This is a genomic window from Alkalitalea saponilacus (assembly GCF_900168165.1).
GTDB classification, from domain to species: Bacteria; Bacteroidota; Bacteroidia; order Bacteroidales; family Marinilabiliaceae; genus Natronoflexus; species Natronoflexus saponilacus.
This window is the reverse complement of the sequence record NZ_FUYV01000018.1, coordinates 57,672-115,342: the sequence shown is the minus strand read 5'-3', so window position 1 is coordinate 115,342 and position 57,671 is coordinate 57,672. Positions and strand designations below refer to the sequence as shown.

Sequence of the window (57,671 nt, the reverse complement as noted above, 5' to 3'; positions counted from 1 at the left end):
TGAAAAACCGGAACCGGTTTTTCAAATTCTGGAAATGCTGAAAGAAGACCCTGTGAAATTTGTAAAGAAATCGGTAGCCAATCATCTTACTGATTATATTAAAGTGAATCCATCACCAACCAAAAATTTAATAAGACAATGGTCAAAAACAGATAATCCACATACCATGTGGATTATCAAACATGCTACAAGGAAGTTTCCGGAAATATTGGAATAGTCATTCTACTTTTTATTTCTGAATAAGAACATGGTTATAGGGCCAAATATTCCCACTAAAGTGGCCGAAATGATGAGGACGATTCCTATACTTTCAACATCTGGAACGCCATGAATCAATCCGCGCATGGCCGTTACAAGCCAGGTTACAGGGTTTACATTGACAAATGCTTCGAGCCATGAGGGCATGGTTTCGGGGTCGACAAAAATGTTGCTGGCGAATGTCAATGGGAATAGTACAACGAAACTCAGGAAAAACAGTGATTCCTGCGAGCGGGCGATAAAACCGATGGATGTCCATATCCATGAAAGGCTGAATGAAAATACCAGCAATAGCGCAACAGCGAAAAAAACACCAATGAATCCGCCTTCGGGTTTAAACCCAAGTATCATCCCCAAACCAATGACGATGGAAGATGAAATGGTATACCGGGCTGCATCGCCAAGAAGTGCGCCTACCAATACCGATGGTTGCCACACAGGCAGTGAACGGAAGCGGTCAAAAACTCCTTTCCTGATATCATTATTGACTGCCACACCCGTGTACATCGTTATCATCACCACGGTTTGTGCTAAAATGCCGGGTAAAAGATATTGAAGATACTCTTCGGTGGAACCTGCAATGGCGCCTCCAAACATGTATGTAAACAACAAAGTAAACATGATGGGGAATGCAGTAACATCGAACAGTTGTTCTGGTACATGTTTGATTTTAAGCAGTGCACGCCAGCCAAAAATGAGTGATGCCGTTATCGCATTTATGGGTTTGGGACGTGCTCCATGAGCAAGAAGCATCTGTATGTTTTCTGTTTGATGATTGTTGGTCATTTTGTGTCATTGTTGATGATGGACTAATCTACATTTTCCTCCTCAACCGATTTACCGGTTAAGGCAAGAAATACTTCATCGAGACTTGGTTGTCCGAGCGAGAATCTGGATATCTCAATGCCTGCAGACGTAATTTCAGTTATCAGACTGGTCGCAGCCGATACGTTTTCTGTTTGTATTGTTAGTAAATAAGGGTCTGAATTGGTTTGTACATCGAGGTTCATGTTATGAGCGATGATGTGGTGTGCTTTTTCAACCTCAGAGGCATCATTAATGTGCAATCTCAATACATTTGAGCCAACTGACGCTTTTAGCTGAGATGGCGTGCCTTCAGCGATGACTTTGCCATGGTCTATTACGGCAATTTTTCCCGCCAGCTGGTCGGCTTCATCAAGATACTGAGTGGTCAGCAGCACGGTGGTTCCATCTGCAACCAGCGAACGAATAATGTCCCAAACCTGATTGCGGCTTCGGGGGTCAAGTCCGGTGGTTGGCTCGTCCAGGAATATCAATGCCGGACGAACCACAATACTTGCTGCAATATCCAGGCGTCTGCGCATTCCGCCAGAGTATGTTTTGACCTGCCGTTTGGCCGCATCCGTAAGTCCGAAGCCGCTCAACAACTCCAATGCTCTTTTTTTAGCGTTTTTCCCGCTGTATCCTAGGAGTTTTGCCAGAAGCAAAAGATTCTCAAGTCCGGTCAGGTCTTCATCAACCGAGGCAAACTGGCCTGTAAGACTTACCAAACGACGTATGGTTTCTTTCTCCGTAACAATGTCGTACCCCATCACTTTTCCACTTCCGGAGGTAGGATTTAGCAATGTAGCCAACATTCTGATAAGTGTAGTTTTACCAGCTCCGTTGGGTCCAAGGATACCGTAAACTCCCCCTGTTTCTATTTTTAAGGAGATGCCGTTTACCGCTTTAACATCTTTAAAATAGCGTGTGATATTTTCGGTTTCTATGGCCAGAGGTATTTTATTCATTTATTTAACATTTACATTGGGGTATATGATGCAGGATTTTGAGAATGGTTGCTCTGCTGATTCCTTCTTTTTTATCTTATTTATTTATAACTTTCGTTTCGTCCTCTGTCAGTACAAATGGAACGTTTCAAATTTCGAGAATCGACTCCATTTTTATACGGAATATACTGAAATGGGAAAACAGACAAATTTAAGAAGCCTATTTTTATAGTTCAAGTGTCGAATGATGGTATTTAGTGTCACTAAGAAAACAACAAGTTTTTCAGTCTTTTTTAAGAATTGAAAATCAGCGTAGCTAAAGCGTCAAAGACAAGGCTTTCGAAGGTTTTAAAACCAAGGAGTTTACTTTTTGTAAATGACTGTTTCAAAACCGAGAATAACGCAGTATTTGGCGTTTTCTGATAAAGACTATTTAATTGTGAGTTTAATGTCAAGTATACGTAAGGTAAGCGGAACCTACTTGTTACAAAAGTTTTCCGGAAAGGGAGGGTGGACTTATTTGGAGGTTCCTGAAGTAGAGCCAGATAAACACGCCTGGTTTGGCGAAGTAGAGATTTCGGGACGGATAGATGATTTCCGGTTTGAAAACCGGAAATTATTACCCATGGGGAATGGCCGTCTTTTTTTACCTGTGAATGCAAAAATCAGAAAAGAAATACAAAAGGAAGCAGGGGAAACGGTTTCTCTGGAATTGGAAATTCATTCCAATGATGTGGTTACCCCCGATGAAATTCTTAATTGTTTCCAATACGAACCCGCGAGTACTTATGAAAACTATTTACGTCTTTCTAAAAATGAGAAACAATCATATTTAGACCATATTCTGGAAGCCAAAAGCGATGACGTAAAAGTTCATCGCATCATAAAAATGATGAATGATTTGGCTGAAAAGGGATAGTCTTATAACATGGAATTTCCTTTGATAAGAATTACCTTTATAATTATGAAGCTCAGTATTGAGCCCCGATAGATAGTTTTATAATCTAACGAAAAAATGAAATCACTATGTACAACAAACTAATCACCGACATCAAACCATTAGGTTTTAAATGGGAAACTCAGGACCCATTTCTTTTTTGTGTTCATCATGATGATGATTATCCCAAAGGAAATGAGGAATTTGGACCGGATGCTTCATTGGAGGGCCGAAACCTGGGGCAGGATTTTACGTCAAAGGATGGTTGGCGAATGTATCATGGTGAGAGGGTTCCCGGTTTCCCGGCACATCCACACAGAGGGTTCGAAACAGTCACCATCGTTCTTACCGGGTATGTTGACCATTCCGACTCTCACGGTGCTTCGGGGCGCTATGGTGAGGGAGATGTGCAGTGGATGACAGCCGGTGCAGGATTACAACATTCTGAAATGTTTCCATTAATCCATAAAGATAAACCAAACCCCCTGGAGCTTTTTCAGGTTTGGCTCAATTTACCACAAAAGAGTAAATTTGCCGAGCCACACTATAAAATGATTTGGGCTGAGGATATTCCGCTGCATATAGAAAAGGATGAAAATGGGAAAGCCATTGAAGTGACTTTAATTTCCGGTAAAATAGGGAAAGTGGAAGCACCTTCACCTGCACCTGATTCATGGGCTGCCGACCCCGGTAATGAAGTTGGTATTTGGCTGATTAAAATGGAAGCCGGAAGCCAATGGACTTTGCCAACAGCTTCGTTGGAAGTAAACAGGTCGCTATATTTTTACAAGGGGTCAGAAATAAATATTGCCGGCATTGATGTAAAGGTTTATAATTCAATAGACTTACTGGCAGACCAGCCGGTGGTAATTAAAAATGGAAATGCTGATGCATATTTATTATTGCTGCAAGGAATGCCAATTAATGAACCGGTGGTTCAGCACGGACCTTTTGTTATGAATACGGCACCTGAAATACAAAAGGCTTTTTCCGACTATAGAAAAACACAGTTTGGCGGTTGGCCATGGAATAGATACGATAATGTTCATGCCAGAGATGCAGGTCGATTTGCCAAATATGCAGATGGACAGGAGGAATCCAGGTAAGGATATTAAAATCCGATTTCAGCTCCAATGGTAAAACTCCAGTTGTTAATTTCTTTGTGGTTTCGGTATGACCCATATCTATAATGGATGCCTACACCATATTTCAAAACCATCTGACGAAACAAATTTCCGAAATAGATTCCACTTTCAAAATATCCTTTATTGAAAGTGGAAACTGTTTCTGAATACTTTGATGCAACCTCACTCCAACCTGCAGAAGTAGAGAGCGTGATTTCGGGTTTAAAACTTCCCGACCTATTTATACGGGTTGGAATCGTAGCACCGAGAAAAGCAAGTCCGAAGGTGTTGGCTGCAAATTCGTTGGGAGCCATGGTGGCGAAAGAGTATCGTGATTCAATACTCAAGCCGCTATTGTAGGTTCCAAAAGCACTGTAAAGATGCGTTGGCGTATGGTCTCCCCACAAATGTGCTCCCGTTAATCGAAGATGCCCTTTGACCACTGGCGTTATGCGAAAATGATGCTCGAACTGCGTTTCAGTTTTCATATATGAGATGGACTCATCGGATGAATCCCCTTGGCCTGTTGCAAAGTTGACCCAAATCGAAGGCATTTCGCCTCCGGTTGATGTCAGTCCAAATCCTGTGTACGCCAGTTTTATGCGAGGTTGCCATTTCAGTCGGAGACTGCTTTCGTGCGTTGTGAACTCAGGAACGATTTCTTCGGTCAGCATGTATGGGTAATGCATCACCGGAGTAACTTCTTTGTATTGATATGCCAACTGTGCTTTTAATCGACTGAAAACACGGCTTGTAAAAGCCGTGTTTATTTGCCGTGAGGGGTCGGCAGTTTCTATGGCTATGTTTTTATAACGTTCCGAAGAAGTTAGCTCGTATCCATCCAAAAAGCTGAAATTACCGGTTGGAGCCAAACTCTTTTCTGCAGATATTTTCCACGACTGCTCGTGCATCCGGTTGAACCGGAAACGCAAATTTGCGCCAAAATTATCATCACGCGACTTAAAACTTCGGGTGTAAAAACCTCCGGTACTAACATAAGGAGAGAGTCGGTCGCTGGTTTGAAGCCCAATTCCGGCAATCAACCCCTCGTACCTGTTGTAATTTATTAACTTGGATACGTCAAGGTTAACATATCCAATAGGAATGAAGCCCTCCATCAAATTTCTCTGGAGATTGATAAACCTGTCAAAATTGTGAGCCCTGCCCAGACTGTCAAGAAGATGATAGGTTGCTGAATCTCTTGCTGTCAGAGGCTGATATCGGTGCATATCAATAGGTTGCGCGCCCGGTCTTCCCGATTCATCTATGAGGTAAAGATTGCTGAAATCCCTTGAAGTGAATTCAGGGTTTAGATTTACGGCAGTTACCATGCTTCGTCCTTCTCCAGTTACCGGAAACGGAAATGCTTGACCTAAAGCCGTTTCTCGCATGGTTATTTTAGTCTCCAACTGTTCCGGAAACCAATGATTGTTATTATGCAACTTATAGTTTTGGCGTATTGAAAGCTCATAAAGCAACTGATTTTCATCAGCCGTTGCCGAAACGGTTTGTATGCCCCAGGTAGGTTCATGTATGTGAAGAGAGCCGGTCATTCCTCTTATGTTTGAACCCTTACGGGGTTCAAACGAGATGTAAAAAATGGTGTCGCCATTGCTTTGAATCAGCGTGTCTTCAATTAGAAACAGATAGGCTCTTAGGCCTTGAGTTGAGACCGGATTCAGTAGGTCGGTATCAAGTAGTCTTATGTAGTTATTGTAAAAAGTAAAGGGTTGAAGCTGACTTGGCAGAACGGCCATAGTCGGCTGTTGGAACCCACTTACTCTGCCCGATATTACTCTTTCGTTGGTTCTTGATGGTGGAATGTGTTTTCGTTCCGAAACTGATTCAATGAGCAGGATGTCGTTGACGCGATTAAATTCCCAAAGCCGGCGGGTTTCTTCGTTGGTGGTTATCAGTGTATCGGGAATCTCCATCCCGAAAGTCATTTTATGGTAAATGATGCAGCTGTACGGCGTTTTGTTATCAGGATTGTTGATATCCCTGTTATCAACTGTGTTTCGGATGATTCTCAATGCCGGATTTTCTCCCGGAAGAATGGTAACCTGATCCAGTTCAATGTTAACAGGTTTTAGCAGAACGGTTTGACCGTTCTGCAATGTGTCGGTATTGATGGTCAGTGGAGCATAGCCCAGAGAGCTGATTCTGATAATTTTGGTCTCAGTTGAATGAGGGATGATAAAATCTCCATTAATATCCGACACCGTACCTTGTTGCGTATCACCAAAAACAATGTTTGCAAAAGAAACAGGCGTTCGATTTTCGGCATTTTTTACAGTGAAATTTAACGTGTTTTGGGAAATTACGTTAAATGAACCACAAAATAAGAGAATGAAAAAGATTAAGGTGTTTTTTTTAAGCATCATCAGATGTTTAGGTTAGAACATTCCGGCTTTTAGGTATTTTACTTCATCTGGGGTTAAAAATCTCCATTTTCCACGCGGCAGATTTCTTTTGGTGAGGCCTGCAAACCATACTCTGTCAAGTTTCTCAACCTGATAGCCGAGGTGCTCAAAAATTCTTCGTACAATTCGGTTTCTGCCCGAGTGTATTTCAATTCCAACCTGTTTTTTATCCTCCTCATGAGCATAGCTTACTGCATCAACTTTTATTAATCCGTCTTCCAGCTCAATTCCTTTGGAAATGGTATCTATATGCGCTTTTGTTACAGGCTTATCTGTAAAAACGTGATAGATTTTTTTGATTTCAGAGGAAGGATGCGTGAGCTTTTTTGAAAGATCGCCATCGTTGGTCAGCAGCAAAACGCCTGTGGTGTTTTTATCCAGTCGGCCAACCGGGTAAACTCTCTCATCGCAAGCCTCTTCCACCAGGTCTAGAACTGTTCGCCGGCCTTCCGGGTCAGAAGATGTGGTGACCATGTCTTTGGGTTTGTTGATGAGGATGTAAACCCTGTGCTCGGGGTTTAGTTTCTTTCCATCATATTTTACAACATCGTTTTTACTCACTTTCAATCCAAGTTCTTTAACCACATTGCCATTTACGGTAATAAGCCCTTTGGATATTAACTCATCGGCCTCTCTTCGACTGCATACTCCGCTGTTGGCAATGTAACGGTTAAGCCTTATAACATCAGATTGTTCTGGTTCTTCGTATTTTGGCTTTTGCGTTCTGTTTGGTCTTTGTTCTCTTTTTGAGAATGATTTATCCGGTCTTTTTTTATCCTGATTCTGTTTGTTGAAGGTGCGTTTTTGGTTTCGCATTATTATCTGGTTTTATTGAGAATACTTAATGATTAGATTTCTTATGCAAAAGTGCGAAAAAAAAGAGGATAAATTCAATCAGAAATAATTTATTGACAAGTTTCTTAAGGTTAAGATATAATTGAATTTAAATTTGAAAAGTCGTTTGTGTGAAAATTATCAATTAAAATAAAGGTGTGGGATTAGCACACCTTTTATATCTGGTAGAAATGATTAACTCATTGGTTGGATATTTTAACTGATCCACATTGTTATAACATCTCATCCTGTTATAACTCGTCCACCGATAAAGAGTTGATTGATTTATCGAGTTTTTCAGCTAATGTAGCAGTTCCTGCAACATAATTTTCAATTTCTTGAATTGCAGTACTTATATTGCTAGCTTGTAGGGATTGGTTTTGACTTGACTCACTAATTTGAGATATTAAGTATACAATGTTCTTAATGTAACTATACAAATCATTTATTTTGGTACTGGCTTCAGCTGAAAGATTTAGGCCAGTTTTCGACAGCTTCTGAATATTTAAGGCCACTTCTTGGGATTGGTCTGCAAGTTTTTTTACTTCAGCTGCTACTACGGCAAAGCTTCTACCATGAACTCCAGCGCGTGCCGCTTCTATGGAAGCATTCAAGGCAATAAGATTTGTTTTTCTGGCAAAATCTGAAATAAAGCCAATCCCTTCATTTATGTTTATGATGGCATCAGAGGTCTGTGAGACTATATCAACGGTCTTTTCCGTATTTTTTTCAATTTCTTTTCCGCTTACCAGTATTTTAGACGCACCGGATGCGTTTTCTTTGATATCCGAAGCCATTTGTTCGATGCTGGCCGACATCTCTTCAATAGATGCTGCTTCACTATTTGTAGAATTTAGTAATTCCTCGGAAGCTTTACCAAGATCTTTTTTAACTTCATCCATTATTTTAGTGAGTTTCTTCTGTGCTTCAAATAGACTGGCATTGCGTTCTTCTACCTCTTTCGTTGCTTTGGAAATTCTCTCCTCAAGATCTTTCTGGTTCTGTCTTAGTTTTTTGGTTCGCCAACGGGTATATTGAATTATAAGGGTTGTTATAAGGATAAGTATTAAGCCTCGAAACCACCAAGTTCCCCACCATGGTGGCAGGATTCTGATGTTTATCATGGCTCCTTCTTCATTCCATAACCCATCATTATTGGATGCAATCACATGAAAAGTGTATCGCCCCGGAGGTAGATTCATATAGGATGCCGTTCTTTCATTTGTGTGGATGTAATCATCATCAAAACCTATCATCCTGTATTTGTATTGATTATCCTCGGTTGCTGTGTAATTTATTGCTACATAGGAAATCTGAAAAATATTTTGCCTGTGATTTAGTACGATTGTTTCTGTTGCTGATATGTGCTTACTGAGAGGAGAGTTGTCGGCTCCTATTTCAACAGAGTTATTAAAAAGTAAAAAGTCAGTAAAATAGACAGGTGGAATGACCTCGTTTAAATTCATATCAAGTGGATCAAAGGTGTTTAATCCATTTAATCCTCCAAAATAAATAGTTCCATCACCATCAATAAGACTTGCGTTATATTTGAACTCTCTACCCTGTAGGCCATCTTTGGTAGTGAAGTTAATAAATTCATTTTCTTCTGGTTTGTATAAACTGATCCCATTTGTAGTACTAATCCAAATATGATTATTTGTATCCTCCAAAATACCCATTATGCCGTTTGACGGTAGTCCGTTACCTTGATTTATTACTCTAAAGCTTTTATCTTCTGGGTTGTAGATGCTAACTCCGGCATCACTGCTTCCCATCCAGATGTGTCCCTTAGAATCCTCGAAAAGAGTGTAGATGATGTTGCTTACCACTGAGTTTGGATTACTCGGGTCGTTTCTGTATGCGATCATTTCCTTTTTGGAAATATGATATTGGTAGACACCTCCACCTTCGCTACCAAACCATATATTTCCATGGCTGTCTCTCATGGAGGTCATAATCTGTGTCTGAATTATATTTTCTTTGCCTGTTAATTCTGTGTAATTTGAAATGATATCAGTTGCAGGGTCAAAATAATTGGCCATTGGGCTGCCCAATATCCCTAACCAATATCTTCCGTCATCATCAGGTTCAATGCTCCAAACATCGTTGTCATTGGCATACCTTAAGTGCTCTCTCACCCTGCCAGTTTCAGGGTTGAACTGCATAAAACCTGCCCCCCAGGTACCCAGTAAAATGTTTCCAAACGGATCTTCTGAGATTACTGTTATAACATTGGATGAAAGTCCATTCTGTTCACTGGTATATCTCTGAAATGTTCCTTTTTGTTTGTCGAACAGATTTAGTCCTCCCCCATCAGTACCTACCCATACCCGACCTTTAGAATCTTCAAAAACTGAAAGAACCGGATTGGGGCTAATGGAAGTGGGATCATCAGGGTCGTTTCTGTACGTAGTAAATTTTATTGCATTGGGATCATAATAGCTAATCCCATCATTAAAGTGCCCTATCCAGATGATATTGGTGTTACTTTCGTATAAATCATATATTGTGTTTCCGGCAATGGATTGGGTTGACTGCCTGTTGTATGTTATATGTGTGGCATTTGTCCAGTCTTGATTGAGAATATAGATCCCATAGGCATCTGTTCCAAGCCAATAGTCTCCATTTTGCGTCCTGATTAAATCTCTTGCATTGGATGCCACCCTAACAGGAGAAACAGGTGAGTTATGATAATGTGCTATAAAATTGAAATCATAATTGTACTTGAACAAGCCTGTTCTGTTGTCGCCTATAATTATATTTTTTTGAGGATCCATTAATAGGAATTTCTCAGGATTACTTAATAGATGGCTATTTTCAATTTCTATTTCAGTTACTGAGAAGTCTGATTTGTTGACGAGATAAAGATTGGGGCACATATTAATGCTAACCAGCCATTTATCTGAGGAGTAGTCAAGAATGGTGTTGATTACGTCAGAACAATACCCTTCGAAGAAATCATCATAATATGTAAAGTCAAATCTTTCGGTTTCTCTATTGTATATAGCTAAACCTGACTGAAAAAAAACCCAAAGATTTCCTTCATTATCTATTTGTAATCCTCTTGTATCATTTACCCAGTGTTTGTTGTTATATTCAGGAAGTTGAGAGTGTTGTGTGAATCTTTGTGTTTCCCTGTCGAAGGAAGATATGCCATTAAAAAAAGTCGCGATCCAAATTATGCCATTTTCATCCTCTACAATGGCTTCTATGCGGTTACCTGATATGGAATGCTTGTTGCCAGGATCATTACGAAAAATGGTAAATTCATATCCATCATACCTGTTTAACCCATCACGAGTTCCAAACCACATGAAGCCCTGGCTATCTTGTAATATACAATGGACGTTGCTTTGGGATAGTCCATCTTCAAGAGATAAGCGTTCAAATAAATAATTATGCTGTTGAGCCGAAGAACAGAAAATAGATAAAACTAATCCTGATAAGGCAAAAACAATATTTCGAAATAATGTATTCATAATGATAAATTGTGTTCCTGAATGGTTTTGCTATTTATTTGATCATCATTGGGATTATTATTGTGCGGTTGATTTTTGGGACGATTTGTGTGGGCATACAGGCTTTTAGGTGAGTTCTTGGTTTATCATTGTTTGTGTAAAGTTCGTTGAATTGATTGTTTAATGTACTTGTGATTTAAGAGGTCTATTTGATGGCTCCTATTGTCACCCCCATTATACAAGTATTCAACAATGTGGTAACCAAATAGTCGATTGAAAGTAGTAATACTTAATAAATATTGAATTTGTTTCATTTATACCTGTTTTTTTTAGAGTCGAATCCGGAAAGTGTTAAATATTAGATAAAGAGATGTTTATGTTGTGTGTTTGATGGTTTTTTGGTTTTGTTCGATAGCTTTTTGAGGAGTGTTGTCTGGTTTTTAAACTCAAATTGAGATTATTAATTTTTTAATTAACTATTATGATTAGACCTAAACTAATAAATCGCAAGATTTTTTTGAAATATCTTTGATTGAAATATTGATAATTTGATAATTCAATATTTTGCCATTATTTAAGACCTTTGAATTAAGCCTCTAATTTATTCTTGTACACGAATAAATTAGAATTTTACCCTTATCAGGTATTCTCGCACGAAATAATCATCTATCATTTATAGCTTTTCTTAACCCGCATCATTGAATGGAGTTAAACTTCGTTACCCTAATTGTCTGTTACGATACTCTTCCTCCTGCTCTTCAAAAAAATGAAATGAAAACAATGCATTACTCCCTTCATCAATATTACTTGTCTTTATATTGATTTACTTGTGTTTGATGATCTTTTTACTAACAAAACTCGAAATATGTCAATACCTAGGCTAAGTCCTATGATTTAAAAGTTGTATGTTTTATTCCTTAAACTTTTTCCCATCTTGTACTCTTCGTTTATATTTGTATAGTAGAAATGTCTGTTTCAATTACATTGTAAAATGTTTTGGTTCTTCGAACAATTGATTAAAAGTGAAATATAAAAAAAATAATATGGCGTTAATTAAATCAATATCAGGAATAAGAGGAACAATAGGTGGCAAACCCGGTGAAGGATTAAGCCCCATAGATGTAGTAAGGTTTACTTCAGCTTATGGAATGTGGCTGAAGGAGCGATGCAGAAAAGCACAACCATCAGTCGTGGTTGGTCGTGATGCTCGTATTTCGGGTGAAATGGTGAAAAATTTGGTAGTAGGCTCTTTACAGGGATTGGGAATCAATGTGGTTCACCTTGGTCTGGCCACAACACCAACAACCGAATTATTGGTTGTTGAACACAACGCCGATGGAGGAATTATTCTCACAGCCAGTCACAATCCAAAGCAATGGAATGCACTTAAGCTATTAAATGAAAAGGGAGAGTTCTTGAATGCAGCCGATGGCGAAAGGGTTCTTGAAATTGCAGCGCAGGAGGCTTTTCTTTATGTCGATGTAGACCAATTAGGGAGTTTTGTTGAAGATTCATCAGCACTCAAAAAACATGTTGAAAGCGTTTTGGCTTTAGATTTAGTGGATGTGGAAGCCATTAAAAAGGCAGGATTTAAAGTGGCAGTTGACTGCGTTAATTCGGTTGGAGGCATTGCCATTCCGGCAATGTTAAAAGCGTTGGGGGTTACCAATGTGCTTGAGTTGTATTGCGAACCCAACGGACAATTTCCGCACAATCCGGAACCTTTGCCTGAGCATCTTACAGATATTTCTGAACTCATTAAAATTGAGAAAGCCGATGTGGGGTTTGTAGTCGATCCCGATGTTGACCGCCTGGCCATCATCAGTGAAGATGGTTCCATGTTTGGAGAGGAATACACGCTGGTTGCCGTTGCCGACTACGTGCTGGCCAACACCCCCGGAAATACAGCATCGAATTTAAGTTCAAGCAGAGCATTGCGTGATGTCACCGAAAATCACGGCGGAATTTATGCAGCAGCAGCAGTAGGAGAGGTGAACGTGGTTGAAAAAATGCGTGAAATCGGTGCAGTGATTGGTGGAGAAGGCAACGGAGGGATTATATACCCTGCCAGCCATTATGGCCGCGATGCATTGGTTGGTATGGCACTTTTTTTGACACACCTTGCAAAATCAGGCAAGAAATGCTCTGAGTTGCGCAACGAGTATCCTTCATATTTTATGTCGAAAAACAAAATTGAACTGACTCCGGAAATTGATGTGGTTGGCATCTTGTTAAAAGTCAAAGAGAAATTTCAAAATGAAAAGGTTACAGATATTGATGGGGTAAAAATTGATTTTGCCGACCGTTGGGTTCATTTGCGTAAATCGAATACAGAACCTATCATCAGAATCTATTCAGAAGCACCTTCGATGAAAGAGGCTGATGATATTGCTTTAGAGATTATTGAGGTGATTAAGAGTCTGGCATAAATGTAATTGCTGTATAAGTGTAGATCAAAATCTACATATGGTTGAAAAGTTTTAGAAAATAGGAAAGATATTATTTGTAGATGAGGTTCTGGTGTTAGAGAACTCCGGTGATTCATTATGCTATCTTTAAGTGACTGTTTAAAATTAGTTTCAAAAGAATTCTATAGATTATAGATCTTTATCCCGAGACATTCGGGATAAGACAGATAGAATCGTTTAGAAATAAGATTCGGCACAATTGGGTTCCTGTTTTGTATTGTCTATCGGTCTAAAAGTCTAACATCTAAAATTTTTTTATTTGATTCGATATAGCTTAAACAGTCTCTAAGGCTACTCCTCTAACACCCCAGAATGCTATTCCAGAATGAATTGAACCTGTATTTATTGCCTAAAGGCGAACTTCGCGTCATAAAAATGTCGTTATGGATAATTCTTGGATGCTAGCAGGTTAAATAAATCACTGTCATAAACGCACTATTTAATAGGATGCCTTTGTGATTATGAAGAATGACGGTTTGTGAAATTTGATATTTAAATCCTAAAAAAAGTTTTGATTAATATTTGACACGCAGTTTGTTCTTCCATGATTCGGTTAAATTGATTGTGGCGTTTGTGCACATATGTAAGTAGTTACGATGATATTAGTTTTGGATTGATGATATATTTTATGTTTTATTGATGATTTTTATCAATTAATTTTAAAGTTTGGTTTAAACTTTAACTTGTACATTGTGTCATAAAGAAGAATCATATTTGTTATATATAAAGCATGCAAAACAGGAATTCTATTGTCAAGAGAGTAGCCATTGGAGCGGCAGTGGTGATTGTGTTGATTTTTGGTTTTTGGATATTTCGCGGAACAGCACTAACAGGAGATATTTTAATCGAGGCTCATGTACAGCGTGGAACCTTTGTAGCCGAAGTCTATTCGACCGGGCAATTACAGGCTGAAAATGCTACATTTATTGAGGTTCCCTCTGAGTTGTCAAGTCGCAGGATTAATATTTTCGAAATACAGGTAACCGACCTGGTAGAAGAGGGAACAGTCGTTGAAGAGGGGGACTTTGTGGCTTCGCTGGATCATAGTGCCATTGAGGAGTTACTCAATGACGCCAGAGATGAACTGGAGCGTTCGCTTCAGGCATTAGAGGATGCACGCATCGATACCAATATAAATATGAGCAATTTGCGGGATGGTCTTGTGAACGCTCGTGTTGCCGTGGAAGAGCGCAGATTAGTAATGGAGCAGTCTATTTATGAATCACCGGCAGTTCAACGTCAGGCTCAGTTGGATTATGAGCGCGCTGAACGCAATTTGACACAGGAATTAAGCAATTACAGTTTAAAGGAAAGGCAAGCGCGACACAGTGTTGAAAGAGCCTTGGAAGAAGTCCGCCGACATCGAGAGAGTGTGGAAGATATTGAGCGATTGTTTAATGCTCTGGATGTTCGTGCTCCTAAACCAGGAATGGTTATCTATAGTTATGACCGATTGGGAAGTAAAATCCGTGTTGGGAGTACTGTTAGTAGATGGGCACCACGAATAGCTGAGCTGCCTGATTTATCATCCATGATCTCTAATACTTTTATCAACGAATCAGACATTTCGCGTATAAGACCCGGCCAAAAAGTAGTGGTGGGGGTAGATGCATTTCCGGAAAAGCGTTTTGATGGGGAAGTTGTCACTGTTGCAAACATTGGTCAGATTTTACCCAATAGTGATGCAAGGGTTTTTGAAGTCACCATTCGGCTTTTTGGAACCGATCCGGAACTTCGTCCAGCAATGACTACCAGTAATATTATAACGGTTGATAGGATAGAGGATGTTTTATATATACCGCTTGAGGCAGTTTACAGAACCGATAGTACAAGGTATGTTTTTACTCGAACCAATCAAATAGTGCGTCAGATTATAGATGCTGGAATGGAGAATTCGAACCATGTAGTGGTTCGCAATGGATTGGAAGAAGGTCAGGTGGTATTCTTAAACCCACCGTCTAATCGAGAAGAATTACCCCTCCTTGGCGAAGAAATATATAAAGAGATCCTTCAACGCGAAGAAAAAGCAGCTAAAGATTCCTTGGAACAAAATATACAGGAGGTGCCCCAAAGGCGTGGTTCGAGAGATGATGATGGAGAAAGAAGAAGACCCGGTGGCGAGGGAAGACGCAATCCAATGCCTCAATAACATTATTGCGTATTTCTTTCAATACGAAAAACTAGATTTGAGATGAGACAGATTAAGAGACTTTTTACACGATATATTCATGATGTCATTATAGCTGTTGAAGCCATTTTGGCCAATAAAATGAAATCCATGCTTACTGCATTGGGTATCATGTTTGGAGTAGCAGCAGTAATTAGTATGCTGGCTATTGGCAGGGGTGCTCAGCAAGAAGTGTTGGAGCAAATCAGACTCGTTGGTGTTAACAATATCATAGTGAGTCCATCCGATATTGCTTTAGGCGCACCTAATGCCGCAGGTAGCGATTCCAGAAGGTTTTCTCCTGGATTAACACTTTTGGATGCCATGGCCATTGAAGAAGCTATTCCTACAGTCTCTCGTTTGAGCCCTGTTATAAGTATGAACTATCATGCCGTACTTGAGGGACGAAGTTATCCTGTGGTACTGGAAGGGGTATCTTCCAACTATTTTGAGTTACTGAATATTAATTTGGTTGAAGGCAAGGTTTTTAATCAGGTTCAGAGTGAAGGAGGATTTCCTGTAGCTATTATCGGGGATAATATCAGAAACCGCTTTTTCAGCACTCAGGATCCCATTGGACGGTATATCAAATGTGGAAACACTTGGCTGAAAGTCATTGGTGTAATAGAGCGCCGTGATTTTACTGCCTCTGCCTCAGATGAGATGGGGATCAGCAGTACCGATAACAAAATTTTCATCCCTACCCAAACCATGTTAATGCGTTTCAGAGACAGAGCCAGAGTAAATCCTGAAGTTCTGGAAAGCATTGCGCGCGGAGGGGGTAATGCCAACTCCGGAAATAACGGAAATGGAGTTGTAACGGCCAATCATCAATTGGACAAAATCATTGTTCAGGTTGATGAAACAGAGCATTTAAGTGTTACTGCCGATATCATCACCAGAATGCTGTTACGAAGACATTCTGATATTTATGATTTTGAAGTTACTGTTCCCGAGCTTTTGTTAAAGCAGCAACAAAAAACAAACGATATTTTTAATATCGTTTTAGGTGCCATTGCAAGCATTTCACTGATTGTAGGAGGGATTGGCATCATGAACATCATGCTGGCATCGGTTTGGGAAAGGATCAGAGAGATTGGAACACGACAGGCCATTGGAGCTTCAAGAAAAGATATTGTTGTGCAGTTTCTGGCTGAATCAACATTGATAAGCGTAACCGGTGGTATGATTGGAATTGTGCTGGGTGTTGTATTGGCGCGGCTGATTCATGTTATGGCCGACATTCAAACCATTGTAAGCTTGTTCTCTGTTCTGGTGGCTTTTGGGGTGTCTGCAACCGTAGGGATTGTATTTGGATACATTCCTGCTAAAAGAGCATCAGAGCAAGACCCGGTTGAGTCGTTGCGCCACTAAATTCGTTTATGCATCCAGGCATTTTATATAATTGTTTAGAAATTTGAGAATAATGAGAGTAATATTTTTTCTGATTTGTTTTACTGTTATTGGAGCTTATGGCTTGAAGAGTCAGGACAGGGAAATAATAGAGGTTGATTTAACCCTGGATGAGGTGATTCATTTGGCACATCAGCAGTCCCTTTTTAGCTTTCGTGCAAGAAATATGTATCTTTCACGTTATTGGGAGTTTCGTAGCTACAGAGCCGATCGTTTACCTAGCTTGGTACTGAACTCTACACCCGTAAATTTTGATCGTTCAGTGGTAGAGAGATGGGATCCGCAACAGGAGCAGGATCGATTTGTTTCGCTCTCTTCATTTTCTTCGAATGCAGCCTTGTCTGTTCGGCAAAATGTTACTTTTACAGGAGGTGTTTTTGATGTTACGTCCTCTCTGAGTCGACGCGAGGACATTGACAGGGGAATGGTTGAATATGCATCAGTTCCGGTGAGTGTCGGGTTCACACAGTCATTGAATGGTTATAACCGTTTCAGGTGGGAATCTCGTATAGAGCCACTTAAATTTGAGCAGGCAAAGCTTGATTATTTGCAATCCATTGAACAGTTATCTGTTCAGGCAACCAATCACTTTTTTAATGTAGCAACTGCAGAAATCAATCAAAGAATTGCGCGTGTTAATTATGCCAATGCAGACACTTTGTACCGGATTGGGCGGGGACGTTTTGAAATTGGTACCGTAACGCAAGATGAACTTCTTGATCTGGAGCTAGGGTTACTTAATGCTGAATTAGCTGTAAGTCGTGCAGAAATTGACGTTAAACAGGCTCATGCTTCCCTGAACTCTTTTTTAGCTCTGGATGATGATATTCGTGTACGTTGTATTGTCCCGGATAGAATACCAGATTTGCAGGTTGATGCAGACCTGGCTTTAAATCTCGCGCTGGAAAACAATCCTGACATATTATCCTATCAAAGACAAGTGCTGGAGGCTGAGCAAAATGTCGCCAGAACCCGTTCTGAAACGGGCTTGAATGCCAATATCAGAGCAAATCTTGGGATAAATAAAAATGCCGGGGATATTGATCTGGCCTATCGTAGTCCTTTTCTGGAGCAACAACAGTTTCGTGTTGGTGTAAGTATGCCTATTGTTGACTGGGGCGTTCACCGAGGAAGGGTTCAAATGGCAAGGTCAAATCAGGAGGTTACAGAGGCAACAGTAATGCAAGCTCTTCAGGATTTTGAGCAGGATGCCATTATTTCAGTTCTGGACTTTAACCTCCAAAAGAATCAAGTGGCAATTGCTGCCCGTGCTGATACCATTGCACAAATGGGATACGATGTTACCATGCAACGTTTTATGATTGGAAAAGTGGATGTCATCCGATTGAATTCTGCAAGGAATTCATTGGATGCTGCACGCAGAGCTTATATAGATGCTTTGCGAAGATATTGGGTGAGTTATTATGGTCTCCGGAGAATGACGCTTTTTGATTTTATTGAAAATCGGGCATTGATTGACGAACTTGATGAGTTGTTGCAAAGGTAAAGTGGTGTTAATATTAGTTCTGCTTAACAGACAAAATACAGACAGATGAAGAAAAATATTTGGCAATTGATCGCTCCGTTGGGTCTGGTTGTAGTTACATTGGTGGTTTATGCACTTGCAACCCGCGAATCCGATCGGGAACCTGATGTTGTCAGGGTTGAAAAAGGTACTTTTGAAGTTGTCGTATCAGCATCAGGAGAGTTAGAAGCATTAGAATACGAGCAGATTACGATTCCAGATGTGTTGCTTGACAGAACCATCCGCGTTCGCCACATACAAATAACTGATATGATCCGTGAGGGAACAGTTGTGTCAAGAGGGGATTATGTTGCAACACTTGATCCGGGTGAAGTGGAAGATCGATTACGGCAAGCCCAGGATCGACTGGAAATGTACCTTAATAATTTAGAGAATAATAGAATAGATAGCTCTCTCGTTTTAAGCGATGCAAGAGATGCCATTCGTCAGGCACGTGATCAGGTTTTGGACATGGAAATTAGATTGGAGCAATCTGCTTTTGAGTCAGAAGCTGTTCAACGTCAGGCTCAGATAAGTCTTGAGCGGGCAGAGAGAGATTACCAGCAACGGCATCGTAATTATACTCAAACGCGACGAAGGCTTGAACTGCGTATCCGGAGGGCAATGGATAATGTTAAAGAGACCGAAAATGAGATTCAGGTAATTGAACAATTAAAACAAGATTTGAGAATTACTGCACCCGCTGACGGAATGGTTGTGTATGCACGTGGTAATGATGGTCAAAAAATACGTGTTGGATCGCATGTTAGTCGTTGGAACCCTTTAATAGCTACATTGCCTGATTTGTCAACCATCCAATCTGTGGTTGATGTTAAAGAGATTGATATTGCAAAAATTCGTCCTGGTTTGCCTGTAAGGGTCAGGATTGACGCTTTTCCGGATGAACGATTTACTGGTGTTGTGAAACGAGTGGCAAACATCGGTCAGGAGCAAAGTAACGACTTTTTTAATGTTTTCAGAGTCGAAATAGAAGTTAATCCTGAAGGCAGAACACTTCTGCCGGGAATGACATCTTCTAACAACATCGTGGTGGAGTCAGTGAGAGACGCTATTATTGTTCCACGACTGGCAGTATTTACCGGCTCAGATAACATTCGATATGTATTTAAAAGGGAAGGGTTGTCCGTTGTGAAACAGCAGATTAGAACTTCTGGGGAAAATGACAACTTTTTTAAGGTGGTTGATGGAATTGAAGAAGGTGACCGGGTTATGCTGACGCCTCCATCTAATGCTGAAACTCTTAAGCTGGTTTCCCTGTAAAAATTATGCGGGTTTTTGTCAGTTTGTTCTTATGTCTGCTTTATTTCGAATAGAGAAAGGTTCATGAAATTATAAAATTGATGGTCAAAAAAAAGAGATCGCAACCTTGTTAAAAATACAAGCTGCGATTTTTTTTTGTTTTCATTGGTATTGCATATCTGTATTTTATTGTTCTGATGCATTTGTTGTAAGTATATTCGTTTTGCGAATAACGTTTTGAATCTCTAAATAAGATGTTAAGATTTATGAACTTTATCATCTAAAAAACTGTTACAAATCAAGACTTGTTAATTCTTTATAAAATAATGAAGAAATTTTTCTTTAATTGATGGCGGAATTATATATTTGCGCCTAATTAAAGAAATACAGAATTATCCAGGTGATATAATAGAGGCATTTAATTGCGGATTTGATCAATAACTTTTTAAAATTATATACGGATGAAAGTAACAGTTGTAGGAGCAGGGAATGTTGGAGCAACCTGTGCTGATATATTGGCTTACAGGGAGATTGCCAACGAAATAATTTTGATTGATATTAAAGAAGGCGTTGCTGAAGGCAAAGCACTTGATATATGGCAAAAAGCTCCGGTAGATTTATACGATTCCAAAACAATAGGTGTAACCAGTGATTACAGCAAGACTGCCAATTCTGATGTTGTTGTAATTACTTCCGGTTTGCCACGCAAACCAGGAATGACTCGTGATGATCTGATTGAAACCAATGCCGGGATTGTAAAATCCGTGACAGAACAAATCATCTCTTTTTCTCCAAATGCCATAATTATAGTAGTTTCTAATCCTTTGGATGTGATGACTTATCAGGCGCATATCACCAGTAAACTACCACGTACAAAAGTAATAGGAATGGCTGGAATTTTGGATACAGCTCGTTATCGCGCTTTCCTTGCTGATGAGTTAAACGTTTCACCTAAGGACATTCAGGCCATTTTAATGGGCGGACATGGGGATACAATGGTTCCACTCCCACGCTATACAACTGTTGGTGGAATTCCTGTAACCGAATTGATGGATGCAGATAAACTTGATGCAATTATTGAGCGTACGAAATTCGGAGGCGGTGAATTGGTTAAATTAATGGGTACTTCAGCCTGGTATGCCCCCGGTTCTGCTGCAGCCCAAATGGTTGAAGCCATAGTTAGGGATCAACGCAGAGTATTCCCGGTATGTGTAAAACTTGAGGGTGAATACGGAATTGATGAATGTTACCTTGGCGTTCCTGTAATTCTTGGTAAGAATGGCGTTGAGAAAGTCATTGAATTGGATCTGAATAAAGATGAGATGGCATTGTTAAATGAGAGCAGAGACCATGTCCTTGAAGTTATGAGTGTATTGGACAGATTGAAATAATTGCGACAGTTTAAAAATCAATATATGATTAAAGAGTTCGTTTTACGAACTCTTTTTTTTGTCCGAAATCGTACATGTTTTTTCTCATTTTCGAACAAAATGATGGGTCTGGGATTTGATAGTTGTTTGTGTAAGTATCAGAAATACAGATGTATGATTGTTTTGGCATCGTTTCTGTTTGATGTATGACAAATCAATCAATGGAGGATTAGTTATGAAAACAAAAGTTAATCAACTAAAAGGCAAGAAACTTAATCTGATGAGTAAGTTTATAGGAGGTTTAGCACTAGCTATCCTTTTAATGGGATGTTCTACATTGCATAATGGAAATGTTTCAGTTTACGATATAGATACAACAACTGGTATTTACGATTATACCGATGGTTTGAATATTTCTGAAAATCAAGACTCTCTGCTTGTTTTGGAAGATTGGATGATCAGTCTTGATTGGACGCCGCAATATGAGGATGAAATTATCATAGTAGAGGATTGGATGTTGAGTCTTGATCTATGGAATTACACTGGGATTCATTTCAGTAGAATAGAGGAAGATTGTCTTGAAAATTGGATGTTAGACATTAATTTTGCCTCAAATATGATTCAAACCGACTACATCGAAGAGATTGAACAGACCTTGAGTCCGTGGATGTTAAGTTCAGATGGTTTTTCAACTGACACTGAAACTCCCGATTCCCTAATGTTTGAATCTATTGTTGCAATGGACGTAATGCTGTTTTAATAAAACAGCATACGTTTAAATATCAGAATTAAGATTATCCGATTCAGAATACAATAATTCTATTATGAAACGAGTTTATAATTATATCATTTTAGTGCTTACAGTCTCATTGTTCTCAAGTTGTGTTATGGACTCCGGAAGCAGCCGGTTTTCTCATCACTCCTTTGATAACAGCGACAAAGTCGAAGTTAGGAGGACTGGAGATTTTACCACCGTTGATCTGGTTGGTGACTTTGAAATCTTTTTGCAAAAAGGAGATGAAAACCGACTGGAGCTGAAAGGTGATAAGAATATGCTCGACCGGGTATTAATCAATCATGATGATGACAGACTTGTAGTGGAGTTATTAACTGATAATATAAGCAGAAGATCTGCTTCACGGGTGGGTATTAGGCTTACTGTTACGGAGTTGAAGTCTTTAACTGCTGTTAGCAGAATCAGTTTACATACGCCTTCTGAGTTTACATTTGATTCTTTGGTAATGAATTTTGCAGGAGCTGTAAATGTGAATTTAGATTTATCAGGCAAATATTTGGAGTTGAATTTCGCAGGAGCTACCTCAGCGGACATCGAAGGAAATGTTGAGTGTTTGAAAGTAAACATGCCGGGTGCCGGGAAATTAAACGCGTATGATTTGATGGCAGAAAAAGTTGATTTGGTATTGGCCGGTGCAGGTAGTGCAAATGTTTTTGCATCAGAAGAGTTGAAAGTGGAAGTGGCTGGTGCCTGCGTTGTAAATTATAGAGGAAATCCAAGAAATTTGTATTCTAATGTAAGCGGGATTGGTCGTGTTCGTGCAGTCGATTAAAATTGAAGGTGAGTCGCATTAAGACTGATATTTTTGTAGATGTATCATATTGAATATTTAGTGATTTTTTTTTGGTAAAAAAATCACTGTTAATTAGTGTAAAAGAAATATTCAAATTGTGAATTTTTTTCTTGAGTGTTTGCGTTATATTTAATATATTGCGATTATAATGCCACGTTGCACCCCGAAAGGTTTATGTATTGTAAATGAAGAGATTGGTTCAGATATCTATTGTGTTGGCAATCCTTGTTGCTGGTTGGTCATGTGAGCGTGACTATCTTTTTCGTGGAGGGAGCGACGGGGTTAAACTATCTGCTGATACCATAATGTTTGACACCATCTTCACAACCATCGGCTCTACTACTCGCCAATTCCGGATTTACAATCCTTATAGCGCCGATATGACTATAGATGATATTAGGTTGGCTGGTGGTGATGATTCAAAGTTCAGAATAAATGTCAGTGGGCTTCCCGGACCTCACATCAGTGACGTTCCTATTCGTTCTGGCGACAGCATATTTGTTTTTGTTGAGGTTACAATTGATCCGGCAGGAACAGATGCTCCTTTTGTCGTCATGGACTCCATAATTATTTTTACCCGTGAACGAATGCAGAGCGTAAAGCTTATTGCGTATGGGCAGGATGTGGTATTAATGAAAGGTCAGGTTTTAAAAACGCAGACTTTTACCAATAATAAGCCTTACCTGATTTATGACTATATACATGTTGACACCACTGCAACTTTAACAATTGAAGCAGGAGCTCGCTTGCATTTTTACAAAAATGCAAATTTGATCGTATCCGGTTCTTTAAATGTTCAAGGGACAAAAGAGAAACCTGTTTTGTTTACAGGTTCAAGGCTTGAGGAATGGTATGCTGATAAGCCAGGTCAATGGGGTACCATTTGGTTAATGCCGGGCAGTCGTAATCACGAAATCAATTATGCCATTATAAAAAATGGAACCCGCGGATTAGTAGTAGATTCGGTTGGAATGAATGGAAGTGAACCGGTTTATATCTCAAATTCACGAATCGAACATAAAATGCTTCAGGGATTATTGGCGCAAAGTTCCTCACTGGTTGTGAATAATTCATTGTTTGCGGACTGTGGAAGTGCATCGGTAGCTCTTACTGTTGGTGGAAATTATGAGTTTTACTTTTCTACCATCGCTAACTATTATCAATGGGCCTTCCGAAATCGCCCTGCTCTTATAGTTTCCAATTATTATCCTGATGGTACAACAGGGGCTAAAGTTCCTCATGCTCTTGAAAATGCACTTTTCAGTAATTGCATTATATATGGCCAGTTAGAAAATGAAATTGAACTGGATTTTTACGAGGGAGAAGCAGGGGATCCTGACGATCCAGATTATGTTCCTCCGGTTATCAACTACCAATTTGAGCATTCATTGATTAGAATGCGTTCAATGCCAACTACTTTCGATGATCCTTATAATGATTATCCACATTATAGAAATGTGTTGATAAACCGAGATCCTTTTTTCAAAGCTCCAAGGGATTATGACTACCGTTTGGATTCTTTATCGGTTGCCATTGGAGCTGGAGATGTTACTGTGGCCAGACAATTCCCCGTGGATATTAACGGAATCAACCGCGAAAAGAAACCTGACATTGGTTTTATGCAGAGAGTTAGCTCCGAATAAACTCAAACCTAATGATGCCCTCACCCAAAACTCTATTGCCTTTTCTAATTCTTCTTCTATTCTGGTTTAGTCAGAGTGTATGTTGTCAGTTTCGTGCATCCGACACCGACACAATTGCTGGTATCATGTTTTATAATGTGGAGAATCTTTTCGATACAAGGAATGATCCCAAAAAGCGTGATGATGATTTTACTCCTGAAGGAGTCCGAAGGTGGACTTATTCCAGAATGCGGGAAAAGTTCAACAACATCGGTCGTGTCATATTGAATGCCGGAGGGTGGAATTTACCCGTTCTGGTGGGCTTATGTGAAGTGGAGAACAGTTGGGTGCTAAACGCCATGCTTAGAGAAACCGGATTGGATAATTTACATTACCGGGTTATTCACTATGAATCTCCTGACCTGCGCGGTATTGATGTGGCTCTATTGTACCGACGGGATCGTTTCAAGGTTTACGAATCCCGACCCATCCCTGTTGATTTTGGCCCGAACGAGCGTCCCTCCCGCGATATATTATATGTAAAAGGAGTTCTTGACCAGTCAGATACGCTTCACGTTCTTGTCAATCATTGGCCATCAAGATTTGGAGGCGCGGCGGTTACGCAATGGAAGCGTCAGTATGCGGCTCGACTTACCCGGCAAATATCCGATTCTATCCGTATGGTCAATCCACAGGCTTTGTTAATCATTATGGGCGATTTTAATGAACCGCACAAATCTGATCTGTTTATCAAGGATCTTGAAGTGGGGCTTCTGGAAGATGATGCTTGGCTTATCAGTCCGGCTTTAAAGATACCTCCCGGTGTCGGAACGCTTAAACATCAGCATGCATGGGAAATTTTCGACCAGATCATTGTTTCTCGCTCTTTCTTTGATGGCTCTTCACCAATTTATATGAGTGAACCTGAAATGCGAATTGTATCGTTACCGTTTTTGTTGGAAAGAGATGAACAAATGGGAGGAGTGAAGCCATTTCGTACTTATGTGGGTTTTCGCTATGCCGGGGGCTACAGTGATCATTTACCAGTTTGGATTGATCTGGTGGTTACTCCCCAATGATGTGTTGCGCTGTCCAGTGAAACAGACAGATGGCAGCCGCATGGGAAACATTAAGAGATTTGATTGGACCAGATACCGGAATGTGCAAATGGGTTTTTGCGAGATTGAGTAGACCGGATGAGATGCCGTTACGTTCGCTGCCTACCATTAGAGCCATTTTGCGTGGCAAATTGGCCGAAAACAGATTTTTTGAGCTTGGCGAAGTTTCAAGAGCAACAATAGTGTAGTCTTCCGGAATCAGTTTGAGGACTTCCTCTTCTTTGCAAAATTGCCAGGCAACTACATCTCCGGCAACTTCTGCCACTCGCTTGATTTTTGAGAGACGAGGAATCTCGTCGTCAACGATTACAAGCACCCTTTGGCAACCCGTATTCCCTGCAAGCCGAATAATATGACCAATGTTCTCAGCCGATTTTAACCTATCTGTAATGATGATTGGACCTGTATCCGGATTTGTTTCAGGATATGTTGTGTTGTTGAAAAACTGGTTGGCATTATTCCCTGTCATTTGTCTTTTAATTTAAGGATTTGCCTGAGGTGTTAAGCCCATTTCTTTGCCTTTTTTTAGCATGAATTGCCAGGCTTCTTCACGATCATTGTGAATGATGCCATCAAGGATGGCATCTTTGATGGAAGACTTTATGGCACCAATCTCCTGACAAGGTGGCAGGTTGAAAGTATTCATAATCTCTTCTCCAGATACAGGTGGCTGGAAGTTACGGATTTTATCTTTTTCTTCTATTTCTTTCAGTTTGCGGCGTACAATTTTGAAGTTACGTAGGTGTCGGTCAACTCTTTCCCGGTTTTTAGAAGTAATATCAGCTTCACAAAGAGTCATGAGGTCATCTATATCGTCAGCTGCTTCAAAAAGCAGTCTTCGAACTGCCGAATCAGAAACTTCCTCCTCAATTAGAGCAATGGGTCGCATATGAAGGAATACCAACTTTTGAACGTACTTCATCTTTTCGTTCAATGGCAACCGGAGTCTTTGGAAAATGCCGGGTATCATTTTTTGTCCCACATGATTGTGAGCGTGAAATGTCCATCCGTGAACCGGATCGAATCTTTTTGTGACGGGCTTTGCAATGTCGTGCAGAAGCGCAGTCCACCGTAACCACAAATTGTCGGTTTTGGGAGCTATCTGATCCACCACTTCGAGGGTGTGATAAAAATTATCTTTGTGCGATTTTCCTTGTTTGGTTTCAGTTCCTTTCAAGGCCTTTAACTCGGGCAGAATCATGTCGAGCAGGCCTGTTGCGTCCATTAATTTAAAGCCAATGGATGGCCTCGGGGAGGACATTATTTTATTAAGCTCTTCGGTAATCCTTTCTTTCGATACGATTTCAAGCCTCTCTTTATTGGTGCGGATGGCTTCAAATGTTTTCTCTTCTATTTTGAATTGAAGCTGTGCAGCAAACCTGATGGCACGCATCATTCGCAGCGGGTCATCGGAAAATGTGATGATGGGGTCCAGTGGGGTTCGGATTATTCCGTTATGCAGATCTTCCATTCCATTGAAAGGGTCAATGAGTTGTCCAAAAGATGGTTTGTTAAGGCTGATGGCCATGGCATTTATGGTGAAATCCCGCCGATTTTGGTCATCTTCAAGAGTGCCGTCCTCCACAATGGGTTTTCTGCTGTTTCTGTTGTATGATTCTTTTCTGGCGCCAACAAATTCGATGTCCATGTTTCGGTACCGAAACATGGCTGTTCCAAAACTTTTAAATACGGAAACCTTCATGTTTCCCATGCGGGATGCTACCTTTCTGGCTAAATCTATCCCACTGCCAATGACAAGTATGTCAATATCGGTGGTAGGTCTTTTCAGAATTAAATCTCTTACATACCCACCAATTACATATGTTTCAAATCCTTCTAATGAAGCTATTTCGGATACGGTTTTAAAAACCGGATGTGTTAGTTTTTCTTGCATGAGCATATTCTTGCCACTGGATTTCTGGTGTCTGCCAGAGGTTCTTTTGAACCACAAAAGTACAATTTTTCCCTGTAATTATAGAGTTTTGATAAGTACCGTTTTTTTGGCACAATGATTGTATCAAAACATATACAAATATAGATATTTGGATTTTAGAAAAAGTGTTTTTATATTTGTACCATCAAAGGATGTTAAATGTGAACAAGATTACATTTAAGAGGTTGTACAACAATAGAAATAAAGAGAATTTAAAAAATAATCATTTAAAATTTAAAGTTATGGTAGAGCATTTATCAGCAGAAACATTCAAGGAAAAAGTTTTTGACTACGCGAACAATAAAGAATGGAGTTTTTCGGGCGATAAGCCTTGTGTAATTGATTTTTATGCCGATTGGTGTGGCCCCTGCAAAATGGTCGCTCCTATTTTAGAAGAGTTGGCTCAGGAATACGATGGAAAAATAGATATATATAAGATTAATACCGAAAAGGAACAGGAGCTTGCCTCAGTGTTTGGTATTCAGAGTATCCCATCGCTTCTTTTTGTGCCAAAAGACGGCCAACCACAAATGGCTGCCGGAGCATTGCCAAAGGATAGTTTTGAAAAAGCATTTAAAGATGTGTTAAATGTGGAGAAATAGATTGAAGATTAAATCTTTTCGCACTATTTTTGAATTCGGAAATTAAATACAATACAGCGTTGAACCTTGGTTCAACGCTGATGTTTAATTTTAATCAATGCAGACTTGTATCAATAATCAGTTATGATTATTTGTAAAGAGGTCTGATTATTGTATGAGTTTTTAATCAGGGAAAATTGCCTGAGATTTTTAATTTTCCGTTTCCTCTATGCATTGGAAAAAATGTGCATAAATGCAGTTGGTAGCGGGGTAAAGAGAATTGTTATGAAGTATGTATTTTTATCACTACTGGCAGGAATGCTTTTATTCGGGTCAGAAAATGCGGCGGCTGAGGTAAATCCTTCATCGGCACCTGCTGCAAACGCCAACCGCGTTATTGAACTCAACGAAGATTCATTTATTCAGAAGGTTTTTGATTTTCGAAACAGTGAAACTTGGGAATATAAGGGAGACAGGCCTGCCATTGTTGATTTTTATGCCGTTTGGTGCGGGCCTTGTAAGCAGTTGGCTCCAATTTTGGAAGAGTTGCAGTCTGAATATGGCGAAAAAATTCAGATTTATAAGGTTGATGCAGAGAAGAACAGGGAACTGGCAGCCGCTTTTGGTGTTTCTGCCTATCCAACAATGATTTTTATCCCGATGGATGCTGATCCCGCCGGTGCCAGAGGTTTGTTGCCAAAGGAAGAACTGGAGCGCATTATTGCGGAATTTCTGAATGTGGAAAAGTAGTTTTTTATTGAATTCGGATATATACCAAACAGGGGTTGTCTCGCACGAGACAACCCCTGTTTGGTATATGAATGAGGAAGATGTCATGTATTTCATTAAAAGAAAGGTTGATTTATGAAATAGTAAAACATACATGGGTGGTATGATTAATTTTAATAAGGTAAATGAATGCTTAAAATATAAATTCTATATTTGCACCGACAATTTATTTTGCTCAATAGAGGGTGATAATTGATGTACCCCTTTTTTTGGCAGAGATTATTTGAGCTCACATAATAAATTGTCATATTTTGAACAAATATCAACCCATGGGGTTGATATGATATTATTTTAATTTCCTACAATGGGGTGCCTTAATACAAAGGGCTGAGATCATACCCTCTGAACCTGACCGGGTAATGCCGGTAAGGGAAAGTATATCTCCTAATATACCTCATTGCAGTTTTATTAATCATTTAAATTTAAACTGCTAACGATGAGAAAAATTGTTTTTATTTTATTACTGATTTGTACCGTTTCATTTTCTATGGACGGTCAAAACCGTTTTGAAGGAAGCGTGGTAGATGAGAATCGGGAGCCGCTGGCAGGAGCTGTTCTTATATTGGATGGCCAACGATCTGCTGTTTCAGGTAATGATGGGCGCTTTACTTTTGGCCGGATTACCGCTGGCAATTATAATCTGTCTGTTTCTTTTCTTGGATTTGATACCTATTCGGCTGTCATCAACATCACCGGTGATGTTGACAGAGAGATTCAGCTGAATCCACGATCGCATCTGACTTCTGAGGTGGTGGTTTCAGCATATCGTGCCGGATTAAATTCACCTGTTGCACATACCAATATTCGTGGTGAGGATTTACGAACCATTTCGGTAAATGATGATTTGCCGTTTCTTTTACAGATGAGTCCTTCACTAGTGGCCACTTCCGAAACGGGAATCGGTGTTGGTTATACCGGTTTTCGGATTCGAGGCTCGGATCCTACTCGTATTAATGTTACAGTGAATGGCATCCCTTTAAATGATTCCGAAAGCCAGGGTGTGTTTTGGGTGAACATGCCTGATTTTGCAGGTTCTGTTGAGGAGGTTCAGATACAACGCGGGGTGGGAACATCTTCGCATGGAGCTGCTGCTTTTGGCGCCACTGTTAATTTCAGAACCACAACCGATGCCTTTGAGCCCTTTGCCGAAGTGGCTTCAACCGCCGGAGCATACAACACCTTTCGAAATTCTGTGCGTCTTGGAACCGGATTGCTAAATGACCGGTTTTCATTTGAAGGCAGGTATTCAAACCTTCAATCCGATGGGTATATTCATAATGCGTTTTCCGACCATGAATCCATATACCTGAGTGGAACTTACCACATGAATCACAGTTTCTTAAAGTTCAACGTGATTCATGGTGATCAAAAAACAGGAATCAGCTGGTGGGGGGTGCCTCAAGAAATGCTCTCTGTAAATCGTCGATACAATCCAGCCGGTGTATATACTGACTTAGATGGAAATGAGCAGTATTACCGAAATCAAACAGATAATTACATTCAGACGCACTATCAGTTGTTTTACAGCCATGCATTCAGTAATCGCACAGATATGACCGCAGCATTGCACTATACACGCGGTGATGGATATTATGAGCAGTATCGTCAAAACCAACGTTTTTCCAGTTACGGATTACCTAATGTTTTTATTGGCCATGAGGAAATTACCCGTACAGACCTTGTTCGTCAGAAATGGCTTGGCAATGATTTTTACGGAACAGTTTTCTCCATTAATAGTCAATTGTTGCCGAATGTTTCTGTTTCGGCTGGTGGAGGCTGGAACCGTTATGATGGCGATCATTTTGGGAACATTATATGGGCAAGGCACGCCACCAACATGGAAAAAGACCATGAATGGTATTTCAACAACGGAACGAAGACCGATTATAATGTTTTTGGTAAGCTCAACTACCGGATAAACAACCTGAACACCTTTATTGATTTGCAGGTGAGGGGCATTGATTACGATATGACAGGAATTGACGATAATCTTGATGATTTGTCGCAAGGCCACAGCTTCACATTTTTTAATCCAAAAGCCGGAGTTTTCTATGAAATCAATCCCAATCATCAGTCCTATGTTTCGTTTGGCATCTCTAACCGGGAGCCAACCCGAACAAACTTTAAAGATGCTAATCTGGATCCTGATGCCACTCCACTTCCGGAAAGACTATACAATGTGGAGGCCGGTTATAACTTTTTGACTCCTTCGCTGTCGGCAAATGTCAACATCTTTTATATGTACTATAAAGATCAGTTAGTGCCAACGGGTGAAAAGAGCAGCGTTGGGTATGACATCATGACTAACGTGGAGGAGAGTTATCGTGCAGGAGTTGAGGTACAGTGGGCTTGGAGACCTTTTCCTGCTTTTCGTTGGGATGCCAATTTTACTTTGAGTAGGAACATTATCAGAGATTTTGTGGAAACTGCAACTGATTACGATGATGATTGGAATGAAATTGAACGTGTAACTCAACTGGGAGATACTGATATTGCCTACTCGCCATCTGTAATTGCCGGAAGTATGTTAACCTGGAATTTCTTCAGAAATGCATCATTGGGTTTGAATTCGAAATATGTAGGAGAGCAATATTTTGATAACACATCAAGCTCCACCAGGCAATTGGATGCTTATCTGGTACACAACTTCAGTCTAAAATATCAATTAAAGACATCCTGGTCTAAAGGAGTTGAGTTTCAGTTAATGGTTAACAACCTCACGAATTTGAGATATGAAAGCAATGCCTATGGCGGAAATTGGTATGAGCAAGGAGTTGAGAATACCTGGGCTTATTACTATCCCATGGCTCCCCGCCATTTTATGGGACAGGTGGTGATTAGGTTTTAAAAACCGTCATTTAGTATTCTAAAAAAAGAGTTGGAAATTCTTATTACCAACTCTTTTTTTGCTTGAATATGTTTTGTTTAGTTATTTTGGTATGAAATGATTTTCATAGGTTCTGTTTAACCACTCTTCAGGCACATGTATGACACAAATATTCATTGATCGATCATCTTCGGATAGCATAGCTGATTGAATTTGAAACTTAGTGCCACACGGGCTAAATGTTGGATGAGGATGATCTCTTGCTGTTGTTTTGTGCCCGGTGGAAATCATCATCATTTCTCGGGATGTGCGGTCAACCAGATATATGCTTCTCGAAAAGTCATCACCCACCGCCCACCTACCATCCGACGAGCCATGTACATGCCAAAAGCCGCTGCCACTGTTGGTCTGGGCTTCAATGCGCATTTCACGTGTACGGATATTAACAATGGCTAATCCGGTTGGTTTTTCTCTTGTGCCAGATGGTCCCCAGGCAACTTCCTGTCCGGGGTTTTCGGGGTCAGAATCAATTTCTTTTAACTCATCACTAATTTTAACTGGTCTATGCCCCATAATAGCCATGGCAACTTCATCTTTTGTAATAATAGCTTCGTGAGTAACCCATTCATAATCTGCTTCAGGATATAATGGGCGCAGTCCTGTTCCATCACCTCTTACAGTCCATGTGCGTTGAGGAGATTTTCCTCCGGTTTCCCAACAAAAAACAATCTCCCCGGGTATCCATGGATTGGTTTGGATATGTCCAACTTGAAACGGGACAGATATCACGTGTGCCGACTTACCAGTTAGTAGGTTGATTTTTCCAATTCCACCAGGACCTGCTCCCATATTTCTTGGTCCAAAGTTTTGTTCTACATTGGTTCCCGGTGGGAGATGTTTCTCTGCTTCCTCACGACTTGTACGAAAGTATATGTATTCTTCGTTTGCATCCAGAGCCATATCCCCATGAGCTCCAATTGTGGAAGGAATCTGGCCAAGGATATCTTCATAGTTTTCTTTTGGCTGAATTTGGCCTTTTTCACTATCCCGGAATAACATGTCAAGATCAATCTTGATGATGTTCATTGCAGTATTCTGACCACGCGATTGTTGTGGAGCAGCTCTTCGCATAACATAGATGTGCATTGAGCTCCAGCCTATAAGAGGAGTTCCGACAAACCCTCCTTCGGTTATTTGAACCATATCGCCAGATCTTTCGTTTACGGCAATGAGTTCTCCTCTTACCCTATTGGACATAAAGATCAACCAATTCCCATCTGCAGTCCATTGCGGATGAGTGGGATATATTTTACGATCTCCATGTGATGCACTGGTTAAGAAAATTAGTTGATGACCTGTAATAGGGTCGTCAATAACTTTTTTTTCTGATGGGAAACGGGTGCCAATCTGACTCTGAAGTTGTCCCATTCCCGTTAGAAAGAATATCAAAGGAACCAGAAATAATTGGCATGGAGGTATTGCTTTCATGATAGGTAGTTGTTATGTCTCTCTAACGGAAGGTTCTGTATTAAGTTACATTCCCAAACTCTTTCCAAAGGTTGTCATCTGAATGAACGGGAGCTGTAATCTTTATATTTTCTTTGGTGACAGGATGCACAAACTCAATTTTTCGTGCATGAAGAGAAATGCCTCCATTTTTATTGGAGCGTGGATATCCATATTTTAAATCGCCACGAATGGGGCACTCAATCTTTGCAAGTTGTGCTCTGATTTGATGATGACGGCCGGTTTCCAGATTTACCTCCAATAGGTGGTATTTAGCAGAGCTGGATATCATTTTGTAATGCAATATGGCTTCTTTTGCACCGGAGCGCATCTTAGGGAAAGCATAGCTTTTATTTTTTTTACTGTCCTTAAGCATAAAATGCTTAAGAGTGGCTTCATCCTCTTCCGGGAGGTTTTGCACTATGGCCCAGTAAGTTTTTTTTACTTCTTTGTCCTGAAACATTTTGTTCAAGCGGGTTAGGGCTTTGCTGGTGCGGGCAAAAAGTACCACCCCGGTCACCGGTCTGTCAAGTCGGTGTGCCACGCCAAGATATACCTCGCCGGGTTTGTTATATTTCTTTTTTATATAGGCTTTAACTTTATCTGACAATGGTTCATCACCCGTGTCATCGCCCTGAACCAGATCATGTCCGGTTTTATTTACGGCTATTAAGTGATTGTCTTCGTATAGAATATCTAATTTCATTCCTATTTAATTTATGTATATCTTTTTTGGGCTGAGATGTTCCGTTTTGATTAACTTGATAGAATGACTTGCATCTCTTAACCTTTTGACTTTTCAACCTCTTACCCTAATTAATATTGCTCCCTTTCGTTTGGGAAATCGCCAGATTTAACATCGTCTATATAATTTCCGACCGCGCCGGTAATTTCTGCGTAAAGGTTGTGGTATCTGCGTAAAAATCTGGGTGAGAACTCCTGATTAATTCCCAGCATGTCATGTAGAACCAGAACCTGCCCATCCACACCGTTTCCTGCACCAATTCCAATAACCGGTATGTGTAGTTCAGATGCAACTTGTTTTGCCAATTTTGCCGGAATTTTTTCCAGAACAATAGCAAATACCCCTGCTTCCTGTAAGAGGTGTGCATCCTCGATTAGTTTTTTTGCTTCCTCCTCTTGTTTTGCTCTCACCGTGTAGGTTCCAAATTTATGAATCGATTGAGGGGTTAGTCCCAAATGTCCCATAACAGGAATGCCTGCAGATAAAATGCGCTGAATGGATTCGATGACTTCGCTTCCACCTTCCAGTTTTACAGCATCGGCCGCCGATTCTTTCATTATGCGTATGGCCGAGATGTTTGCTTCACGGCTGTTTCCCTGATAGGTGCCAAAGGGAAGGTCAACTACTACCATTGCTTGGTTAACAGCTCTCACAACTGATGCCCCGTGATAAATCATCTGGTCAAGTGTGATCGGAAGCGTGGTTTCCCATCCGGCCATCACATTGGCAGCTGAATCCCCCACCAAAATGACATCAATTCCTGCCTTGTCAACAATTCTGGCAAGGGAATAATCATAAGAAGTGAGCATGCTGATCTTCTCTCCTCTCATTTTCATCTCACTCAATACATGAGTGGTTATTTTTTTGGGTCTCTCTTTTGCTACAGACATGATAAATTGATTTAAACAGCAAAGTTAGTAATTAATGAATAGGAAAAAGACTTATTGTTCTAACTTTGCTCTGGCATAAGAATAATGGCTTTATTCCTTAAAATGGTAATGCTTTTTTATTTCTTCCTTTATATCCCATATACATTTTAAACCTTGACTGAATGTAACAAAATCTCCCTTCTTTAAATGGAAGATTCCTTCATCGGTTTCGACCACGACATGGCCTTTCAGAATAAGGCACTCTTCCTCTGCTTCGTAGAACCAGTCAAATCTGGATCTCTTTTTTTTCCATATGGGCCAATTTGATATGTTCCGTTTATTTTGTTCTTCAGAACTGAGTTTCTCAATTTTAACCTTGCTCATGATTCTATTCTTTTGCTGTGAATCACATTGTTTTAGAAGTACATCTAAAACTTCGAATTTTCATTTGAAGTTTTACTTCAAAATAACAAAAATAATTAGAAAGTCTTTTATGATAAAACCTCTAAAACAGAACAAGCACTCCTTAAAGCGGAGTGCTTGTTTAAACTTTTAAATACATTTATGTTATAGGCTCTCAACGGGAGAACTTAATTTTGTAAGGGTGTTTTTTATTTTGTTGTGTCGCTTATTATACTCAGTTAATGTTGAAATAGATTGTTCAGCAACTGCTTCACTCCAGTTTTCTTTAAATGAGAATATATCATGGTAATAATTCATCCCATTTTGTAGGTTGGCTAAGTACTCATTCCATGATTTAATTTGCCTTGCGTCAGGTGATTCAATACTCTCCATCTCTTCTTCGATGTAATCAAGATACATCGAAAGCTCCTTCATGAATAAGTTTGGGCGATCTGTATTTCCCAGCAAATTGGCTCGCCCATATATATGATTCACCATCTCTGCAAGTGTTGCTTCTCTGTGGAAATAAGCCAAATTTGGCCCCGGGCAAATAGAAACTCCGTTACCTTCTTTTTTGGTGTCCATTCCGTGTGAACGCAATGTGGCAACTCCCAGTCCATTACAAATGCAGGATTTTACGGTGATGTCCTTGTATGTTTTTTCGTAATCTGCTCCTGATTTGTCGCTGTTGTTCAACTCATCGATTTTAATCTTTTGATACTCTTTAGACGCTATACAAATTGGACGATCAGTATACTCTTTATTAAGTTTTATAAACTGTTTGGTGCAGTTGGCTCCCGGCTTGTTATTCGCAGCATTTAACTGTTGTTCTGTGTCCCGCGAAGCTCCACGGATATTATTAAACCTTACACCAACCGGTGAAACATGACTGAGAAAATAATCTTCCTCTGTTCCTTTTGCTAGAAGTTCTATGGTATCCTTGTCAATAGAAACCGCCTCAGGTACCAATAGAAACGGCGAACCCCAACCAATACTGTCCAGGTTGTATTGTTTCATCAGAAACTGATGTTCTTCATGGGTTCCTAAGCCACCCTGGGCTGTTAGTTTCATTTCAGGGGCCTCAGAGGGGACAGGCTTTTGTTTTGCCTCCAGTGCTTTGGCATAAATTTCGAATAACTCCTCACGAAGATGATCCCTGTTTTTACTGAACTCTTCGAGAATGGGTCCCATTAAGTAACCTTGCGTTGCAAAAGCATGTCCTCCACAGTTCAGTCCCGATTCAACGCGAAATTCTGAAATCCATAATCCTTTCTTTGCAAATATTTTTCCTTGAACAATAGCTGAACGATAATCAGATACCTTCAAAATGATTTTCTTTTTGCAATGACCATTTTCATTGGGGTAGAAATCATCAAACTGCTCCATGTATGTGTATAGTCGCGCATTCATTCCAGCTGAAAGGACTATAGATGAAGACAAACTGCTGTTAGCAAAACCTCTTAGCGCAGCGTGAGCATCATTGAATTCTGTAGGCAGTTTTTCACCATTTTTGTAGTTTTCTTTATCCAGTTTCGTCATGATATTTACATCAATACTACCGGGATGCAGATATTTATCAATGATTTTGTTAATGGAATCTGAGCATTTTTTCTGAATGGCCTCCTCAAGCTGAGTTCTTAGCTGGGATGAGGTTGGCAATAGAGCTATGTAAGCGCGAAGATCGTCTTGTTTCTCTGCTATCAATGACTTGAATTCTGTGTACTTTTTGTTTACTATTGTGTTTACAGTATCAAGGTAAGCCGTAATGCGTTTTGCACGAGAATCTTCCTGATTGTGACTGATCGCTTGAAAAGGTAAATTGAATTTAATGCTGTAAAACTGACGCATTCTCTCCGCAAGAATATCATCAACCAAAGAAATGGCAGATGAAATTCCCAAATGCGCAACCTTTACCGGTGTGTCAATTGTGAAACCTATTCCCATAACAGGAATGTGAAATGAATGTACTTGCATAAACTAACTAAAATAATTGATTTCTTATTGTGATTTGATAAATACTGATAAGCAGTGATATTATAATTTATGATTAATGTTTGGATGAGGAGGCTTTTGATTATTATACAACTTCAAAGATATACCTAAATAAACATTTAGAATGTTTATTTCTGTTAATAATTGGAAATAAGGGATGAATTTGATGCCAAAGGGGTGATTGACGTTAATTTTTCCGAAATAGAAGAATATGTTAGTCATTTATTCGTAGAATAAATGACTTAAAATTACGAATTGGTTAATGAGGTTAGGTTTTCAGATTTTGACATGAAGCGATTTAGCCTCCATGGTTCTATTTTATATTGATGCTTGCCTGATGGCAAACATCACCTTCATACTCATGATGTTTGTTAAATTTGGACTGTCTTTGAAATCTTGAGTTCTATTGTCTTTTTAAATGGTTACTTTTGCAAATATTTTTACCGGATATCATAACCCGGTTATCGATCTAATTATAGAATTTTTAAAAACTGAGAAGTGATATATCCTGATACTTTTGAGGAGAAGTTGAGTTTTGGAAAGATACGTGAACTTTTAGAAGAGCATTGTCTGAGCACTTTAGGCAAAGAATGGGTTGATAGAATGACCTTTTCTGAGAACTTTACACAGGTGCAAACGTGGCTGGGACAGGCAGCTGAAATGTTGCGTATTGAGCAAGAGGACGCAGAGATGCCGGCATCGTGGTTTATTGATTTGCGGGCTCCTCTAAAACGCATCCGGGTTGAAGGATTGTTTTTGGAAGAGTCAGAATTGTTTGATTTACGGCGTTCACTTGGAACCATACGTGACCTCATACGTTTTATAAAATCCCGCGAAGCTGAAGAATATCCTCACTTGAATTCGCTGGTTGCCAATGTGATGATTTATCCGGCCGTCATCGATCGGATAGATTCCGTTTTAAATCGACAGGGAAAAATTAAGGACAACGCGTCTCCTGAACTTGCCCGTTTGAGAAGGGAAATCATCAATCAGCAGCAAAATGCTACCCGTCGAATGGCTTCAATTCTGCGGGCTGCCCAGAAGGATGGATTGGTTGAGCAGGACATCAGCATCAGCATTCGGGATGGAAGAGCTGTTATTCCTGTTCCATCGGCCAATAAACGCAAACTCGCCGGCATTGTACATGATGAATCGGCAACGGGGAAAACAACCTACATTGAGCCTGCGGCCATTGTTGAAATCAACAATGAAATAAGGGAATTAACATATGCAGAAAGACGCGAAGTTACAAAGATCTTAACCGAAGTGTCGGATTTTATCCGACCATATATTGAAGATCTTCTTTTTGCGTACAATTTTCTGGGAATCATTGATTTTATTAGAGCAAAGGCTCGGTTCGCTTTAAGAGTTGAGGCCATCGTTCCACAGGTTAAAGAAGAAAGGGCTTTTCACTGGATTGAGGCTCGTCATCCCTTATTGTACTTGTTGCTGAAAGCCCAAAACAAACCCATCGTACCATTATCCATCCAGTTTACCCCCGACGAGCGCATTGTGCTTATTTCAGGGCCTAATGCCGGAGGAAAATCGGTTTGTTTGCAAACAGTCGGTCTAGTACAGTACATGTTACAATGTGGGTTACCGGTTCCTGTTATGGAAGGAACCTCTATGGGTTTTTTTAAAAATATTTTTCTTGATTTGGGAGATGAGCAATCAATTGAGAACGATCTCAGTACTTACAGTTCTCATCTGTTGAATATGAAGAACTTTGTGCGTAACAGCAATGAGCATACGCTCATGCTCATTGACGAATTTGGAACCGGTACCGAGCCCATGCTGGGAGGAGCCATTGCTGAAGCTGTTCTTGAGCAGCTCAATCAGCAGGGTGCCTATGGTGTAATTACTACGCACTACACCAATCTGAAACATTATGCATCCCAAACCGATGGCATCGTGAATGGAGCCATGCAATTTGATACACATCAGCTACAGCCACTGTTCAAATTGGAAGTTGGTTCACCGGGGAGTTCCTTTGCTTTTGAAATAGCCAGGAAAATAGGTTTGCCTGAATCCATCCTTGAAGCGGCCAAAAACAGGCTGGGAGAGGATCATATAAACTTCGATAAACATTTGAGGGAGATCATCAGGGATAAGCGATACTGGGAACAGAAACGCAGAAGCATAAGGGAGAGAGAGAGAAAACTTGAGAGTGTGTCTCAGAAGTATGAAATCGAGCTGGAGCAATTAACCCGTGAGCGAAAAGATATCATTGAAAAGGCAAAACAAGAAGCTGCCGGATTGCTTGCAGGTACTAATAAAGAGATAGAGAAAACCATCAGAACCATCCGCGAAGCACAGGCCGAAAAAGAAAAAACCCGGAAAGCACGTGTAGAATTAGACCTTTTTAAGGAATCTGCTATTGCCGGAGCTGGTGATAATGAAGAGTTACAAAAGCAGTTGCAGGCCAAAATGAATAAAATCCGGCAACGCAAGGAGAGGAAAAAGAGCCAGAATCAATATAGTAATACCGGGGAATTGGAAAATCAGCCTGCAATACCACCGCAACCTGTCATCGATGAGATTGTTGAAGGTGATGTGGTTAAGCTGGAAGGACAGCCAATTCCGGGAGAAGTGATGGAGGTAAAGGGACGTGATGCGCTGGTAGCTTTTGGTCAGCTCATAACCAAGGTGAAAATTAGTCGTCTGGAAAAAATAAGCAAAGGAGATTACAAAAAGGCCATGCGCACTGAAAGTAAAGTGGCTGCTGGTCTGGCCGAGAGAATCAGGGATAAAAAACTTAATTTTAAACCTGATATAGATGTGCGTGGAATGCGTGCTGATGAGGCAATTGATCGAATTTCGGTGCATCTTGACGAAGCTGTAATGTGTGGGGTAAATCAAGTTAAGGTTCTTCATGGAAAAGGTACCGGCGCGCTGCGTCTAATGATTCGTGAATATCTCGGAACCGTTCCATTTGTGAAAAACTTCAGGGACGAACACGTTCAATTTGGAGGTTCAGGGATTACTCTGATCGAATTGGAGTGATTTTTTTTTATCTATGCAGAACTATTTGGTGCGTAATTGCGTTAAAACTATGAGGTTGAAATGGAGATTGATGGTTTGAATCATAATTGTTTGTTGAATAATTGTGGTTGTGAGTTTTGTTAGTCCCATATGATACCAGATGTCTTAAGTTATTTTTATGTCATATGGATAGTATAAAACTTTTCTTCAGGAATTCCCTGATTCTGCTTCTATTTTTATCTTCAGTTAAAGCATTTGGCGTTGGCGCATACCCATATCCCCAGGATATTGAACAACCCGATGGGAGTGTTTTAACAATTCGGCTGCATGGAGACGAATGGTTTAATTGGGTCTCAACAATTGATGGATACCGAATAACCAGAAATCGTTCCGGAGTATTTGAGTATGCATCGGTTTTAAAATCCGGAGAGGTAACTCCTTCCGGGATAACGGCTTCAAATCCTGAAAATCGTGATGCGGAGGAGCTTGAATTTTTAAATGCCATTGAGCCTGGCTCAATGGTGAGTCCAGAGCGTATCCAGGAAATCAGGGAGTCTTTTATATCTCCAATGCTTAAAAACAGTAGTATTGAATCCTACTTCCCGGCTTCAGGTGAACGCAAGTTATTGGTCATTTTGGTTACTTTCCCGGATAAAACTCCAAATTATAGTCAGGAGGATTTTTATCGTTATATGAATGAGGAGGGATATAACAGTACAGGCAGTTTTCGCGATTACTATCTTGAGAACAGCAACGGAATGTTGGACATTGAATCTACGGTGACTGTGTGGGTAACAGTTCCTAATGAAAAAGATTACTACGGACCTCGTGAAAACTGGGGGGAATTTGCCTATCACGCTGTGCAGGCTGCTGCAGCGCAAGGGGTTGATTTTTCTTTGTTTGATAACACAGGCAATGGTGTTGTTGAGGGTGTTGCCATTATTCATCAGGGCCCGGGACAGGAGGTCACCGGAAATGAAACTGATATTTGGTCTCATGCCTGGTCTTTGTCTTCAGCAGGTTACTCCCGTAGTGCCAGGACTTTTAATGGCGTTGAGGTGGATAGATATACTGTACAGCCTGAAACCCGGAATCTGGCCGGACATAAGAATACCATCGGAGTAATAAGTCACGAATTTGGTCACAATCTTGGTATCCCCGATTATTATGACACCAGCGATAACGGTGTTCGAAATCCCGGGACAGGTCGATGGGATATTATGGCCTCCGGTACTTATAATGGAAGTCCATCCGGATCTTCTCCTGCTCATCATAATGCATTTTCAAAAATTGAATTGGGTTGGGTCTCGGAACTTTCTATTGGATCTGTTGGTCGATATGAACTTTCTCCGGTTATGTCGTCTCAGGAAGTTTATCGTGTCAACAGTCCGGTTGAGAACGAATATCTTTTGCTTGAAAACCGACGCAGACAGAATTTTGATTCTTCTTTGCCTGGTGAGGATATGGTAGTCTATCACGTGGATGGAAATAGAATTGCAGAAAAAAGAAATACAAATGATATTAATGCTGGTGACAGGCAAGGTCTTTATGTGATGGCAGCAGGCGGCTCTGTGAATACTTCTTCTGCTACGTTCCCCGGTTCATTGGGTATCTCCATGTTAACTGACGAAACCAATCCTGCCACTTTAACCTGGTCGGGCGAACCATTTAACAGAAGTATCACAGGAATTTATGTGGAAAATGAGATTGTGGCTTTTGACTTTATGGCCATTCAGGACGGAAGTCCTTTAAGTGTTCAAGCCACAGCCCTATCTCATAACGAAATAGAGGTGTCCTGGACTCCATCAGGAGAAGAACATCCTGTTTTACTCGCATTTAATACAGATCCGGTGTTTGGTCAACCTCAGGATGGCGGTAATTATAATCCGGGAGACGTTATCGCGGGAGGTGGAACTGTTCTTTTCGCAGGTGATGATTCCAATCATTTTACACATGATGAACTAGAACCTTCCACCCGCTATTATTATAGGATTTGGAGCAAAATTGGAGATGAGTGGTCAGGAGCTTTGTCTGCGAATGCTTTGACAAACGCTGCCCCTGTAACTGAATTTCCATGGATAGATAATTTTTCAGGCGGGCTGATAAACTGGCGGCAAAAATTTGTTGCGGGTAATTATTCATGGCAAGCCGTCTCATCAGGTATTCATGGGAATCCAGGTGGGCCGTGGTCTGAAGATAAATTTGCAAGATTCTATGTAAATTCAAGTACATCCGGTGTCACAAGGATGGTCTCACCTGTTTTTCATATGGATGAGAATGAAGAATTTTTGCTTGAATTCAGGCATTTTCAAAAACCTTGGGACAATGATCAGGATGAATTAAGACTATTAGCCAGAAACCGAGGTGATGATGACTGGGTGGAGATTGCTTATTTCCAACAAGCTACCGACGGTTGGGCTCAACGAAGAGTCGCAATACCTTTTTCAGGATTGGTGGAGATCGCTTTTGAAGGTATTGGGAATTACGGTTATGGTATAGGAGTTGATGATGTGGTGGTTAAAGCCGGAAGTCATTGCGGAACTGCAATGGTCGCGGTATCAAATGTTTCTGTTTCGGATGTGTCCGAAACTGAAATGCATATTACATGGAATAACCCTAATGAAGAGTCCTCGGTTCTGGTATTGGCCAGAAGGGGAGGAGTGGTGACAGAAATTCCGTCTGACGGAATTTCTTATCAAGGCAATTCTGTTTACGGAGAAGGTGATGAATTGGGTAATGATGTTTTCGTGGTTTACTCCGGTAGCGATGAGGAAGTATTTATTACAGATATGCATCATTCTTCCAACTTCTATTTTTCTTTCTTTACCTATAATGATGATTTATGCTATCAGTTTTATTCTGAGGATTTTCTCTTTTCAACAGATCAACGCTTTTATAATTTGACATTTAATGTGAGTGATTTTTATGGATCTATAGAGGGAGCGTTAATTAATATAAATGGTCAAAGTGTTGTAACAAATCACGAAGGTATTGCTTATTGGGTTCAAGGTTACACTGAGAACTATATCTCAGTTTCGGCTTCTAAATTGGGGTATGAACAGAGATGGGTTCGAATTGTTCCGGATGATGAAAAAAACATTGATTTGTTCTTAAATTATTTTGAAATACCTGCCATTACAGGATTATCTCATACGAATGACTATAAGCAAGTAGATCTTATCTGGAACCCATTTCTTTATGAGAGTTTTGATCGTTTCAGCGCATTTTCACTTTCTCTACCGGGGTGGACTTTGATTGATGGAGATCAATCACCAACCTGGAGTATAACCGGGATCAATTTTCCAAATCAGGGTTATACCGGATCCTTCATTGTTTTGGATCCTCACTATGAAGGTCTGCTTCAGGCTGATTTTGATTTGATTGCTCCTTCTGGGCGTCATGTATTGGCTGCTTTTAATGCGGTAAATGGCCCTAATGATGATTGGTTGATTTCTCCACCATTAAAGATTAATGAGCAGCATGCATTGTCGCTTAAAGCAAAAACGTTATCAGCACTTTACCAGTTGGAGAGAATACGTGTTTTGGTGTTGATAAATGGAGAACAGCATCTACTATCTGAGGGAGATTACGTTGAAGTCCCTCGTGACTGGACCGAGTTTTTGTATTCGTTGGAAGAGTTTGCAGGGCAAACTGTTCAATTGGCAATTAATTATGTTTCTGATGATGCTTTGGCCATACTCATTGACCAGATAAAGCTGGAAACATTAGAGATGCCCCTTGCTGACAAGAGTGGTGCGAAATCCTCCAGAGTTGCTGAAATTGCTGAAGTACATCGTGAGAAAGGCTCGTTTTTTCCAAAAGAAACCATGAAAGAATCTTTGCAAATGGATATTTCCGGTTCAGATATTGACACAGATCTTGTTTATTATATTTTGCTCGATGGGGATGATGTTGGTTCTGCTTCAGGCATTTTTAACTCAAGTTTTCAGATAGAGGTGGATCAATGTAAGAATAACCAATTTGCAGTATATGCTGAATATCCTCTATATGGTGCAGTTTCGCCGTTGTCAGATTTTTATTTCGCTGATGCATGTCATACTGTTACTTTTAGAATTACTGATTCTGAATCTGAACCCTTGAGCAACATTCCAGTTTCATTTAATAATGAAACCGTTGAAACCAACTCCTTAGGGAAAGCCGTTTTTTATGGCGTTGAAATACAGTCTGATGCTGGTTATGTTGTTGATACTCCCGGCTATATCCCTGTGTCGGGATCACTTGATGTAAACAATGACATTGAACACTTGCTGGTTTTGACATGGATAAGTACCGATTCAACTCAGTTGAATAAGAAACACATCTCATTATATCCGATTCCTGTGTTGACAGATTTGTATATACAAGGCGTTACTGAAGGTGAACTTCGCATCGAATTGTATGATTTTAGCGGTAGATTGGTGAAAAGTTTTGGTACCAGCGGAGGTAGCTCTTTAAAACTTGATATGGGATTTCTTCAGGATGGCGTATATCTTTTAAGGATGGTGAGAGAAAACTCAGTACTTACTTATAAAGTTTTGAAGAAGAGCCAATGATGGGAATTGAACCCATGACCTCTTCCTTACCAAGGAAGCGCTCTACCCCTGAGCTACATCGGCTTTTAGAAGTTTTAAACCACTTGGTGGTTTAAAGTTTCGCGGTGCAAAAATAGAAAAAAAGCGGGGAGAACAAAATCTTTCGTGAAAAGAATAAGAATGGCTCTTGAAAAAATGATAAAAGTGCGCCTCAGCAGAGTTTATTAATGTTCTTAAACCGGAGAACAGACTGGCGGGATTGGTTTTAAAACACTGCTCTGTGAGGCCGACACTTTTAGCGATAAAAACTCCGTTGAGAATTTATTCTGTTGCAAAGTAAATTATTAGTCCGATTAGTTGAATTTAATTGCAGTGCTTTTCAAATAGTTGGGGTGAATGACTTTTGATGTGGGGTGAATTTTTTCATAACGGGGTGAATTGATATTCTCTTTTCTTTCTGTTACTTTTGTGTTCTTGCAAAAAAGAAGGATAATTTTATCTTATTTCAATGGCAATAAAACAAAGGGTAATTGCGGAGTACTTTGTTTCTCCCCGTAACACCATAATACAGATCGTATTTACATCTTTATTTGCTCTCTTTTTTATAAATCTCTACAAGCCATTTGGTGCTAGAGAATGGTACGATGTAAATCTATGGATCTTTTTGTTGGTTTCAGGTCTGCTTGTGGTTGCCGGAATGTGTGTGGTGTTTATCAGTCGCTTTACCATGTTGATGATAAAGAGAAGAAGGAAAATTACCATTCCCGGGTATTCCGTAATGATTGCTGCAGAAGTCTTATTAATGGGGCTTCTATATGCCATTCTCGAAAGGGTGGTTTTGGGAGATGTGCGACCTTTTAGCGTGCTGGCTTACTTGGCAGTACAAAATACGTCGCTTATTTTATTGATTCCATATCTGATTACTTCACTCTATTTTGCCTGGCGTGAAAAGAAGGTGAGTTTTGAACAACTTTTGCGACAAATTCGCAGCCGCCCTGCTTTTATTCCTTTTAAAGACGAAAATGGAACGTTACGCATAACCGTTAAAGCAACAGATGTATTATATGTTGAGGCGAGCGATAATTATGTGGATATCTACTATAAAAGTGGAGGAAAAACTAAAAGTTATCTGCTGAGAAATACCTTGAAACGTCTTGAAATTTTATTAAGAGATTACCCGCTTGTTAGATGCCATCGTTCGTTTATGATTAATTTGAATCAAGTTAAAATGTTGCGTCGCGTTAAGGGACAGTTTCAGTTGTTGCTTGATGATGCCGGCGATCTGATCGTGCCGGTCTCACGTAGTTATACAGAAATGGTTGTAAGCTATTTTGATGAGTCGACTGAAAATATTGACTAAAGTCATGTTTGTGTTGATTAGTCATGCGATTCTTTTTACACTATTTTAGGTTTTGTGTCTTTTGTATTCGCTTACTTTTGCGATTAATATTTGATCTACACCTTTAATTTTTCTTTGTTTTACTATGGTTTTGCATGCTACAGTGTGATAACTTTCAATCTGTTGTGATATTTTAACTGGTTAATTATATTTAATTTACATACGATTATTTGGTAAACTGGTATTTTTGCATCGCAATCAAATTAATACCAGAATGAAAAAAGTTTATTTTACATTATTTATGTTGTTTGCTTTTTTGTTTGTGCAAAAGGCAGATGCTCAACTTGAAAGGTATCAGAGTACCTTTATTTACAATTTCACCAGACTGGTGCAATGGCCAAACTTGCATAATGAATTGGTTTTTAAAATAGGGGTTTTAGGCCACAACCACCCAATTATTTCAGAATTGCAGGCTTCAGCTTCAGATAGAAATGTTGGTGGACGACCAATCGAAATCGTTGCTTTAGGTGCAAATGATGATCTTACTTCATGTCACATTTTGTTTGTTCCCAACAATCAATTAAGTGTTCTCAGAAGGTCGGCTTCTGCATTAAGCAATTCTCCGGTGTTGGTTATTACAGAAAGCCATGGTCGTATGCCGGCCGAAGCAAGCATAAACCTGTATGTTGAAAATGAAAGAATGGTTTATCAGTTGGATGAAGAAGGAACCCGTAACCGCAATTTAACTTTAAGCCGACAAATAGTCAATTTTGCAAGGTAGATAACGCCTGTAGATAATTTTTTAGAAAGCCAACAGTAATTATTCCTGTTGGCTTTTTTGTTTTTTAGTGCTCCTGCTTTAATTGTTTTTATTCTTTTTCTATTTATCTAAAACTGCGACACATATCTGTTGCTTTATGTTATTTATTGGATAATGTATAACAATATGATAAAAAGTACGTATAAGCAGCATGGAGCAAAGTATCGCTTTTTCCTTCAAAATTTATTGTTTTGATAAAAAAATGCTATTTTGTAAGTGTTATTTAGCAAGCGCTATAAGGTTTTTGTGGGTGTGTCTGATGACGTAATGTTTTAGTGAATTGTTTTATAGTGAATTTGAAAGGATTTATTTTTTTGTTTTACTTAAAAATATTAAGGTTATGGAAATTTATTCGTCTCCTGTTGTGCGAATTGAATTTGATACAACAAAAAAGCTACTATTACAAAAGTGGATTGGTTTCGCCTCTTCAGTTCAGTTTCGTGAGGCCATTGATAAAACCGTAGAATTTGTTAAAGGCAATCAGGTAAAGTATCTGATGTCGAACACTGTTGAGCAAAAGCCTGTCGGGCCCGAAGAATCAAAATATGCAGCCTCTGTGATGCCGCAGCTTTTTGGCGGAGGAGTAAAAGCGATGGCCTTTGTAATGCCAAAAAACGTAATCACCAAACTTGCTCTAAGTTCTTTTGCCAAGGAAAAAGGGATGCCCGATAATGTACAATATTTTGACAACTTAGCAGAAGCGGAAACTTGGCTTCTAAAGCACTAGCGTCATGTCAGGAATAAAGTGAATGGTTAATTCTTGTGTGCTTGGTGATTCCCCCTTGGGGGCCAGGGGAGAGCGAGGGAGACAATTCACACTTGACTTGATACTAAATAAAAAAGTGACCCTAACCCTGCCTGATTTTGTAAATTCAACCAACCTGTTAAAGAATGCAGACTTTTCCGGTACCTACTGTTTATGAAGCCTTAAATCTAGTAATGAAAAATTTTCCTGATAATATTTCTCAGGAAACCCGGGTCGAAGTTGAAACTTTATTGGATCATTGTCTTGACGGATTGTCAGCATGTTCTGAAAAGTTTTTAACGACCCTGTTCATCAAGGCCATCAGAAAACACATCGGCCCATCCGGTACCGATGAACATATCTACCTCAAAAAATTTGAGGTGCCTCAGATTGAACTGTTCAATTTATTGATAGAGCAATTCCCTTTTGTGAAAAAGTGTCATGAAATTATTAATGACACCATTCTTGAAGTGGTTGGTGATTCCTCAAATATCATAATTATTGATGTTGGAACAGGAATGGGAGTGCAAATGAACTCCCTTCTTAAGAAACTCTCTGCAAGTAACTCTCTTCGTAGAGTTACTCTGATCGGCATTGAACCATTTTCAGAGGCATTGGATCATGCTCAGTCTGTTATTTCAAAAGTCTCGTGTCCTTTTGCATTGAACTTTATCCCCGTCAGGTCGTTTATTGAAGAAGTTGATTTTGAATGGATCGGGGAGATGATTCAGAAGTCTGGCGGAGATCTCGTAATTAACGAATCTTTGGCTTTGCATCATATTAAGCAGCAAACAGACAGGCATAGAGTGATAAAAAAGCTCCGGGGCTTAAATCCTAAAGCTTTTTTCCTGACAGAACCAAACGTAGATCATTATGAACCTGATTTTCAAAGACGTTTTCAAAACTGCTACCAGCATTTTTATCATGTTTTTCAGGTAATTGATCAGTTACCAATTGATGAAGTGAAACGAAACGGCCTCAAGTTGTTTTTTGGCAGGGAGATTGATGATATTATCGGTGGAAATGAAATGGACAGGGTCGAGAAACATGAACCGGCATTCAGGTGGATTGAAAAACTTCTGGTTAATGGTTTTAAGCCAATGAACCGTTTTTCAAACGGGGCTTTTGATTTAGGTTACGGAATTAAGCCTGAATTTGATGACTTCAGCGGGAGTCTTGGTTTGCGATTTAAGAATGAGACCGTCATAAGTTTGATACACGCAGTTTGTGATGATGAATTTTCTTTTGTTTAAAATATTATAGAAAAAAAGGACTTGAAAATGGAGCTTTACAAGGATCAGAACGTTGTTTTACGATACGATGATGAAAGAAAAGAACTCTTACAGGTTTGGAGTGGTTTTGTCCCTGCAGCTCTCTTCAGGGTTATCATTGATATTTCCACTGAGTTTATAGCTAAAAACAATGTGGACTCTTTAATCTCAGATGTAACAGAGCAAAAAGTAGTAAGCCCGGATGATGCGCAGTATGCTGCCTCTGCACTGCCTGAAATGATGCAGTACGGCTTAAAGGTGATGGCTTTTGTTATTCCTAAAGATGTGTTTACCCGTTTGTCGCTGAAAAAGTTCTCAGATTTTGGTAGAGATAAACCAATAGGTTATTTCAACAGCCTTCCAGAGGCAAGACAGTGGATTAAAGTGCTTTTGGATACACCGGTTAATAAAACTTCAGGAGAAGAACTACCCTAATCTGCTCAGGGTTTTTATAATTTCCATGCTATTTATTTGAATGGACTTCCCGTTTATGGTTATGATTTTGTCATTTTTAAACTCAGTTAGTGTTCTGATGAAACTCTCCTTGGTGGTTCCTGCAAACTGAGCCAGTTCATTGCGAGTCAGAGGAAACTCGAGCGAGTCATAGCTTTCACCATTTTCCAGATCTAAAAAGTAAAGAATGACATCGGCAACCCGTCCCGGTAATTGCTTGTTATTGATGGTCACTAATCGGCTAATCGTTTTTTGTGAACTTATGCAGCTTTCTGTGATGATTTTGTTGGCAAAATCACTGTTTTCATGCATGGTTTGCATGAAAACATCCTTAGGAGTAAATCTGGTTTCAACATCTGTAAGCGCGATTGATGTATAATCGTGCACGGAACTACTCATCAGCGGTAATAAGCCCATGTGTTGGCCTTTTCCAATTATTTCCAGAATATTTGTACGTCCGTTGGCACTCTCTTTTATGGTCTTTACCAATCCTTTGTTTATAAAAATGGCATGTGTTGCAGGCGAACTTTGCTTGATTATAATTTCTCCTTTATTATATTTTACAATCTGACTGTTTTCATCAATATATTTGTAGGCTGGGCCACAAGATCCCTGATTTTGGGATGATGTTAAAAAATCATTTTGAGAAGGGATATGTGTCATATGTCATTTATCTTTCGGAACTTAAATATATTGAAAAAAACTCTTTTTTCAATAGGTTCTGATAAGTCTTTCTCCTGTTGATGGTTTTGTTGTTTTTGAGTTGATGTTATTTTTTTGTATATTCATTTTTGCATTATTGCGTTCCGTTTTTAATTCGTTAACAAATTGAACATAAGGCATTGTATTTTATTTGAATTACTCTCTTTTTGAAAAATGTAAATAATTTTTGTAGCTGATGGAAAACTTATACCAGCCAATTATTGATCAGTCACCTTATGGTTGTGTTTTGTTTTCAAAGCGTACATCCAATTCATCGCAGGGGTTTGATTACGAGGTAAAATACTTTAATCGTGCTTTTCTTCAGTTCATATCACTCCCCGAGGCTACAATTGATCAGGTAAACAGTTTGATAAATAGTCGTGTTGGTTTTTTATTTGATATGACATCCTGCCTCAACAAGGTTTCAGTTTCAGAAAAGCCTCTAGAGATAGCTACATTTAATGATGTGCAGGATATTTGGTGTAAACTCATTTTTCATCCTCTGGATGAAAAAAGCATTGTTGTATACATCACCAAATCAGAAACCTCTGTTTCTGATCCAGTTCAGGACTCTGTGCTGAATTCAAAAATTCTGGAATTATTAAACCAAATATCCAACATAGCTGTTCAGGGAATCAACAAAAAGGGGGAGGTTGTATATTGGAATAAAGTGAGTGAGCAATTGTATGGCTATTCCGATCAGGAGGCACTTGGCAAATCATTCATTGATCTGATAATTCCGGAATCACTAAAGTGTAAGGTAATTTCCGATATTGAAGGCATGCTGATCAACAGTGAACCAATTCCATCAGAGGAGTTGGTTTTGCATAATAAAAATGGTGAGCCGGTAGCAGTGTATCGCAACTGTTTTATTTTGAATAACTTCAATGGCGAACCGGAACTCTATAGCATGGATATAGACCTCTCTGAGCTGAAGTTAAAAAATACCATGCTCAACATGCTTTCCGTGGCTACATCTCAAAGTCCTGCGACGATAGTAATTACAGATGCAAACGGAAATATTCAGTATGTAAATGCAAAGTTTTGTGAACTAACCGGATATACCGTTGATGAAGTTATCGGGCAAAACCCAAGAATTCTTAAATCAAATGAGACCAATCCTGAAGTACACAAACAACTGTGGATAACCATATCATCCGGTGAAGAGTGGCATGGAGAGTTTATTAATCGTAAAAAAAGTGGAGAACTTTACTATGAATCGGCTGTAATAGCCCCCATTTTGAATGATTTTGGAAAAATTACAAACTTCATTGCTGTAAAAGAAGATATCACAGGACGCATAATGGCACAACGTGCCATTATGGAACACAGTAATAATCTGGCTGCATTGCTTGAAATCAGCCGCTCCTTCAGTTCAACTCTTGATCAGGAATTTCTATTGCCCATGATTATACAGAAAGGAGTTGAGTTAATTAACGTAGATGGTGGAGCAATATATATAAAGGATGGTGATTTTATTAGCTTAAAATCTATTTGGCCAGAGCCAAACCAACCTCTGCCCGGGTTTGTGGAAAAAACATCGATATCTGACCATTATTTTGCTTCTCAATGTATTGACACTGGGGAACCTGTAACCATTTCAAAGCATAACTTTAAGCAACTTTCATTTCAAGAACTTGCAATACTGGATCAGCTAGGGGTTAATGTCATGTTATACATTCCCCTGATTAGTGCCAATGGCGTATTCGGATTATTGATATTATCAGGAGATGATGAAAACAGAACCTTCACTCAATCGGAAATTGAAATCTGTCAGTCCATGGCTGCTCAGGCATCTCTTGCCATTGAGAATGCAAGGCTTTACAAAGAGTCAGTAAACTACACCAATCAACTTAAACAACACAACGTTGAATTGGAAAACCTCAATAAAGAGTTTTTTATTGCTAAGGAGAAAGCAGAACAGAGTGACCGGCTAAAAACAGCTTTCCTTCAAAATATGTCCCACGAAATCAGGACACCAATGAATGGGATTCTTGGATTTTCTGAGCTGCTGAGAACTCCCGGTTTGTCAGATCAACGAAAGGACTCCTATGTACGATACATTTCTGAATCAACAAACCAACTTTTAAATATAGTTGATGACATAATTGACATCTCACGGCTTGAAACTGGGGATCTTGTTCTGGTTCAGGACGAGGTTGATTTAGCAGAAATATTGCAGAAAGTATATAATCAGTATCGCGATAAAACCAACGAGAGTGTGAAGTTAAATACGTTTTTCCCGGAAGGTGAAGAAGTAAAATTTATCGGCGATAACCAGCGTATTGAAAAGGTGTTGCAAAAGTTGGTATGTAATGCTGTAAAATTTACTCGGGATGGCGAAATCGTTTTTGGTTGTAAGAATAGAGGAGATAAATGGGTGCTGTTTGTAGAAGACACAGGAATTGGAGTTGATGAAGAACATAAGGAGTCTATTTTTCAGCCATTTCGTCAGGCTGACATGCAGGTTAACCGGGAGTTTGGCGGAAATGGACTCGGATTATCCATTGCTTCTCGAATTGTTGAACAAATGGGGAGTGAGATTATCCTTGAATCTGAGCCTGGCAAGGGCTCTGTTTTTTACTTTGCACTACCTGAAATGCCTGCAGTAAAAGATGATTCAGCCTTAAAGGTTAATACAGACTCTTTATACACAAAAGAACATTATAATGTTCTAATCGCTGAAGATGATGAAATAAATTATCAGCTGATAAAAGATGCGCTAACTGGTAGTTCTTATGGGGAAAGATTTGATATATTCTGGGCCAGAAACGGAGTCGAAGCTGTGGAATTGTTTAGAAGTCATGGTTTTATTGATCTGGTTTTAATGGATGTTAAAATGCCTCGTATGGATGGCCTGGAAGCTACAAAAATCATAAAAGAAGAGGATCAGGCGGTTCCGGTAATTGCTCAAACTGCTTTTGCTCTCGAAGGAGAGCAAAAAAACGTATTGAATGCAGGATGTGATGATTACATTTTTAAACCTATAAACATTGGCTCTCTTATAGAGAAAGTTTATGGTTTTTTGAAATTGCCATACAATGATCAACAGCAAAACTAACTGATCTGGTTTAAAATGGAAACAATGTCAAAGATATTAGACCGTCTGCCAATTGGATGCATTTATCATTCCATTGACCAATATGGTCATTTAAAACTGGAGTCGATTAATCGTGCTTCTGAAACATTAACCGGAATAAGTTTGAGGGGTGACGGATTGTCTGCCTATCAGTCCTACCTCGATCAGTTGATTCCGGAAAATGAAGTAAAACCAGATATTGCGTGTCTGATTGAAGATTTCGGGAAAACCTCCATGCGGTTTTACAATTCAATTACTTCCAAATGGCTTCGAATTGAGATAGAAGTTGTAGAAAAGGGGTTAGGATTAATGACTACCATTACCGACATCACCTTGGAAATGACAGAGAATGGTCGTTTAAAAAAAGTAAAGGAGGATGCAGAAGCTGCATCCAGAGCTAAAAGTGATTTTCTCTCTAATATGAGCCATGAAATTCGTACGCCGTTAAATGGAGTGATTGGTTTCTCAGAATTGTTGGTCGGAACAAAACTTTCAGGAATTCAGCGTAAATACATGGAAAATATCCATGTATCGGCTAAGTCTCTCATGGATTTAATAAATAATATTCTTGATTTCTCAAAGATAGAAGCAGGTAAACTTGAACTCTACCCTGAAGAGATCGATTTACTGCAAACTCTGGATACTGTCATCGAAATTGTCCGATTCAATGCGCATAAAAAAGATCTGGAACTTATTGTAAATATTGCTCCGGATTTACCATTTAACGTAAAAGTTGATGAACTCAGATTGCGCCAGGTACTTATTAACTTGATCAGTAATGCCATAAAATTTACAGAAATTGGAGAAGTTGAGCTGCAGGTTAAACTTCTGGAGATTGACAAACCCAATTCAGTTGCAAAATTTCGTTTTTTAGTAAGGGATACCGGAGTTGGGGTTTCTAAAAGTGATAAACAGAAACTGTTTAAAGCGTTTTCTCAAGTAGACAATTTAGCGAGCCGACGTTATGGAGGATCGGGGTTAGGATTGGTCATTTCCAACATGCTTCTGCAGAAAATGAACAGTAAAATTCAGATGGAAAGTCATCCGGGAAGAGGAAGCAGGTTCTATTTCGATCTCAATCTCGAGTTAGTTAATCCGGAGCCTTTACCGGTATTAAAATTAAAAGGTTTAAAGAATGTTTTGGTTGTGGATGATCACCCCGTGAGTAGGTCTGTAATTGTGGAAATGCTGAGTTACCATAATGTTAAGGTATCTCAGGCAGAGGATGGAGTTGATGCCATTCGCATGGTATCAGAAGAACACGGAAGCGATCTGATCATTGTCGATTATCAGATGCCTTACATCAATGGTCTTGATGTGATTCGGAAAATAATGGATATGAGCAGTAAAAAATCTGTGCAACAAGTTTTCATTTTACTCTGCTCTTCATCTGATGATTTTACAGTATTTGAACAAGATGAAAAACTTAATATTTATGAAAAGCTTATAAAGCCGGTAAAACCCGATGAGTTTTATCGGGTGTTGTCAAAAATAGATGGTTCTTTAACAAATAAATCATCCTCAAAAAGCAGGTTCCGCGGCACTGATAAGAAGAATATCTACTCCCTGGACTCAGTTACTATTTTGTTGGCCGAAGATGATAATATAAATATGATGTTAACAGCAGAGATTGTTTTGCAGTTGTTCCCCAAGGCGACTCTGGTCAAAGCATACAATGGAAACAGAGCCGTTGAGTTGTATAAAGAGAAGAATCCGGATTTGATTCTCATGGATTTGAACATGCCCGTTTTAGGAGGCTTGGAAGCAACACGGGAGATACGAAACTCTGAGGGTCTTAACGCAAAACAGACCCCCATTATAGCTTTGACTGCCAAAGTGCAAGATGAAACACTGACCGATTGCAGAGAGGCCGGGATGGATGCATATGTTACAAAACCAATAGAACTTGATAAACTATCAAAAACTCTGATAGAACTTATGCCGGATTTCAATTTTATTGAAATCCCTAACGCGGTTAGAGCATCTAAAGTTCAGAATCATCATTTTGATAAAGATTTGCTGATGGAAAAAATCGGGGGTAGAATAGCAACATTTGATCGACTTATGGAAACCGCTAAAGTAAGTATACCAGGGTACTTACATCGAATTAAAAAATGCCTTGAAAAGGAGAAGTTTGAGGATGCAGCGGATGTTGCCCACAGTTTAAAAGGAGCCGCAGCTACTCTTTGTTTGCCGGAACTTGAGAAAATGGCCATGCGTTTTGAAAAACGCAAGCATCGGACTGATGAACTGGTAAAAACGTTTGAAGATATGATTGTTGAATGGAAATCTATTGAAGAAATGCTATAAGCATTAAGGAGACTGCTTAAATTAATATTGAATCAATTAGGCCTACTTTGACAGATGATAATTTTTTTCAGGTTGCTTTGGAAGGCAACTATGCTTAAAGTGAAGCCCCAAAGGGGCGCAATCATCAACATAGGACAACGTCCTAAGGAAATTTCCGACTGTCGGTCTTCATGTTATGGTATGAGATGAGAAAATATTTTAGTACTATAACAAGGTCATTATATGTGTGAGGTGATATATATCACCTTGCAGAGGTAATTCAAATCACCTAATTAATTGTATCCTGCATACTATCTTTGGCGTATTAAGTATTAGTGTGAGCCACACACAAATGACCTTAAATGAGTTTAAAAAAAAGAATCCAAAACCCTTCAATTATGAAGATAAACGAAGATTATATTCTAATTGTTGATGACTCCCAGACCAATAACGTTTTACTTGAAGCCGTATTGGCAGAGGAGGACTATCCAACACAAACAGCCATGTCGGCTACCGAGGCATGGAATCTTATATATAAACAACAACCTGCATTAATTCTTCTTGATCTTTTAATGCCTAAGATTTCGGGGTTTCATCTGTTGGAACGCTTAAAGTCTAAGGAGATTTATGGAAAGATCCCTGTAATCATTGTATCTGCACTCAACGACCCTGATACCATCAGGGTGCTAAAAGAGATGGGAGCAGACGACTTTTTTACCAAACCACTAAATATTCAGGGGTTACTGAAACGAGTGGCTCAGCTTTACCCCCGGCAAGAGGCTGTCTAAAGTCCAGTAATACATATTGATAGGTTTAACGTGGTGACACGACCAGGATTGTTGTGCTCTGATGTGAACCCGGTTAATTAAAACTCTTTACGCTAGAATTTAATCAGATTTTATAATGATACCGAATTTTGAAAATTTCCAGTCCAAATTCATAGAAGAGGCGCTCGATAACATCAGTGATTTGGAGCGGGCGCTTCTGGAACTAGAACTGTCACCCAACAATAAGGAACTTTTGGAGCAGGTATTTCGCGTAATGCACTCTCTCAAAGGTGGCGGAGCCATGTTTGGTTTTGATAAACTGAGTGAGTTTACGCATCGACTCGAGAATATTTATGATATGATCAGGTCGGGAAAATTATTGGTATCGCAGGATTTGCTTACGGTTACTTTAAACTCAGTGGATCTTTTAAGGGATTTGCTGGATGTTTCGCAGGTGGACGACATTAATACATTGCAAAAGTATAAAGATTTAACCTTCGAAATCGATCAGGTACTGCAAAGTGAAACACTCAATATGATCAACTCGGTACAGAGTTCGGTAGGAAACATCAAAGTCTCGGGTGTTGAAAATGATGATGTTAAGCAGATGACGACATATTATATCCATTTTTATCCCGGTCCGATGGTGTTAAAATATGGAACCAATTTATTATATCTGCTTGAAGAGTTGAAATCTCTCGGAAATCTTTTTGCCATTCCCCGAATGGCAAAAGTTCCAGATCTGGATACCTTCGATTCTGATAAATCATATGTTTACTGGGATCTGTTTATATCAACAGATATGGGACAGAATGCCATCATTGATGTGTTTATGTTTGTGGAGGATGAAAGTATCATTGAAATCCATTCCATAGGAAAACATGATCTGTTTAAAAACAAACGTTTTAAAAAGCGTTTGGATGAAATCCTTAAAACCAGCGATGAAATCGAACTGTCAGACTTTACAGGCTTTTTAGGGGAAGAACCCGTAGCAGCTAATAATCGTGAAAATATAATGAGTGGTGAGGCATTAAATAATGTAAAAGAGAGCAATGGTAAAGGTCGATCCACATCTTCCATCAGAGTTTCAGCTGATAAATTGGATGGTTTAATGAGTCTGGTCAGTGAGTTGGTTATTACGCAGGAGCGCTTAAACTCAATATCTTCAAAATACCAGATTCCGGAGCTGAAAATGGTTACTGAAACAGTTCAAAAGCTGACAGGCAATCTTAGGGACAGTGCATTCAGTATGAGTTTGATCCCAATAGAAAACATGTTGACACGTTTTCAACGACTGGTAAGAGACTTAAGTGGACAACTTGGGAAGAAGGTTCGTTTTGTTGCAACCGGCACCGAGACGGAGCTGGATAAAACAATGATTGACAGTCTGACAGATCCACTTTTACACATCATTCGAAACAGCATCGACCATGGCATTGAATCCCCTGAAATTCGCCAGAAAAATGGAAAATCTCAGGAAGGTGAAATCAGACTGGAAGCAGAGTACTCAGGAGCAAATGTGGTATTGCGAATAAAAGATGATGGAGCCGGTATTGATCCCGAAAAAATCAGACAAAAAGCCATTCAAAAAGGACTGATTTCCGATGGTCAGATTCTGACCGATCAGGAATTGCTGAATATGGTGTTTTTAGCCGGGTTTTCCACCTCTGATCAAATTACTGAAGTGTCAGGCAGGGGAGTGGGAATGGATGTGGTAAGCCGCAATATCCT

General features: G+C 39.6%; 40 protein-coding genes, 1 tRNA gene and 1 riboswitch (2 of these 42 cut by a window edge). Of the genes, 27 read left to right on the top strand and 14 right to left on the bottom strand.

The window, feature by feature from the left end; translation table 11 throughout:
• Positions 1–217, top strand: partial view of a DNA alkylation repair protein gene (locus B5X70_RS14190; RefSeq protein WP_079558565.1) — the 3' portion only. 533 nt of this gene lie to the left of the window's left edge; only the last 217 of its 750 coding nucleotides appear in the window; the start codon falls outside the window, past its left edge; the stop codon is at positions 215–217.
• Positions 218–222: 5 nt separating this feature from the next.
• Here B5X70_RS14190 and B5X70_RS14185 read toward each other — a convergent pair whose 3' ends face one another.
• Entirely contained in the window at positions 223–1,044 is an 822-nt protein-coding gene (locus B5X70_RS14185) for an ABC transporter permease (protein ID WP_079558564.1), read from the bottom strand.
• Between the two features lie 23 nt (positions 1,045–1,067).
• Complete coding sequence (locus tag B5X70_RS14180; RefSeq protein ID WP_079558563.1) at positions 1,068–2,030, bottom strand: ATP-binding cassette domain-containing protein; 963 nt, start codon at positions 2,028–2,030, stop codon at positions 1,068–1,070.
• Positions 2,031–2,457: 427 nt separating this feature from the next.
• Here B5X70_RS14180 and B5X70_RS14175 point away from each other — a divergent pair, with 427 nt between their 5' ends.
• Positions 2,458–2,928, top strand: coding sequence for a DUF1905 domain-containing protein (locus tag B5X70_RS14175; RefSeq protein WP_159450010.1), 471 nt, complete (start codon positions 2,458–2,460; stop codon positions 2,926–2,928).
• Between the two features lie 107 nt (positions 2,929–3,035).
• A complete protein-coding gene (locus B5X70_RS14170; RefSeq protein ID WP_079558561.1) occupies positions 3,036–4,052 on the top strand; it encodes a pirin family protein in 1,017 nt (338 codons plus the stop codon).
• Positions 4,053–4,057: 5 nt separating this feature from the next.
• On the opposite strand, the gene B5X70_RS14165 is transcribed toward B5X70_RS14170, so the two are convergent.
• The 3 genes from B5X70_RS14165 to B5X70_RS14155 form a co-directional block, all read right to left on the bottom strand.
• Entirely contained in the window at positions 4,058–6,454 is a 2,397-nt protein-coding gene (locus B5X70_RS14165) for a DUF5686 family protein (protein ID WP_079558560.1), read from the bottom strand.
• 12 nt (positions 6,455–6,466) lie between these two features.
• Complete coding sequence (locus B5X70_RS14160; RefSeq protein ID WP_079558559.1) at positions 6,467–7,309, bottom strand: pseudouridine synthase; 843 nt, start codon at positions 7,307–7,309, stop codon at positions 6,467–6,469.
• A gap of 269 nt (positions 7,310–7,578) precedes the next feature.
• A complete protein-coding gene (locus tag B5X70_RS14155) occupies positions 7,579–10,806 on the bottom strand; it encodes a ligand-binding sensor domain-containing protein (protein ID WP_079558558.1) in 3,228 nt (1,075 codons plus the stop codon).
• A gap of 1,022 nt (positions 10,807–11,828) precedes the next feature.
• On the opposite strand from B5X70_RS14155, the gene glmM reads away from it, so the two are divergent.
• The 10 genes from glmM to B5X70_RS14105 all read left to right on the top strand — a co-directional run bounded on the left by glmM (position 11,829) and on the right by B5X70_RS14105 (position 25,278).
• Positions 11,829–13,214, top strand: coding sequence for a phosphoglucosamine mutase (gene glmM / locus B5X70_RS14150; protein WP_079558557.1), 1,386 nt, complete (start codon positions 11,829–11,831; stop codon positions 13,212–13,214).
• A 769-nt stretch (positions 13,215–13,983) separates the two neighbouring features.
• Complete coding sequence (locus tag B5X70_RS14145) at positions 13,984–15,402, top strand: efflux RND transporter periplasmic adaptor subunit (protein ID WP_079558556.1); 1,419 nt, start codon at positions 13,984–13,986, stop codon at positions 15,400–15,402.
• Positions 15,403–15,444: 42 nt separating this feature from the next.
• Positions 15,445–16,794, top strand: coding sequence for an ABC transporter permease (locus B5X70_RS14140; RefSeq protein WP_079558555.1), 1,350 nt, complete (start codon positions 15,445–15,447; stop codon positions 16,792–16,794).
• Between the two features lie 52 nt (positions 16,795–16,846).
• A complete protein-coding gene (locus B5X70_RS14135; protein WP_079558554.1) occupies positions 16,847–18,340 on the top strand; it encodes a TolC family protein in 1,494 nt (497 codons plus the stop codon).
• 45 nt (positions 18,341–18,385) lie between these two features.
• Complete coding sequence (locus B5X70_RS14130) at positions 18,386–19,639, top strand: efflux RND transporter periplasmic adaptor subunit (protein WP_079558553.1); 1,254 nt, start codon at positions 18,386–18,388, stop codon at positions 19,637–19,639.
• Between the two features lie 440 nt (positions 19,640–20,079).
• The gene (gene mdh, locus B5X70_RS14125; protein WP_079558552.1) at positions 20,080–21,009 is read left to right on the top strand and encodes a malate dehydrogenase; all 930 of its coding nucleotides are present in this window, start codon (positions 20,080–20,082) and stop codon (positions 21,007–21,009) included.
• A 259-nt stretch (positions 21,010–21,268) separates the two neighbouring features.
• Positions 21,269–21,748, top strand: a complete 480-nt coding sequence (locus B5X70_RS14120) for a hypothetical protein (protein ID WP_143255083.1) — start codon at positions 21,269–21,271, stop codon at positions 21,746–21,748.
• Between the two features lie 64 nt (positions 21,749–21,812).
• On the top strand, positions 21,813–22,556 hold the full coding sequence (locus B5X70_RS14115) for a head GIN domain-containing protein (RefSeq protein WP_079558550.1): 744 nt from the start codon (positions 21,813–21,815) through the stop codon (positions 22,554–22,556).
• Between the two features lie 206 nt (positions 22,557–22,762).
• The gene (locus B5X70_RS14110; RefSeq protein WP_079558549.1) at positions 22,763–24,220 is read left to right on the top strand and encodes a hypothetical protein; all 1,458 of its coding nucleotides are present in this window, start codon (positions 22,763–22,765) and stop codon (positions 24,218–24,220) included.
• Between the two features lie 11 nt (positions 24,221–24,231).
• Positions 24,232–25,278 carry an endonuclease/exonuclease/phosphatase family protein gene (locus B5X70_RS14105; protein ID WP_232468389.1) on the top strand — a complete coding sequence of 349 codons (1,047 nt, stop codon included), beginning with the start codon at positions 24,232–24,234 and terminating at the stop codon, positions 25,276–25,278.
• Here the strand turns inward: B5X70_RS14105 and B5X70_RS14100 are convergent.
• Together B5X70_RS14100 and B5X70_RS14095 are read right to left on the bottom strand one after the other, a co-directional pair.
• Positions 25,265–25,786: a TrmH family RNA methyltransferase gene (locus B5X70_RS14100; RefSeq protein WP_079558548.1), complete on the bottom strand. Its 522-nt coding sequence runs from the start codon at positions 25,784–25,786 to the stop codon at positions 25,265–25,267. The genes B5X70_RS14105 and B5X70_RS14100 overlap by 14 nt on opposite strands.
• A 12-nt stretch (positions 25,787–25,798) precedes the next feature.
• Positions 25,799–27,211 (bottom strand): CCA tRNA nucleotidyltransferase, encoded by a 1,413-nt coding sequence (locus B5X70_RS14095; protein WP_079558573.1) that lies wholly within the window; start codon positions 27,209–27,211, stop codon positions 25,799–25,801.
• A gap of 281 nt (positions 27,212–27,492) precedes the next feature.
• Between B5X70_RS14095 and trxA (B5X70_RS14090) the strand changes: the two genes are divergently transcribed.
• From trxA (B5X70_RS14090) to B5X70_RS14080, 3 genes are all read left to right on the top strand, one after another.
• Positions 27,493–27,852 carry a thioredoxin gene (trxA, locus tag B5X70_RS14090; protein ID WP_079558572.1) on the top strand — a complete coding sequence of 120 codons (360 nt, stop codon included), beginning with the start codon at positions 27,493–27,495 and terminating at the stop codon, positions 27,850–27,852.
• Positions 27,853–28,116: 264 nt separating this feature from the next.
• Positions 28,117–28,581 (top strand): thioredoxin, encoded by a 465-nt coding sequence (trxA, locus tag B5X70_RS14085; protein ID WP_079558571.1) that lies wholly within the window; start codon positions 28,117–28,119, stop codon positions 28,579–28,581.
• A gap of 334 nt (positions 28,582–28,915) precedes the next feature.
• Positions 28,916–29,010, top strand: a riboswitch (TPP riboswitch).
• Positions 29,011–29,056: 46 nt separating this feature from the next.
• Entirely contained in the window at positions 29,057–31,468 is a 2,412-nt protein-coding gene (locus B5X70_RS14080) for a TonB-dependent receptor (protein WP_088328548.1), read from the top strand.
• 81 nt (positions 31,469–31,549) lie between these two features.
• On the opposite strand, the gene B5X70_RS14075 is transcribed toward B5X70_RS14080, so the two are convergent.
• From B5X70_RS14075 to B5X70_RS14055, 5 genes are all read right to left on the bottom strand, one after another.
• Positions 31,550–32,935 (bottom strand): TolB family protein, encoded by a 1,386-nt coding sequence (locus B5X70_RS14075; RefSeq protein WP_198314226.1) that lies wholly within the window; start codon positions 32,933–32,935, stop codon positions 31,550–31,552.
• A gap of 40 nt (positions 32,936–32,975) precedes the next feature.
• Positions 32,976–33,659 (bottom strand): RluA family pseudouridine synthase, encoded by a 684-nt coding sequence (locus tag B5X70_RS14070; RefSeq protein WP_079558547.1) that lies wholly within the window; start codon positions 33,657–33,659, stop codon positions 32,976–32,978.
• Positions 33,660–33,769: 110 nt separating this feature from the next.
• Positions 33,770–34,588: a 3-methyl-2-oxobutanoate hydroxymethyltransferase gene (gene panB, locus B5X70_RS14065; protein WP_079558546.1), complete on the bottom strand. Its 819-nt coding sequence runs from the start codon at positions 34,586–34,588 to the stop codon at positions 33,770–33,772.
• Positions 34,589–34,678: 90 nt separating this feature from the next.
• Positions 34,679–34,951, bottom strand: coding sequence for a cupin domain-containing protein (locus B5X70_RS14060; RefSeq protein WP_079558545.1), 273 nt, complete (start codon positions 34,949–34,951; stop codon positions 34,679–34,681).
• Between the two features lie 183 nt (positions 34,952–35,134).
• Positions 35,135–36,943, bottom strand: coding sequence for a hypothetical protein (locus B5X70_RS14055; RefSeq protein ID WP_079558544.1), 1,809 nt, complete (start codon positions 36,941–36,943; stop codon positions 35,135–35,137).
• A 516-nt stretch (positions 36,944–37,459) separates the two neighbouring features.
• Here B5X70_RS14055 and B5X70_RS14050 point away from each other — a divergent pair.
• Both B5X70_RS14050 and B5X70_RS14045 read left to right on the top strand, forming a co-directional pair.
• Complete coding sequence (locus B5X70_RS14050; protein WP_079558543.1) at positions 37,460–39,964, top strand: endonuclease MutS2; 2,505 nt, start codon at positions 37,460–37,462, stop codon at positions 39,962–39,964.
• Positions 39,965–40,128: 164 nt separating this feature from the next.
• Entirely contained in the window at positions 40,129–44,496 is a 4,368-nt protein-coding gene (locus B5X70_RS14045) for a M6 family metalloprotease domain-containing protein (RefSeq protein WP_079558542.1), read from the top strand.
• Here B5X70_RS14045 and B5X70_RS14040 read toward each other — a convergent pair.
• A tRNA-Thr gene (locus B5X70_RS14040) sits at positions 44,488–44,559 on the bottom strand. The two genes, B5X70_RS14045 and B5X70_RS14040, sit on opposite strands and share 9 nt — an antisense overlap.
• A gap of 424 nt (positions 44,560–44,983) precedes the next feature.
• Between B5X70_RS14040 and B5X70_RS14035 the strand changes: the two genes are divergently transcribed.
• From B5X70_RS14035 to B5X70_RS14015, 5 genes are all read left to right on the top strand, one after another.
• Positions 44,984–45,835: a LytR/AlgR family response regulator transcription factor gene (locus B5X70_RS14035; RefSeq protein WP_079558541.1), complete on the top strand. Its 852-nt coding sequence runs from the start codon at positions 44,984–44,986 to the stop codon at positions 45,833–45,835.
• A 253-nt stretch (positions 45,836–46,088) separates the two neighbouring features.
• Positions 46,089–46,595, top strand: a complete 507-nt coding sequence (locus B5X70_RS14030; RefSeq protein WP_079558540.1) for a YfiR family protein — start codon at positions 46,089–46,091, stop codon at positions 46,593–46,595.
• A gap of 379 nt (positions 46,596–46,974) precedes the next feature.
• Complete coding sequence (locus B5X70_RS14025; protein WP_079558539.1) at positions 46,975–47,361, top strand: hypothetical protein; 387 nt, start codon at positions 46,975–46,977, stop codon at positions 47,359–47,361.
• A 212-nt stretch (positions 47,362–47,573) separates the two neighbouring features.
• Entirely contained in the window at positions 47,574–48,632 is a 1,059-nt protein-coding gene (locus B5X70_RS14020) for a GRAS family protein (protein ID WP_157666465.1), read from the top strand.
• Between the two features lie 27 nt (positions 48,633–48,659).
• Positions 48,660–49,085, top strand: a complete 426-nt coding sequence (locus B5X70_RS14015; RefSeq protein WP_079558537.1) for a hypothetical protein — start codon at positions 48,660–48,662, stop codon at positions 49,083–49,085.
• Here the strand turns inward: B5X70_RS14015 and B5X70_RS14010 are convergent.
• Positions 49,077–49,766: a Crp/Fnr family transcriptional regulator gene (locus B5X70_RS14010; RefSeq protein ID WP_079558536.1), complete on the bottom strand. Its 690-nt coding sequence runs from the start codon at positions 49,764–49,766 to the stop codon at positions 49,077–49,079. The genes B5X70_RS14015 and B5X70_RS14010 overlap by 9 nt on opposite strands.
• A gap of 235 nt (positions 49,767–50,001) precedes the next feature.
• On the opposite strand from B5X70_RS14010, the gene B5X70_RS14005 reads away from it, so the two are divergent.
• The 4 genes from B5X70_RS14005 to B5X70_RS13990 all read left to right on the top strand — a co-directional run.
• Positions 50,002–52,866, top strand: a complete 2,865-nt coding sequence (locus B5X70_RS14005) for a PAS domain S-box protein (RefSeq protein WP_079558535.1) — start codon at positions 50,002–50,004, stop codon at positions 52,864–52,866.
• 24 nt (positions 52,867–52,890) lie between these two features.
• Positions 52,891–55,194, top strand: a complete 2,304-nt coding sequence (locus tag B5X70_RS14000; protein WP_159450009.1) for a response regulator — start codon at positions 52,891–52,893, stop codon at positions 55,192–55,194.
• A 377-nt stretch (positions 55,195–55,571) separates the two neighbouring features.
• Positions 55,572–55,961 carry a response regulator gene (locus B5X70_RS13995; protein ID WP_157666464.1) on the top strand — a complete coding sequence of 130 codons (390 nt, stop codon included), beginning with the start codon at positions 55,572–55,574 and terminating at the stop codon, positions 55,959–55,961.
• A gap of 115 nt (positions 55,962–56,076) precedes the next feature.
• Positions 56,077–57,671, top strand: partial view of a chemotaxis protein CheA gene (locus B5X70_RS13990; protein ID WP_079558532.1) — the 5' portion only. It continues 481 nt past the right edge of the window; the window shows 1,595 of its 2,076 coding nt (coding positions 1–1,595); it begins with the start codon at positions 56,077–56,079; its stop codon lies beyond the right edge, outside the window.

What these genes read in the sequence shown, in the direction of transcription:
- B5X70_RS14160 (WP_079558559.1), bottom strand. Translation starts at nt 7,309, where the DNA reads ATGCGAAACCAAAAACGCACCTTCAACAAACAGAATCAGGATAAAAAA.
- B5X70_RS14020 (WP_157666465.1), top strand. Translation starts at nt 47,574, where the DNA reads ATGAAAAATTTTCCTGATAATATTTCTCAGGAAACCCGGGTCGAAGTT.
- B5X70_RS14025 (WP_079558539.1), top strand. Translation starts at nt 46,975, where the DNA reads ATGGAAATTTATTCGTCTCCTGTTGTGCGAATTGAATTTGATACAACA.
- trxA (WP_079558571.1), top strand. Translation starts at nt 28,117, where the DNA reads ATGAAGTATGTATTTTTATCACTACTGGCAGGAATGCTTTTATTCGGG.
- B5X70_RS14010 (WP_079558536.1), bottom strand. Translation starts at nt 49,766, where the DNA reads ATGACACATATCCCTTCTCAAAATGATTTTTTAACATCATCCCAAAAT.
- B5X70_RS14115 (WP_079558550.1), top strand. Translation starts at nt 21,813, where the DNA reads ATGAAACGAGTTTATAATTATATCATTTTAGTGCTTACAGTCTCATTG.
- B5X70_RS14100 (WP_079558548.1), bottom strand. Translation starts at nt 25,786, where the DNA reads ATGACAGGGAATAATGCCAACCAGTTTTTCAACAACACAACATATCCT.
- B5X70_RS14045 (WP_079558542.1), top strand. Translation starts at nt 40,129, where the DNA reads ATGGATAGTATAAAACTTTTCTTCAGGAATTCCCTGATTCTGCTTCTA.
- B5X70_RS14070 (WP_079558547.1), bottom strand. Translation starts at nt 33,659, where the DNA reads ATGAAATTAGATATTCTATACGAAGACAATCACTTAATAGCCGTAAAT.
- B5X70_RS14120 (WP_143255083.1), top strand. Translation starts at nt 21,269, where the DNA reads ATGAGTAAGTTTATAGGAGGTTTAGCACTAGCTATCCTTTTAATGGGA.
- panB (WP_079558546.1), bottom strand. Translation starts at nt 34,588, where the DNA reads ATGTCTGTAGCAAAAGAGAGACCCAAAAAAATAACCACTCATGTATTG.
- B5X70_RS14165 (WP_079558560.1), bottom strand. Translation starts at nt 6,454, where the DNA reads ATGATGCTTAAAAAAAACACCTTAATCTTTTTCATTCTCTTATTTTGT.
- B5X70_RS14145 (WP_079558556.1), top strand. Translation starts at nt 13,984, where the DNA reads ATGCAAAACAGGAATTCTATTGTCAAGAGAGTAGCCATTGGAGCGGCA.
- B5X70_RS14095 (WP_079558573.1), bottom strand. Translation starts at nt 27,211, where the DNA reads ATGCAAGAAAAACTAACACATCCGGTTTTTAAAACCGTATCCGAAATA.
- glmM (WP_079558557.1), top strand. Translation starts at nt 11,829, where the DNA reads ATGGCGTTAATTAAATCAATATCAGGAATAAGAGGAACAATAGGTGGC.
- B5X70_RS14180 (WP_079558563.1), bottom strand. Translation starts at nt 2,030, where the DNA reads ATGAATAAAATACCTCTGGCCATAGAAACCGAAAATATCACACGCTAT.
- B5X70_RS14170 (WP_079558561.1), top strand. Translation starts at nt 3,036, where the DNA reads ATGTACAACAAACTAATCACCGACATCAAACCATTAGGTTTTAAATGG.
- B5X70_RS14075 (WP_198314226.1), bottom strand. Translation starts at nt 32,935, where the DNA reads ATGAAAGCAATACCTCCATGCCAATTATTTCTGGTTCCTTTGATATTC.
- B5X70_RS14080 (WP_088328548.1), top strand. Translation starts at nt 29,057, where the DNA reads ATGAGAAAAATTGTTTTTATTTTATTACTGATTTGTACCGTTTCATTT.
- B5X70_RS14155 (WP_079558558.1), bottom strand. Translation starts at nt 10,806, where the DNA reads ATGAATACATTATTTCGAAATATTGTTTTTGCCTTATCAGGATTAGTT.
- B5X70_RS13995 (WP_157666464.1), top strand. Translation starts at nt 55,572, where the DNA reads ATGAAGATAAACGAAGATTATATTCTAATTGTTGATGACTCCCAGACC.
- B5X70_RS14105 (WP_232468389.1), top strand. Translation starts at nt 24,232, where the DNA reads ATGATGCCCTCACCCAAAACTCTATTGCCTTTTCTAATTCTTCTTCTA.
- B5X70_RS14185 (WP_079558564.1), bottom strand. Translation starts at nt 1,044, where the DNA reads ATGACCAACAATCATCAAACAGAAAACATACAGATGCTTCTTGCTCAT.
- B5X70_RS14035 (WP_079558541.1), top strand. Translation starts at nt 44,984, where the DNA reads ATGGCAATAAAACAAAGGGTAATTGCGGAGTACTTTGTTTCTCCCCGT.
- B5X70_RS14140 (WP_079558555.1), top strand. Translation starts at nt 15,445, where the DNA reads ATGAGACAGATTAAGAGACTTTTTACACGATATATTCATGATGTCATT.
- B5X70_RS14135 (WP_079558554.1), top strand. Translation starts at nt 16,847, where the DNA reads ATGAGAGTAATATTTTTTCTGATTTGTTTTACTGTTATTGGAGCTTAT.
- B5X70_RS14060 (WP_079558545.1), bottom strand. Translation starts at nt 34,951, where the DNA reads ATGAGCAAGGTTAAAATTGAGAAACTCAGTTCTGAAGAACAAAATAAA.
- B5X70_RS14015 (WP_079558537.1), top strand. Translation starts at nt 48,660, where the DNA reads ATGGAGCTTTACAAGGATCAGAACGTTGTTTTACGATACGATGATGAA.
- mdh (WP_079558552.1), top strand. Translation starts at nt 20,080, where the DNA reads ATGAAAGTAACAGTTGTAGGAGCAGGGAATGTTGGAGCAACCTGTGCT.
- B5X70_RS14110 (WP_079558549.1), top strand. Translation starts at nt 22,763, where the DNA reads ATGAAGAGATTGGTTCAGATATCTATTGTGTTGGCAATCCTTGTTGCT.
- B5X70_RS14055 (WP_079558544.1), bottom strand. Translation starts at nt 36,943, where the DNA reads ATGCAAGTACATTCATTTCACATTCCTGTTATGGGAATAGGTTTCACA.
- trxA (WP_079558572.1), top strand. Translation starts at nt 27,493, where the DNA reads ATGGTAGAGCATTTATCAGCAGAAACATTCAAGGAAAAAGTTTTTGAC.
- B5X70_RS14005 (WP_079558535.1), top strand. Translation starts at nt 50,002, where the DNA reads ATGGAAAACTTATACCAGCCAATTATTGATCAGTCACCTTATGGTTGT.
- B5X70_RS14000 (WP_159450009.1), top strand. Translation starts at nt 52,891, where the DNA reads ATGTCAAAGATATTAGACCGTCTGCCAATTGGATGCATTTATCATTCC.
- B5X70_RS14175 (WP_159450010.1), top strand. Translation starts at nt 2,458, where the DNA reads ATGTCAAGTATACGTAAGGTAAGCGGAACCTACTTGTTACAAAAGTTT.
- B5X70_RS14130 (WP_079558553.1), top strand. Translation starts at nt 18,386, where the DNA reads ATGAAGAAAAATATTTGGCAATTGATCGCTCCGTTGGGTCTGGTTGTA.
- B5X70_RS14030 (WP_079558540.1), top strand. Translation starts at nt 46,089, where the DNA reads ATGAAAAAAGTTTATTTTACATTATTTATGTTGTTTGCTTTTTTGTTT.